This is a genomic window from Bacteroides sp. AF39-11AC (assembly GCF_003474285.1).
Classification (GTDB): domain Bacteria; phylum Bacteroidota; class Bacteroidia; order Bacteroidales; family Bacteroidaceae; genus Bacteroides.
This window is the reverse complement of sequence record NZ_QROH01000007.1, coordinates 346,028-403,698: the sequence shown is the minus strand read 5'-3', so window position 1 is coordinate 403,698 and position 57,671 is coordinate 346,028. Positions and strand designations below refer to the sequence as shown.

41 protein-coding genes and 1 pseudogene (2 of these 42 running past the window's edge) are annotated in these 57,671 nt (G+C 45.7%); 24 read left to right on the top strand and 18 right to left on the bottom strand.

Annotated features, from left to right (window positions below; translation table 11 throughout):
• The 4 genes from DW036_RS17290 to DW036_RS17275 all read left to right on the top strand — a co-directional run.
• Window positions 1–2,070 carry the 3' portion of a hybrid sensor histidine kinase/response regulator gene (locus DW036_RS17290; RefSeq protein ID WP_118465482.1) on the top strand. It extends 261 nt beyond the left edge of the window, so the window shows 2,070 of its 2,331 coding nt (coding positions 262–2,331); the start codon falls outside the window, past its left edge; its stop codon occupies window positions 2,068–2,070.
• Window positions 2,071–2,160: 90 nt separating this feature from the next.
• Window positions 2,161–6,795 (top strand): translocation/assembly module TamB domain-containing protein, encoded by a 4,635-nt coding sequence (locus DW036_RS17285; protein WP_118465481.1) that lies wholly within the window; start codon window positions 2,161–2,163, stop codon window positions 6,793–6,795.
• Window positions 6,796–6,944: 149 nt separating this feature from the next.
• Complete coding sequence (locus tag DW036_RS17280; protein WP_118465480.1) at window positions 6,945–9,293, top strand: BamA/TamA family outer membrane protein; 2,349 nt, start codon at window positions 6,945–6,947, stop codon at window positions 9,291–9,293.
• Between the two features lie 125 nt (window positions 9,294–9,418).
• Window positions 9,419–10,330, top strand: coding sequence for a nucleotidyltransferase (locus DW036_RS17275; protein WP_118465479.1), 912 nt, complete (start codon window positions 9,419–9,421; stop codon window positions 10,328–10,330).
• A 171-nt stretch (window positions 10,331–10,501) separates the two neighbouring features.
• Here DW036_RS17275 and DW036_RS17270 read toward each other — a convergent pair whose 3' ends face one another.
• The 3 genes from DW036_RS17270 to DW036_RS26050 form a co-directional block, all read right to left on the bottom strand.
• A complete protein-coding gene (locus DW036_RS17270; RefSeq protein ID WP_255421317.1) occupies window positions 10,502–10,726 on the bottom strand; it encodes a PqqD family protein in 225 nt (74 codons plus the stop codon).
• A gap of 43 nt (window positions 10,727–10,769) precedes the next feature.
• The gene (locus DW036_RS17265) at window positions 10,770–11,243 is read right to left on the bottom strand and encodes a S24/S26 family peptidase (protein WP_118465477.1); all 474 of its coding nucleotides are present in this window, start codon (window positions 11,241–11,243) and stop codon (window positions 10,770–10,772) included.
• A 202-nt stretch (window positions 11,244–11,445) separates the two neighbouring features.
• Window positions 11,446–11,661 (bottom strand): hypothetical protein, encoded by a 216-nt coding sequence (locus tag DW036_RS26050; protein WP_233560483.1) that lies wholly within the window; start codon window positions 11,659–11,661, stop codon window positions 11,446–11,448.
• A gap of 256 nt (window positions 11,662–11,917) precedes the next feature.
• On the opposite strand from DW036_RS26050, the gene DW036_RS17255 reads away from it, so the two are divergent.
• Entirely contained in the window at window positions 11,918–14,275 is a 2,358-nt protein-coding gene (locus DW036_RS17255; RefSeq protein ID WP_118465476.1) for a family 43 glycosylhydrolase, read from the top strand.
• Window positions 14,276–14,297: 22 nt separating this feature from the next.
• Here DW036_RS17255 and DW036_RS17250 read toward each other — a convergent pair whose 3' ends face one another.
• The 3 genes from DW036_RS17250 to DW036_RS17240 all read right to left on the bottom strand — a co-directional run bounded on the left by DW036_RS17250 (window position 14,298) and on the right by DW036_RS17240 (window position 16,544).
• Window positions 14,298–14,690: a type II toxin-antitoxin system VapC family toxin gene (locus tag DW036_RS17250; RefSeq protein ID WP_316242759.1), complete on the bottom strand. Its 393-nt coding sequence runs from the start codon at window positions 14,688–14,690 to the stop codon at window positions 14,298–14,300.
• Window positions 14,691–14,698: 8 nt separating this feature from the next.
• Window positions 14,699–14,956: a hypothetical protein gene (locus DW036_RS17245; RefSeq protein WP_118465474.1), complete on the bottom strand. Its 258-nt coding sequence runs from the start codon at window positions 14,954–14,956 to the stop codon at window positions 14,699–14,701.
• Between the two features lie 109 nt (window positions 14,957–15,065).
• A complete protein-coding gene (locus DW036_RS17240) occupies window positions 15,066–16,544 on the bottom strand; it encodes a DUF3943 domain-containing protein (protein WP_118465473.1) in 1,479 nt (492 codons plus the stop codon).
• A 256-nt stretch (window positions 16,545–16,800) separates the two neighbouring features.
• Between DW036_RS17240 and DW036_RS17235 the strand changes: the two are divergent.
• Together DW036_RS17235 and DW036_RS17230 are read left to right on the top strand one after the other, a co-directional pair.
• Window positions 16,801–17,384, top strand: a pseudogene (locus DW036_RS17235) (zeta toxin family protein).
• The gene (locus tag DW036_RS17230) at window positions 17,371–17,559 is read left to right on the top strand and encodes a hypothetical protein (protein WP_007667596.1); all 189 of its coding nucleotides are present in this window, start codon (window positions 17,371–17,373) and stop codon (window positions 17,557–17,559) included. The pseudogene DW036_RS17235 and the gene DW036_RS17230 overlap by 14 nt, the downstream one beginning before the upstream one ends.
• Before the next feature lie 53 nt (window positions 17,560–17,612).
• Here DW036_RS17230 and DW036_RS17225 read toward each other — a convergent pair whose 3' ends face one another.
• Entirely contained in the window at window positions 17,613–18,458 is an 846-nt protein-coding gene (locus DW036_RS17225; protein WP_118465472.1) for an AraC family transcriptional regulator, read from the bottom strand.
• Between the two features lie 223 nt (window positions 18,459–18,681).
• Between DW036_RS17225 and DW036_RS17215 the strand changes: the two genes are divergently transcribed.
• The 9 genes from DW036_RS17215 to rodA all read left to right on the top strand — a co-directional run bounded on the left by DW036_RS17215 (window position 18,682) and on the right by rodA (window position 32,012).
• Window positions 18,682–20,175: a cell wall metabolism sensor histidine kinase WalK gene (locus tag DW036_RS17215; protein ID WP_118465470.1), complete on the top strand. Its 1,494-nt coding sequence runs from the start codon at window positions 18,682–18,684 to the stop codon at window positions 20,173–20,175.
• A gap of 104 nt (window positions 20,176–20,279) precedes the next feature.
• Complete coding sequence (locus tag DW036_RS17210) at window positions 20,280–22,241, top strand: ABC-F family ATP-binding cassette domain-containing protein (RefSeq protein WP_118465469.1); 1,962 nt, start codon at window positions 20,280–20,282, stop codon at window positions 22,239–22,241.
• A 25-nt stretch (window positions 22,242–22,266) separates the two neighbouring features.
• Window positions 22,267–24,303, top strand: a complete 2,037-nt coding sequence (locus DW036_RS17205) for a M13 family metallopeptidase (protein ID WP_118465524.1) — start codon at window positions 22,267–22,269, stop codon at window positions 24,301–24,303.
• A 287-nt stretch (window positions 24,304–24,590) separates the two neighbouring features.
• Complete coding sequence (purH, locus tag DW036_RS17200; RefSeq protein WP_118465468.1) at window positions 24,591–26,114, top strand: bifunctional phosphoribosylaminoimidazolecarboxamide formyltransferase/IMP cyclohydrolase; 1,524 nt, start codon at window positions 24,591–24,593, stop codon at window positions 26,112–26,114.
• Window positions 26,115–26,227: 113 nt separating this feature from the next.
• Window positions 26,228–27,250, top strand: a complete 1,023-nt coding sequence (locus DW036_RS17195) for a rod shape-determining protein (protein ID WP_007667579.1) — start codon at window positions 26,228–26,230, stop codon at window positions 27,248–27,250.
• 9 nt (window positions 27,251–27,259) lie between these two features.
• Window positions 27,260–28,102: a rod shape-determining protein MreC gene (mreC, locus tag DW036_RS17190; protein ID WP_118465467.1), complete on the top strand. Its 843-nt coding sequence runs from the start codon at window positions 27,260–27,262 to the stop codon at window positions 28,100–28,102.
• 95 nt (window positions 28,103–28,197) lie between these two features.
• Complete coding sequence (mreD, locus tag DW036_RS17185; protein ID WP_118465466.1) at window positions 28,198–28,698, top strand: rod shape-determining protein MreD; 501 nt, start codon at window positions 28,198–28,200, stop codon at window positions 28,696–28,698.
• A 1-nt stretch (window position 28,699) separates the two neighbouring features.
• Window positions 28,700–30,565: a penicillin-binding protein 2 gene (mrdA, locus tag DW036_RS17180; protein WP_118465465.1), complete on the top strand. Its 1,866-nt coding sequence runs from the start codon at window positions 28,700–28,702 to the stop codon at window positions 30,563–30,565.
• Window positions 30,546–32,012, top strand: coding sequence for a rod shape-determining protein RodA (gene rodA, locus DW036_RS17175; protein ID WP_118465464.1), 1,467 nt, complete (start codon window positions 30,546–30,548; stop codon window positions 32,010–32,012). The genes mrdA and rodA overlap by 20 nt, the downstream gene beginning before the upstream one ends.
• Here the strand turns inward: rodA and DW036_RS17170 are convergent.
• From DW036_RS17170 to DW036_RS17150, 5 genes are all read right to left on the bottom strand, one after another.
• The gene (locus DW036_RS17170) at window positions 32,001–32,486 is read right to left on the bottom strand and encodes a gliding motility lipoprotein GldH (RefSeq protein ID WP_118465463.1); all 486 of its coding nucleotides are present in this window, start codon (window positions 32,484–32,486) and stop codon (window positions 32,001–32,003) included. The two genes, rodA and DW036_RS17170, sit on opposite strands and share 12 nt — an antisense overlap.
• Window positions 32,464–33,807, bottom strand: coding sequence for a regulatory iron-sulfur-containing complex subunit RicT (gene ricT, locus DW036_RS17165; protein ID WP_118465462.1), 1,344 nt, complete (start codon window positions 33,805–33,807; stop codon window positions 32,464–32,466). Before ricT ends, DW036_RS17170 begins: the two co-directional genes overlap by 23 nt.
• 41 nt (window positions 33,808–33,848) lie before the next feature.
• Window positions 33,849–34,967: a DNA polymerase III subunit delta' gene (locus DW036_RS17160; protein ID WP_118465461.1), complete on the bottom strand. Its 1,119-nt coding sequence runs from the start codon at window positions 34,965–34,967 to the stop codon at window positions 33,849–33,851.
• A 51-nt stretch (window positions 34,968–35,018) separates the two neighbouring features.
• Window positions 35,019–35,972 (bottom strand): methylenetetrahydrofolate reductase [NAD(P)H], encoded by a 954-nt coding sequence (metF, locus tag DW036_RS17155; RefSeq protein ID WP_118465460.1) that lies wholly within the window; start codon window positions 35,970–35,972, stop codon window positions 35,019–35,021.
• Between the two features lie 95 nt (window positions 35,973–36,067).
• Window positions 36,068–37,972: a fimbrillin family protein gene (locus tag DW036_RS17150; RefSeq protein ID WP_118465459.1), complete on the bottom strand. Its 1,905-nt coding sequence runs from the start codon at window positions 37,970–37,972 to the stop codon at window positions 36,068–36,070.
• A 388-nt stretch (window positions 37,973–38,360) separates the two neighbouring features.
• On the opposite strand from DW036_RS17150, the gene metA reads away from it, so the two are divergent.
• The 3 genes from metA to DW036_RS17135 all read left to right on the top strand — a co-directional run bounded on the left by metA (window position 38,361) and on the right by DW036_RS17135 (window position 42,302).
• Complete coding sequence (metA, locus tag DW036_RS17145; protein WP_007209648.1) at window positions 38,361–39,278, top strand: homoserine O-succinyltransferase; 918 nt, start codon at window positions 38,361–38,363, stop codon at window positions 39,276–39,278.
• A gap of 89 nt (window positions 39,279–39,367) precedes the next feature.
• Window positions 39,368–41,266, top strand: coding sequence for a U32 family peptidase (locus tag DW036_RS17140; RefSeq protein WP_118465458.1), 1,899 nt, complete (start codon window positions 39,368–39,370; stop codon window positions 41,264–41,266).
• Complete coding sequence (locus DW036_RS17135) at window positions 41,256–42,302, top strand: hypothetical protein (RefSeq protein WP_118465457.1); 1,047 nt, start codon at window positions 41,256–41,258, stop codon at window positions 42,300–42,302. Before DW036_RS17140 ends, DW036_RS17135 begins: the two co-directional genes overlap by 11 nt.
• Window positions 42,303–42,570: 268 nt before the next feature.
• Here DW036_RS17135 and DW036_RS17130 read toward each other — a convergent pair whose 3' ends face one another.
• Both DW036_RS17130 and DW036_RS17125 read right to left on the bottom strand, forming a co-directional pair.
• Window positions 42,571–44,955, bottom strand: coding sequence for a TonB-dependent receptor (locus DW036_RS17130; protein ID WP_118465456.1), 2,385 nt, complete (start codon window positions 44,953–44,955; stop codon window positions 42,571–42,573).
• Between the two features lie 221 nt (window positions 44,956–45,176).
• Window positions 45,177–45,806, bottom strand: coding sequence for a response regulator transcription factor (locus DW036_RS17125; RefSeq protein WP_118465455.1), 630 nt, complete (start codon window positions 45,804–45,806; stop codon window positions 45,177–45,179).
• A gap of 153 nt (window positions 45,807–45,959) precedes the next feature.
• Here DW036_RS17125 and lpdA point away from each other — a divergent pair, with 153 nt between their 5' ends.
• The 5 genes from lpdA (at window position 45,960) to DW036_RS17100 (ending at window position 52,077) form a co-directional block, all read left to right on the top strand.
• Entirely contained in the window at window positions 45,960–47,309 is a 1,350-nt protein-coding gene (lpdA, locus tag DW036_RS17120; RefSeq protein ID WP_118465454.1) for a dihydrolipoyl dehydrogenase, read from the top strand.
• Window positions 47,309–48,058 carry a lipoate--protein ligase family protein gene (locus tag DW036_RS17115; protein WP_118465453.1) on the top strand — a complete coding sequence of 250 codons (750 nt, stop codon included), beginning with the start codon at window positions 47,309–47,311 and terminating at the stop codon, window positions 48,056–48,058. Before lpdA ends, DW036_RS17115 begins: the two co-directional genes overlap by 1 nt.
• 66 nt (window positions 48,059–48,124) lie before the next feature.
• Window positions 48,125–49,498 (top strand): dihydrolipoamide acetyltransferase family protein, encoded by a 1,374-nt coding sequence (locus DW036_RS17110; protein WP_118465452.1) that lies wholly within the window; start codon window positions 48,125–48,127, stop codon window positions 49,496–49,498.
• A gap of 18 nt (window positions 49,499–49,516) precedes the next feature.
• Window positions 49,517–51,553: a thiamine pyrophosphate-dependent enzyme gene (locus DW036_RS17105; protein ID WP_118465451.1), complete on the top strand. Its 2,037-nt coding sequence runs from the start codon at window positions 49,517–49,519 to the stop codon at window positions 51,551–51,553.
• 17 nt (window positions 51,554–51,570) lie between these two features.
• Window positions 51,571–52,077, top strand: coding sequence for a flavodoxin (locus tag DW036_RS17100; RefSeq protein ID WP_118465450.1), 507 nt, complete (start codon window positions 51,571–51,573; stop codon window positions 52,075–52,077).
• A 62-nt stretch (window positions 52,078–52,139) separates the two neighbouring features.
• Here the strand turns inward: DW036_RS17100 and DW036_RS17095 are convergent, their stop codons facing one another.
• From DW036_RS17095 to DW036_RS17080, 4 genes are all read right to left on the bottom strand, one after another.
• Window positions 52,140–53,753: an alpha-galactosidase gene (locus DW036_RS17095; protein WP_118465449.1), complete on the bottom strand. Its 1,614-nt coding sequence runs from the start codon at window positions 53,751–53,753 to the stop codon at window positions 52,140–52,142.
• A 27-nt stretch (window positions 53,754–53,780) separates the two neighbouring features.
• A complete protein-coding gene (locus DW036_RS17090; RefSeq protein ID WP_233560481.1) occupies window positions 53,781–54,200 on the bottom strand; it encodes a hypothetical protein in 420 nt (139 codons plus the stop codon).
• A gap of 272 nt (window positions 54,201–54,472) precedes the next feature.
• Complete coding sequence (locus DW036_RS17085; RefSeq protein WP_118465448.1) at window positions 54,473–56,953, bottom strand: sugar-binding domain-containing protein; 2,481 nt, start codon at window positions 56,951–56,953, stop codon at window positions 54,473–54,475.
• 277 nt (window positions 56,954–57,230) lie between these two features.
• A protein-coding gene (locus tag DW036_RS17080; protein WP_118465447.1) for a sulfatase-like hydrolase/transferase crosses the window boundary here: on the bottom strand, window positions 57,231–57,671 show its end. 975 nt of this gene lie beyond the right edge of the window; the window shows 441 of its 1,416 coding nt (coding positions 976–1,416); the start codon falls outside the window, past its right edge — the gene reads right to left on this strand; the stop codon is at window positions 57,231–57,233.

Genomic DNA, 57,671 nt, shown 5'->3' with positions numbered 1-57,671 from the left:
ACCATTATCACCCAACAGCGTGTGCAACGTCGTGTTACTGCCCGTCGTGATACCGTTGTGACACAACCTAAGAAGAAAGGTTTCTTCCGCCGTCTGGGAGAAGTTTTCGTTCCACCACGCAAAGATTCTGCTGTCCAGGTACAAACTACCCTTGAAGTTGCTACGGATACTGTGCTTGATGCCTATAATCCTGTTGATTCCCTGCACGCGAAATTACGTACTGTTGCCCAGCAAAAGAAAGCAACTAATAGTGTGATGCAGCGTCGTAAGCGAATTTTGCAACGCCTTGATCATGCGCTGAGTGCTCGTATTGATAGTCTTTTGAAAGGATATGAACAGGAAACTCTGCTGCGTGCCCGTGAAGAGGCTGAGTATCAGAAAGCAGTACGATATCGTTCTGCTACGATTATTTCAGGCATTGCTGCGGGGGCTGTTGTGTTGTCCGTTATCTTTCTTGTCATGATTTGGCGGGATGTTACCCGTAGTAACCGTTATCGGCGTCAATTGGAAGAGGCCAATCGTTTTGCCGAAGAGTTGCTTGCCTCCCGCGAAAAGCTGATGCTTGCCATTACTCATGACTTCAAGGCTCCCTTAGGTTCTATCATGGGGTATGCTGATTTGCTCTCCCGGCTCACTGTCGACGGACGGCAACGCTTTTATCTGGACAACATGAAAACCTCCTCGGAGCACCTGCTGAAACTTGTTACCGATTTGCTCGATTTTCATCGCCTCGACTTGCATAAAGCTGAGATAAACCGTGTTACTTTCCATCCTGCACACCTGCTGGAAGAAATATACGTCAGCTTTGAACCGTTGACTTCTGCCAAAGGATTGTCTTTGAAATGTGAGATAGATCCTGAACTGAAAGGAACCTTTATCAGTGACCCTTTACGCTTGCGCCAGATTGTTAATAACTTGCTTTCCAATGCAGTGAAGTTCACTTCGGAAGGTGGCATTACGCTGACTGCCTGTTTTGTGCCGAAAGGTGATCCGGCTTTCTCCGGAAATCATTTGAAGCTTTCTGTTATTGATACGGGAAAGGGAATGGAACCCGGTGACCGTGAACGCATCTTTCAGGAGTTTACCCGTTTGCCGGGAGCACAGGGGGAGGAAGGATTCGGCTTGGGATTATCTATTGTCCGTATGCTGGTACAACTGCTGGAAGGGCGTATAGAAGTGGATAGTGTGCTCGGAAAGGGGAGTACGTTTACGTTGCGGGTACCTTTGTATCCGGTGGCTTTGAATGATACTTCCGGAGTGAATGAACAGAAGAATGAAGATTCTGTTTTACCTGCTCAGACTTCTGCCTTGCATATCCTCCTGATTGATGACGACCGTATTCAGCTCACTCTCACTTCTGCTATGCTTGCACAGAGTGGTATTACTTCTGTTGCTTGTCTGCAATTGGATGAACTATTGGAAGCCCTCCGTACTGATACTTTCGATGTATTACTTACCGATGTGCAAATGCCCGCCATGAATGGTTTTGACTTGCTGAACCTGTTGCGTGCTTCGAATATTCCGCAAGCTAAGACTATACCTGTGATTGCTGTGACTGCCCGTAGTGATATGCAACGTGAAGAGTTTCTGAAACATGGTTTTGCCGGAAGCTTGCACAAACCGTTTATGGTGAATGAACTGTTTGCTGAATTGGATATTGAAAGGAGGGAGACAGATCTTGTTACTTCGCAGAATTACATAGAAACGAATGTTGTACAAACGGATAAGATTTTAACTGAAGCTGCTTCTGCATTAAATTTCTCTGCCCTCACCGCTTTCTCTGGCGATGATTCTGCTGCTGCAACATCTATTCTGGAAAGTTTTGTTACAGAAACACGTCTGAATGTTGAGCGCTTGCGACAGGCATTAAATGCTGAAGATACAGATGGAATAGCTGCCATGGGGCATAAGATGCTTCCTCTGTTTACTTTATTGGGAGCTAATGAACTTGTTGCTTTATTGAAAGAACTTGAAGCCTCACGCGGACAAGTATTCAGTGAAAAGATAAAAGAGAAATCTTTCTCAGCACTTGCTCAGATTGAAGATATCGTAGCGCAGGTAGAGGAATAAATAGCCTTTTTGTCTTCTACATCAACCAAATGTCGTTAGAATTTGTTTACTTTGTAACGATTTTAACACTGACTATCGATTGATGTCCTAATGAGAAGAAAATGGCTGAAATGGGTGGTGTGGATACTGCTCACCCCTATAATATTGTTTGTAATACTGATGGTATTGCTTTATATTCCTCCCGTACAGAACCTGATACGGAAGCAAGCTACTGCCATCGCATCCGAGGCAACGGGTATGGATATATCTGTTGAACGTATCGACCTCCGCTTTCCGCTGAACCTGCTGGTACGCGGTGTGCAGGTGATTCAGCCTGTACAGGCAGATAAACAAATTTCCTCTGCTCCCGGCGACTCCCTTGCCGTGAAACAAACTCCTGATACTCTGCTGACACTGGAAAGCCTGAACGTACGTGTGCAGGCATGGCCGCTGATACGTGGACAAGTAGAATTAGATGAGGTAACTGTGAACGGAGTTTTTCTGAACTCTGCCGATCTGATAGATGGTATTTGTATACGTGGTGTGCTGGGGCGCTTCTTCCTCGAAAGTCACGGTATAGACCTGAAAAAAGAAGATGCCGTCATCAACCGTGTGGAACTGAGTGATACTCATATGCTCGTTGTGATGAACGACACTACCACTGCCGAACCGGACACCGCGACTACTGCCCTTAACTGGAAAGTAGCCTTGCACAGGTTGGCACTGAAAAACGTTTCCGTCGATTTGCAAATGCCGTTGGATTCCATGCGTCTTGCTGCCCGTCTGGGCGATGCGGAGGTAGATGATGCGGTTGCTGATCTGGGCGGACAGATGTACGGTCTGAAGAAATTTGAATTGAGCGGTACTACGGTGAACTATGATACGGGTAGTCAATTGCTCAGTGCCATTAATAGCCTGATAGATACCGGTAGTCTTGCGGCTACTGATAGTACCGGTGTGAAACCTGCTCCCGGCTTTGATGCTTCGCACATAGCCTTGAGGGATATTCGTATTGGAGTGGACTCCGTGCTTTATCATGGACGGAACATCAATGCCGTTATCCGGGAATTCTCCATGAACGAGCGTTCCGGTCTGAGCATTACTTCATTGACGGGACGGGTATTTGCTGATTCCACTGTCATTCAGGTGCCTTCTTTAAAACTGCTCACCCCACATAGCGAAATGGATTTCACTGCCCAGACTTATTGGGAGCTGGTGGAAATTCCCACTTCCGGACGGCTCTCCGCCCGTTTCAATGCCCGCATCGGCAAGCAGGACGTGATGCTTTTTGCAGGTGACTTGCCTGATACATTCAAGGATGCATATCCTTTCCGTCCTTTGACTATCCGCGCCGGTACGGAAGGTAACTTCAAGCAGATGCAGATTTCCCGCTTCAACATCGATCTGCCAGGGGCTTTTACCCTGAATGGTGGTGGTGAAATATGGAATCTTACTGACAGTCTGACGCGCAACGGGAGCATTGATTTCGATATCCGCACGCAGAATCTGAATTTCCTTACCGGGCTGACAGGCGTCACTCCGGATGGCTCTATCGTAGTGCCGGACAGTATGCACTTGGCGGCACGACTTGGTTTGGATGGTCCCAATTACGATGCCAGTCTGAAGTTAAAAGAACGTGAAGGGGTGTTGACTTTGCTGGCCCGTTACAACACTTCTACCGAAGCCTATCAGGCAGACCTTCATGTGGATGCCCTGCAAGTGCACCACTTCCTGCCTAAAGATTCTATCTATAACCTTTCAGCCAAGGTTACCGCCAAAGGAAAGGGATTCGATCCCGCCAACCACCGTACTTTAGCCGCTGTACAAGCTTCTCTCGGCGAATTACAATACGGACACTGGAATATCTCCGGTATCGACCTGACAGCCGGACTGAAATCCGCTCTTGCCACTGTACGCATGACCAGCGATAATGCCCTGCTGAAGATGCAGGCGGATGCTGATATGCGTCTTGACCGTAAATATCTGGATGGTAAGGTTACTATGAATGTGGAGAATGTCGGTCTACATGAGTTAGGTATTTCTCCCAAACCATTGCAGTATCCTTTCGCTTTCACTCTCGGTGCCGAAGCGCGCCATGATTCTATCAAGATGAGCATGGATGCAGGCGACCTCGACTTTCAGTTCCGTGCCCGCAGCACCTTGCAGAAGCTGATGGATCAGGGTACTGCCTTTGCCGCACTTCTTAGCCGGCAAATAGAATTGAAGCAACTCGACCATGCGGAATTACGGAGAGCGCTACCCTCAGCCGGTATGCAACTGAAAGCCGGTAAGCAGAATCCTGTCAGTTACTTCCTGGCAACAAAGGATATTTCCTTTGATGATTTTATCCTTCGCTTCGGTACCACGCCCCGGCGCGGTATCAACGGGCGTACTGCCATACATGGCTTGCGTATGGACTCCTTGCAACTGGATACCATTTTCTTTGCCATCAGCCAGGACACTGCACGCATGAAGTTACAGGGGGGTGTTATAAACGGACCGAAAAATCCGCAGTTTGTCTTCCGCAGTACACTGACGGGTGAAATCCGCAACGAAGATGCCGAACTGACCCTGAATTATGTGGACGCCAAGGGAGATACCGGACTTGATCTCGGTATCAATGCCCGTCCTTTGATAGAGGGCCGGGGCCGGGGCAATGGCATTGCCTTCCGCTTGACACCTGCCGAGCCTATCATTGCTTACCAGAAGTTCCGTTTCGTAGACAATAGCGACTGGATTTATCTGCACAAGAATATGCGCGTTTATGCCAATGTGGATATGGACAGCGATGACGGACTCTGCTTCCGCATGCAATCTGACCGTTCCGACACCGTCTCCCTACAGAATATCAATCTGGAACTCGTTCGTTTCCGCCTGGATAAACTAAGTGGCATTCTGCCTTATATGCCCCGTATCACGGGACTTTTCTCTGCGGAAGCAAACTATATACAAACGGCAACCTCACTGCAAGTTTCCGCTGAAGCCGGTGTGGAAAAGCTGACTTACGAACAACAGCCGGTAGGTAACATCGGATTGGGCGCCACCTGGCTCCCGGGTGATAAAGGTACGCACTATCTGAATGCCTACTTCCGGTCGGAAGACCAGGAGGTAATGACTGCTGATGCCGTACTGACCCAGAACAACGGGCGCGATTCGCTTGAAGTCAACACTACTTTCGAGCACTTCCCACTCTCGCTTGCCAATGCTTTCATGCCCGACCAGGTAGTTACCTTTACCGGTGACATCGATGGTGGGCTCTATATCAGTGGTGCCATGGAGAAGCCTAAATTGAGTGGTGACCTCTCACTGGACAGTGTATCTGTCTATGCCCGTCAGGCAGGGGCACGTTATTGGTTTGATAATCGCCCGCTGAAGATAGAAGATAATCAACTTATCTTTAATAAGTTTGCTATATACACTACCAGCCGTAATCCTTTTACGATAGACGGGAACGTAGACTTCCGCAATATGGAGAATCCGACGGCGAAGCTGAACCTGCGTGCACAGAATTACACGTTGCTCGATGCTCCCCGTACCAAGGAAAGTATGATTTACGGTAAGATCTTCGTAGATTTGAATGCCACAGTACGTGGCCCGTTGGATGGTTTGACCATGCGTGGAAACATGAATCTGCTGGGCAACACAGATGTGACTTATGTGTTGACTGACTCTCCTCTGACAGTAGAAGACCGTTTGGGTGAACTTGTTACGTTCACTTCTTTCACGGACACTACTTCGGTGCGGGCAACAGAGGTACCTACCATGTCGCTTGGCGGTATGGATATGTTATTGTCTGTGCACATTGATGATGCCGTGCGTTTGCGTGCCGACCTCAGCCCCGACCGTAGCAGCCGTGTGGAATTGGAAGGTGGAGGTGACCTGAACCTGCAATATACTCCGCAAGGCGATCTTACATTGTCCGGTCGCTATACCCTGATCGGTGGTATGATGAAATACGCCTTGCCCGTTATTCCGCTGAAAGAGTTCCAGTTTGTCAATGGAAGTTATGTGGACTGGACGGGTAATCCGATGAACCCTTCGCTCAACCTGACGGCTACGGAACGTGTACGTGCTTCTGTGTCCGATGGCGATGATGGCGGTTCGCGCATGGTGAACTTCGACGTTTCCATCAGCATCAAGAACCGTTTGGAAAACCCTGATTTGAGCTTTAACCTGAGTGCTCCCGAAGACGCCACTGTACAGGGCGAACTGGCAGGAATGAGCGTCGATGAGCGAAGTAAGCAGGCTATCACCATGCTTGCCACCGGTATGTATCTTTATAACGGTGGAAAAGGTGGTGGTCTGACCATGGGCTCTGCGCTGAACAGTGTATTGCAAAGTCAGATTAATGCGCTGACCGGAAACCTGAAGAATGCTTCCCTCAGTGTGGGCATCGAAGACCGTACGGCTGCCGAAACGGGGGACAAACAAACGGACTACAGTTTCAGATACTCTCAGCGTTTCTTCAATGATCGTATACAGATTGTAATCGGCGGAAAGGTATCTAGTGGCGCCAATGCAACGAATGACGTAGAATCGTTCATCGATAATATTTCTTTGGAGTATCGTCTGGATAATAGTGGTACACGCTATATCCGCGTGTTCCACAACAAGAACTATGAAAGTGTGCTCGATGGTGAGATAACCGAGACAGGTGTCGGTCTTGTGCTTCGCCGTAAGATGGACCGCCTGAGTGAGTTGTTCATATTCAAGAGAAAGAAGAAAGTAGAACCTGTGAGCGAATAGTGTAAAAGAAATAACAATAGCGCAATTTAAGAATTAGTATAGCGCAATGCCACAACCCCATCATTCTCAATTCTCCTCCTCCCGGGAGGAGGAGTACCCGAAGGGGGAGGTGGTAGGTGCATCACCTTATAATATATAGAAGAATCAAAATGAAGAAACTCGTATACATCCTCCTTGCAACCCTGCTTCTGGCAGCCTGCTCCACTACTAAGCACCTGCCCGAAGGCGAAGTGCTCTACACCGGTCAGAAGCCGATGATTGTAGAGAACCGCTCCGATACCAAGGTAGGCGTGACCGCTATGGAAGAAGTGGAAGCCGCGCTTGCTAAAGCTCCTAATAACTCCCTGCTCGGTAGTTCCGAATATCGCATCCCTTTCCCTTTCGGGCTGTGGGTGTACAATGGCTTTGTGAAGTATAAGAAAGGCTTTGGCAAATGGATATTCAATCGCTTTGCCGCCACTCCCGTGCTCATATCCTCCGTTAATCCGGACATCCGACAGAAAGTAGCGACAAATATCCTGCATGATTACGGGTACTTCAATGGCACGGTAAGCTATCAAACGTTCGTTAATCCCAAGGACAGCCTGAAAGCGAAGTTGCAATACACGGTAGATATGCGCAACCCGTACTTCATTGATACCGTTTATTATCGGGGTTTCAATAGTACGACGATGCAGATTATCAACCTCGGCCGCCGTCGCTCCCTGATCAGCCCGGGTGAACAGTTCAATGTTACCGATCTTGATGGTGAGCGTACCCGCATCAGCGGTTTGTTGCGTAATATGGGGTATTACTATTTCCGTCCCGATTATCTGACTTACCAGGCCGATACAACCCTCGTTCCCGGTGGACACGTCAGCCTGCGTATGATTCCTGTTCCCGGTATGCCGAAGGACGCCGAACGCCCCTTCTTTGTAGGTAAAACTAATTTCTACCTCCACGGTCCGCAAGGGCAAACGCCGAATGACAGCCTCTATTACAAGACTTTCTGGATACACTATTACGATAAACTGAAGATACGTCCAAATATGCTCCACCGCTGGCTGAACTACCAAGGCTACCAACGGAAGCGCCAGGAACTGGACAAGGGAGGTATGCGCCGTCGTCCGGAAAAGTTGTATAGCCAGTATCGGCAAACCCGTATTCAAGAGCGTCTGGCAAGTGTAGGTATTTTCCGTTATCTGGAGATGCAATACACGCCCCGCGATACGGCACTCGTTTCCGATACGCTGGATGTGAATATCCGTGCCATGCTGGATAAACCCTATGATGCTGAGCTGGACTTTAATGTCACCATGAAGAGCAATAACCAGACCGGTCCTGGTGCCGCCTTCACCGTAACGAAGAACAACGTTTTCGGTGGTGGTGAAACCTGGAATGTGAAAGTGAACGGCTCTTATGAATGGCAGACGGGTAAGAACAGCAGCTCGCTGATGAATAGCTACGAGTTGGGATTATCTTCTGCACTTACCTTCCCGCGCATCGTCTTCCCTCGGATGGGTACCAAGGAATATGACTTCCCGGCTTCCACTACCTTCCGCGTCTATATAGATCAGATGAACCGTGCCAAGTACTACAAACTGCTTGCTTTCGGTGGAAACGTCACGTATGACTTTCAGCCTGTGCCTACCCGGAAACATAGTATTACGCCCTTCCAACTGACATTTAATGTGCTGCGCAATCCGACTGCGGCTTTTGAGGAAATACAGGCTCAGAACCCGGCTCTTTACATCAGCCTCCGTAATCAGTTTATTCCGAAGATGGAATATACCTACACTTATGATAACGCTTCTCTTCGCAATGTACGTAATCCCATCTGGTGGCAGACTACACTCGGCTCTGCCGGTAACCTGACCTCGCTGATTTACAAGGCATTCGGACAACCGTTCAGCAAGGAAGACAAGAAATTGCTGGGAGTGCCTTTCGCACAATTCCTGAAGCTGAATTCGGAGTTCCGCTATCACTACAGGATAGACAAGAACCAGATGATTGCTTCCCGTATTGCAGGAGGAGTAATCTGGTCCTACGGAAATGCAACGACTGCGCCTTATACCGAACAGTTCTATATTGGTGGCGCCAACAGCATCCGTGCCTATTCTGCCCGCAGCATCGGCCCCGGTGGTTATCCACCCGATAAAGAGAAAAAGTATTCCTATATCAACCACGTGGGCGATATCCGTATGGAAGCAAACGTGGAATACCGCTTCCGTATCCTCGGCGACCTGCACGGAGCTATCTTCCTCGATGCAGGTAATGTCTGGCTGATGCGTAAGGATAAAGATCGTCCCGATGGACAGTTGACGTTGAAGAATTTCCCGAAACAGGTTGCTTTGGGTACAGGTGCCGGTCTGCGTTATGACTTGGACTTCCTTGTATTCCGTTTCGACTGGGGAGTGGCACTGCATGATCCGTATGATACAGGTAAGAAAGGATATTATAATATTCCGAAGTTTAAAGATGGCATGGCATGGCATTTTGCTATCGGTTATCCGTTCTAACGGTGGGTTTTGTACGATAGAGCTAAAATATGAACCAATTGTCTACCTTTCTTGACTTTATTTTTTGTAATTTTGCCCCGTAATCAAAACAAGGATACACTAACCTTTTTAAATAATAACTAAGTATGAAACCAACTTTATTCTTATTGGCAGCCGGAATGGGCAGCCGTTACGGTGGCTTGAAGCAATTGGACGGACTGGGTCCGAATGGCGAAACTATTATGGACTATTCAATTTATGACGCCATTAACGCCGGATTTGGTAAGCTCGTTTTCGTAATCCGTAAGGATTTTGAGAAAGACTTCCGTGATAAAATTATTTCCAAATACGAAGGTCATATCCCGTGCGAATTGGTGTTCCAGTCTATCGACGATTTGCCCGAAGGCTTCACTTGCCCCGAAGGTCGTACGAAACCCTGGGGAACCAACCACGCCGTAATGATGGGTGCTGATGTAATTCAGGAACCGTTTGCCGTTATCAACTGCGACGACTTCTATGGTCGCGATTCTTTCCAGGTAATGGGTAAATTCCTTTCTGCACTGCCCGAAGGTTCAAAGAATGTATATTCAATGGTAGGTTTCCGTATTGGCAATACGTTGAGTGATAGCGGTACTGTATCTCGCGGTCTTTGCGGTACGGATGCCAACAACTTGCTGACTTCTGTTGTAGAACGCACTAAGATTCAGCGTATGGATGGCGAAGTGAAATACATTGACGATAATGGCGAATGGACGGCTACTCCCGAAACTACTCCGGTAAGCATGAACTTCTGGGGCTTTACTCCCGATTACTTCGCATACAGCTTCGATTTCTTCAAGAGCTTCCTGAGCGATCCGAAGAATATGGAGAACCTGAAGAGTGAATTCTTCATCCCGTTGATGGTAGATAAATTGATTCAGGACGGTGTCGCTACATGCGAAGTCCTCGATACTACAAGCAAATGGTTTGGCGTAACATATCCTGAAGATCGCCAAAGCGTTGTAGATAAAATCCAGGCTTTAGTGGATGCGGGTGAATATCCTGCCAAACTGTTTTAAGTCTGGAGAACTTTGCGAAAGCAAATTTAAAATTAGAAATAGAAGGGAGTTATCATCACGATAATTCCCTTTTTTAATTTCACGGCAATACATCTTTCTACCCGAAGATAGAGATCTGACAAGTAAAGCATATAGCCTTATCACCTGTTTGATGCTTTGATATGATCCGGTTCATTGAGATTGGCATCTATTCCATCTGGTAGAGAGAGAACTAAGTTGGCACGGGTTTGAGGGGAAACTTCGAGAGTTGAAGACTGGGAATTGTTCTGCATCCCGCTTTGCGGTTTCAGAGCCTACTTCATCATTTTCCATAAGGAAGTCGGTAAGGGTATCGGCATTGAAATCCGTTCCTTCCACATGTTTCCAAAGAGGGGCTGCTGTAGAGTTTAGACTAATGATATTGTTAAAATCTACATTTCTTGATTTTCATTATTCGTACTTATTGGGTTGTTACTCTTCTGATTCTTCTGAATATCGCCAGTAGCCATCGCCTTACAGGGGTCAGTTTCAGCCACCAGAAAGAATAGCGCTGCCAGACACGGCCATTGCATGGATATTCTTTTTCTTTACGGATGGCAGCAATCATTATTCCCATGACATCGTCTATGTTCGTTTGTTCGGTTATCCGTATATTACCGTCGCCCTGCAGTGTTAGCTCTTTGCCGTTGCGGCGGGTGATGCGGTGGAAAATGATACGTCCGTTCGTATCTCTGGCGAGTACGACCGTATTCAGTTGCAGATCGTTATCGGTAAAAGGACCTAAAACAATGCGGTCGCGACGGTCCACAAGGAATGGGTTCATACTATTTCCTCTGACTGTCAGGGTTACGGTATGTCCTTCGCTGATGAGGCGTGCTATTTCGGGCAACAGTACCTCGTTGGGGATGATTCTTTTTCGTCCGTTATCTATCATAATATTGGTTTAGCTACGAGCTACAAGTTACGAGTGCCTTTCGGTTCATAGCGCAGCCACTCATAGCTTGTTACTTAATTGTATTAAAACAAATCTCCGTTGCCTCCCTTGCCCGGCAAGCGTTTCAGAAAATACACCGGAGTATGGGTAGCAAGATATTTCACTGTCTCAATGACACCATTATTCAATTCCCTCGCTTCCTTCAGATTAGACACGACGGCAATAACGATACGAATGTCCGTGCTGGACTCTCCCGTTGAATCTCATTCATCGGAGCCTGTTCCAGTCGTACAAATGCCCCTACAGGAACAGAGTCATTCTTGTAGCAAGGCGTCTTTCCGCTCCAAAGCGAACCGTAGACTGTGGCTTCCTCTGTTTCCCGGTTGAAGTGTGCGATGGGATTATCGTCGTTCAGCAATTCACAGCCAGGGATATGCTTCAGTCACAACCCGCTAGATAAGGTCCTACTTGATAAACCTGCGCGTTACGCTTTCCTTTCATAATCTATAATATTTGATGTACCGGTGTAAAGGTAGAGGAATTCTTCTGATTGGACAACTGAATTTTACACAATATTACAGGTATCGGTTCATTTCTCCAGTCTTTTCCATTTCGGTATGTTCCGGGGATGCTATATCTTTGTAGGCAATGAAATCATTAATCTTGAATAAACCATGAAAACTGTACTTATCTGGTTGGCTTTGTGTTTCGGCACCCTGATGACCACCTGTGCCAATGGAACGGCTTACCTTTTTTCTTATTTCATCAACGACAGCAGAGACGGACTGCATCTGGCTTATAGTTACGATGGTCTGAACTGGATTGCTCTGAACGGTGGCAAATCTTACCTGACCCCTGACGTGGGGAAAGATAAACTGATGCGTGATCCGAGTATCTGCCAGGCACCCGATGGCACCTTTCACATGGTCTGGACTTCCAGTTGGACCGACCGGATTATCGGCTATGCCTCTTCCCGCGACCTGGTTCATTGGAGCGAGCAGCGAGCCATTCCCGTCATGATGCACGAACCGACTGCCCACAATTGTTGGGCGCCCGAACTTTTCTACGATGAACCATCGCAGACGTATTATATCTTCTGGGCAACCACCATTCCAGGCCGTCATAAAGAAGTGGCAACCAGTGAGAGTGAGAAAGGGTTGAACCATCGCATGTACTACGTAACCACGAAAGATTTCCAGACCTTCTCGAAGACCAAGATGTTTTTCAATCCCGATTTCAGTGTCATTGATGCTGCCATCGTGAAAGATCCGAAGAGCGAAGAACTGATTATGGTGGTGAAGAATGAAAACTCCAATCCGCCGGAAAAGAATCTCCGCATTACCCGTACCAGAAATCTGGCGAAAGGATTCCCTACTAAAGTTTCCCCTTCTATCACCGGAAACTACTGGGCGGAAGGACCTGCCCCCTTGTTTGTGGGTGATACGCTCTATGTTTATTTCGATAAATACCGCGACCACCGTTACGGTGCAGTCCGTTCATTGGATCATGGCGAAACTTGGGAAGATGTGTCCGATCTGGTTTCATTCCCTCGTGGCATCCGTCACGGGACGGCTTTTGCTGTGGATGCCTCCGTTGTGGAAACTTTGATAGCAAACCGTAATTATAATCCTCTGATTCCCGATAATCTGGCTGACCCTTCGCTTTCTAAGTTTGGCGATACCTACTACCTCTATGCTACCACTGACCTGGACTATGGCCTCGGTCGTGCCGGAACGCCGGTAGTGTGGAAGTCGAAAGATTTTGTGAACTGGAGCTTCGAAGGCTCGCACATTCAGGGTTTCGACTGGGCGAAAGGTTATGATTGGGTGAATGATAAAGGGGAGAAGAAAACTGGTTATTTCCGTTATTGGGCTCCCGGAAAGGTGATTGAGCAGAATGGTACTTACTATCTCTATGTTACCTTTGTGAAACCGGATGAAAAGATGGGTACGTATGTCATGATAGCAGACCGTCCGGACGGTCCTTTCCGTTTTGCTGAAGGTAACGGGCTTTGTGCTCCGGGAACGGAAGGTGCGGATAGTCCGTTTATCGTAAATGACATTGACGGGGAACCTTTTATTGATGACGATGGCAACGGTTACCTCTTCTGGCGCCGTCGGCTGGCTGCCCGCCTTTCTGCAGACAGGCTTCATATAGAAGGTGAACCGCTGACTATGCAGACTGCCCGTCAGGGATATTCCGAAGGCCCGTTGATATTTAAACGGAAAGGTATCTATTATTATGTATATACGTTGAGTGGAAATCAGAACTATGTCAATGCTTATATGATGAGTCGTGAATCTCCGCTTAGTGGTTTCGTCAAGCCGGAAGGTAATGATATCTTCCTCTTCTCCGCTCCCGAAAACCAGGTTTGGGGTCCCGGTCACGGAAATATCTTCTATGACGAAAAGACGGATGAATACATCTTCCTCTATTTGGAATATGGCGACGGTGGAACTACCCGCCAGGTATATGCCAACCGGATGGAATTTAATGAAGACGGAACCATCAAGACCTTAGTACCCGATATGCGTGGCGTAGGCTATCTGTCCGCCCCTCAGGAGACACGCCGGAATCTGGCGTTGCAGGCTGACTTCCGGGCTTCCAGTGAGAAAGATCCCCGTACGGCGGTGGTAGACATCGAGACACAACCGAATGATCCTTTGCCTGAGAAAGTCTCGGTGAAGAAATATACCCGTACACATACTTATCAGGTTGCCCATGTAGGCGATGAATCGAACGGAACCTGCTGGATGGCTGCCGTTACGGATAGCAGTCCGTACATTACGGTGGATTTGAAAGAGATACGTAACGTTGGCGAATGTCAGTTCTATTTCACCAAGCCCACCGAAGGGCATACGTGGCGACTGGAGAAGTCTGCCGATGGTAAGTATTGGCAGGCGTGTGCCGAAGAAAAGAAACTTCAGGTACGATCTCCTCATGTGGCTGTGGGTATCGGTGGGGCACGTTATCTCCGCCTGCATATTCTGCGGGGAGATGCGGGGTTGTGGGAATGGAAAATATATGAATAGGTGATCCGGATTAAGATTTCGGTCAGAACCGTTCAATCCAGTTTTCTATTGTGATAGGGGAAAGGTGGTTGAGATGCTTCACGTTTTCAGTCACCATTACAAAGCCGCCGTGTATGGCGGTCGCCCCTATCAGAATATCAAAATCATCAATTAGTTCTCCTCGTGCACACAGTGCCGCCTTTTGGTCGGCAAAAATGGGCAAGGCATCGTAGATGGGCATTACTTTGAACTGTGAAATAAAGTCTGCTGTTTGCTTCAAGTGTTTCTCTTTATTACCGCTGCGCGAAACTCCATAAAGTAATTCGGCGACAGTAATTTCTGAGATGTAACAGTTCTTCTGTCCCACTTTCTTTATCTTCTCATCCAATTGGTATCTGCCTTTCATGTAGAAAATGCAGATGTTGGTATCAAGCAAGTACTTTTTTATTCGTCAAAGGATACTATTTTGCGAGTGCGGTTGCTCGTTCTTTCCTTGCAGATGTTTTCTTCCATATGGTCTGTTTCGGGATCATCGGCCCATACACCAAAAAGATCTTCCAACTTTCCGTTGCCGGTTCTGTTCTTAGCTTCTTTCTTCAATATGGAGTCGGTGAGCATCTTTATCAGATGTAGTTTGGCTTCATCGCTCAGTGACTTCAGCATATCGAAGTAGCTACTTGCCAGTTTAAGGCTCATATCCATAACTCATCTCCTTTCTTGTTGATTTATAGTGGCAAAGATAAAGTTTGCCTGTGGCTTCTGCAACAAATTACGGGGAAAATATGTTTCCTCCGTCACCTTTCCGAAGTCTCTAATATTTATAAGTCAGCATCAGACGCCCTTCCGAAGTATTGGAAAATACATTGGCGTGATACCTGTATTTGGTATCGCGGGTGTAGTTCATAAATGTGCCGGTGAGGTACAGTTGCTTCCGTAATTTCAGGTCCAGCCGAAGGCCGACTGCATGGAGAATGGCCTTCGAACGGTCGCCCTGAGCATTGAGCGTTTTCGGTTCCACTTCGTCCCAGTTGATGTCTTGGGGATACCCTTTCCAGGTGAACATGTGGTAGACTTCGTAGATGGTGGATATGGCAAGACGGTCCTTGTAGGTGAAGTTCAAGTTGAGTTTGCTACTGTAGCCGCTGGCCAGGTTATAGATGCGCTCGTCCACTTGATAATAGTCGCTGAGGGCACCTCCCAGAAGGATGGCGTTAAGGTAGGCGTAACCGTCTATTCCCCAGTTTCGTTTGAGGTTTCTTTTGTAGATGAGGCCGCCGCCCACGGAAGCGGGTGTACAGAACTTATAGGGTACTTTTGCTGATACTGCCGATATAGTGTCCGAATCGTAGTAGTCGAAGTGCTGGTACAATCCCAGGCTTAGGTAGTGCTTTGAGGTGTTCACCAACTCTTTGGCTACCAGTCGGCCAACGATGTTTATCTGTCCCAGGACCGGTTGATCTTTCTGCCAGTTCAGGTTCGCCTGGATGGAGAAATAGTCGTAGGGTTTGGTATCTTCCGCATCGAAGCGGTCGCCGTATTCGATGTTGATTTCGGAGGCCAGACCCACACCCTTGTCCAGAATCTCGTCTTTCAGTTCCAAGGTACGTATACCCAGAGATACATCCACACTTACATCGGGTACACCGAATTGCTTACCCGAAGTAGAACGCCGTTTCCAGGCATCTCCGTTGATAATACGGGTCAAGCCGCGCATGGGGGACACCAGGAATCCGGCAAACTCCAGTCCGAAGCGTGACCAACCGGTTTTCCGGTCGTCGAGGATGAGGTCGGAAACCCTGTAGGTCACTTCACCCAGGGCCATACCGCCGATGGGGGTGGCAATGATGTCGTTGGTAGAGGGATATTCGTTCTCCATAAACATCTCCCACATGAAGCTGCCGCCGAAGGCGAAGAGGCCGGACTGCCAGAAATTATATCCGTTGGACCGGGCAGAGTTGAAGTACAGACTGCCGTGGTAGGGGTGCATGAACATATTGGTCTGCATGGCGTCATTGTCCCACACGAAGCCATGTTTGATGTTGTCTTTGATGGTACGCCCGTTGATGTAGGCAAAGTCGGCCTTACGGATATAGCGGTCGAAGGTCCAGACGCCCATATTGATACCGAAGACCATGGTGCCCGCCTGAAGCCCCTTTTTGTGGGAGTAATAGTCTATATCGAGCGAGTCGGCAGGTCGGGGAGTGGCTAAACGGTGGCGGATGGCGAGTTGCGGATAAGCCACATTAACGGCTATCAGGAAAGTGAGCAGAGTCAGCAGTAACTTTTTCATGACGCAAACTTAGGGATTTTTATTAAATGCACGTAGTTGTATTTTTCGCAAAAAGTCTCTAGTACTTCTTAATGAACTCGTTTGCTGCATAAAAGGTTCGCTAAAAGGGTACTTTTCTGTATACTTGTTTCTCTGAACCGGGCAGAGAGGGATTGAAAAATAATGGCTTGTGGTGCACGAGTTTGGGGGAGTTTATTTATCTTTGTCGCAACTGCTACGGTGAAAATGTTAGCAACTCTAAATTCTTAATAAGAATATGCTGAAGGAGAAACAGCTTTATATTATCAGTGGTTGTAATGGTGCCGGCAAAACAACGGCATCTTATACTGTTTTGCCCGAGGTGTTGCAATGTAAGGAATTCGTGAACGCTGATGAGATTGCCCGTGGCTTGTCTCCTTTCAATCCTGAGGGCGTGGCAATTGATGCAGGTCGTTTGATGCTGAGGCGTATTGAAGAATTGATGCGGGAAGGGGAGAACTTCTCGATTGAGACAACACTTGCCACCCGTTCTTATGCCCGGCTTGTGAGGCAGGCGCAGAAGAAAGGGTATCAGTCAGCCTCATCTACTTTTGGCTGAATTTGCCGGAACTGGCAATTAATCGCGTACGCCAGCGTGTCAGTGAAGGCGGGCATGATATACCGGAAGAAGTTATACGCCGGCGCTATCAAGCTGGGATAAATAATCTGTTCGGCATCTATATGTCCTGTGTAGACTATTGGCTGTTGGCGGATAATAGTCGGGAGAACCGCGTTATTGTTGCTGAAGGCGGTCCCAGTCTTCCGATACGGATGTATGAAGTAGAACTCTTTAAAACCATAGAAAGTTATGTCAAACGATGAGTGGAAGGAACTAAGCGAGAAGTTGCACTATGGGTTGGCACTGGCCGAGCAACGTATGCTTGAGAAAAAAGCACAGCGGAACGAAACTGTGATAGTGGGTACACCTGATGGTGAAATAAAAGCCATTCCTGCCCGCCGTCTGCTTCGTAAGGCAAAGCAGCGCAAGATGAAATAAATATCTTCATTTGCTGGGAATGCAGAAACAATCGTTCTTCTTCTGCAATCCTGTTATCTTACCGAATTCCGAAACATCTGCGGCGTCACTCCCGTATGTCTCTTAAAGAACTTATTGAAGAAAGCGGCATTATTGAACCCCAGACTCAGCGCAATATCCTTCACCGGCGCATTCTCCGTGCGTAGTTGCGTCTTGGCGTCCATGATGAGCATCTTATTGATAATCTCCATCGCTGTATGTCCCGATTCCTTTTTGACAAGCCTGCAAAGGGCGGATGGCTGCATATTCATCTTCTTGGCATAATACACCACTTGGTGCTCATGGGCATATTCCTCATGTACCATCCGGACAAAAATTTGGTACTGATGGAAATGCCTGCTGCCCGGCGTCTCTTTCAGTTTCGCCTGTTCTGGACAAAGTTCGGATACCCCCTGCAACATCAGACTTAGGAACGACTGCAATACAGCTTCACTCAACTTCTCCCCAACCTCATTATAAAGGTGTGACAGAAAAGCAAACATCTCCATACAAAGTGGAAAAGCCACCTCCGACAGCGAGAAAACATAATGCTTGCCGATAACGTGAAACTTATCCATCATATTCTTGCCCATTCCAGCATTCTGGATCAGTCGTTGCGAGAACATGACAGCATGTATCTTCACATCATCCGACGTTGCTTGCAATTGGATGAAGCACTCAGGCGGAATCGCTATCATCTCATTCGCCCGAATCCGGTATTGGGTATGATTAATAATTGTTTTCAGTGAACCCTTGCTGCAAAGGGCAAAAAGACCACCTTCCGTCTTATAAGATTTCTCCAATAATGGCTCCAGTTCATTGACCGTGATACACTCGTAGGCAATGAAGTCTGCATTTATCTTGAATTTAGTAGCACTCATATCCTGTCTTTTAGGTTTGCAAAATTGAAAGATATTGATATATAATCCATAGAAATAACAGTTAAATTCAACTTTCCATCCTTTCTAGCCCAGTTAAAAGATGTAAAGGTGTGAACGATGGAATATATCTGCACCAAAATGGAATATTGATTTCTTCCCGTTTGCTTGTCACCTATTCGTTTAAGCCCGACCTTTGCCATCAATACGATAAACAATAAGCTTTATGAATCCCGATATATCTCAGGAAATACGGATAGTGAACGCCATTGCTGAACAATTGTTTGATATATGGCCTGTCAGCATTGCCATGATTGATCTTGAAGACTGCATCTGGCGCGTGAACAAACAGACAAGTGATGAACTCCAGTTGGATGCGGACATCGTTGGAAAGCCTGTCGTCGATCTACTGGAAGTAGTGCAGGATAAACAGAATGTACTACCCCGTTATTTACAAGAATTACACGAAGGTTGCCAACGCATTATCCCTCTGTCTTCCAACTGTTTCATACATGAACTGAAGCGCAACATCAGTTTCCTAATACAAGGCGCTTTGATTGGTGTGTACGATGGAGACCGACTGGCACGAATTGTACTCTACTATCGCAATGTGCTGGAAGAAAGAACCCAAAAACACCTGCTGAACATTGCCTTAAGCCGCACGCAGATATTCCAGTGGTCATTCGACATGGAACGTAACCTCATGATTATCGATCCCCGCTACTTTGAATACCTGGGTATTCCCACCCGCGACTATACCCTCACCCCCGAAGAATTTGCCTATCTGATACATCCCGATGACCGCCAATCGGTATTTGAAGCCCTGACCTTGCAACTGGGCGGAAATCTTTACGAATCCCCTGTTGAATATCGCCTCCGTCGTGACGATGGCAGCTGGGAGTGGTTTGAAGCCCAGTCCACCTACGTAGGTCAGTTGAAAGATACTCCTTTTCGGATTGTTGGCATCTGTATGAGTACCCAGAAGTATAAGGATATTGAGACTAAACTGAGCGAAGCCCTGCATAAAGCCCGGCGCAGTGATGAACTGAAAAGCATCTTCCTTGCCAATATGAGCCACGAAATACGCACCCCACTTAATGCCATCGTAGGTTTTTCCTCCCTGTTGGCTTATGGAGAATCAGACCTGACCAAGGACGACATCATCGAATTTACCTCTCTGATTGAAAAGAACAGCCAGTTGCTGATGGTCCTGATCAGCGACATCTTGGACCTCTCCAAGATAGAGTCGAACACCATGGAGTTCAACTTCTGCAACATCTCCCTCCATCAAGTACTGAATGAGATAGGCAGTGCACAAAGCATGAATATGAAGAAAGGTGTGGAACTACTGCTGGATTTCCCCGGACAGGAGGTTGCCATTTATACCGATCCCACCCGTCTGAGTCAGGTTATCAATAATCTGGTGAACAATGCGATTAAGTTTACCTCCGAAGGAAATATCCGTATAGGCTACCGGCCTGCCGCCTCCGATTGTGTAAATATATTTGTGGAAGATACCGGAACAGGCATGTCCAAAGAAGTAATTGAACATATCTTCGACCGTTTTTATAAAGGAGACGCCTTCAAACAAGGCACAGGACTGGGACTTGCTATCTGCCGGACAATCGTCGAACGCTTCAAAGGGAAGATCGAAGTAGCGTCTACACCCGGAAAGGGTACACGCTTTACAATCATCCTGCCACTGAAAGTAGAAGAATAAAGTGCTCTTTTATGCAGAATTGATGCAATAATATAGGCTTACGATGTCATATCCCGCTGGAAATCGTTACCTTTGCAGCCCTGAACGATAAATTCATTGACACTATGATATCAGTAGAAGGACTGAAGGTAGAATTTAATGCAACCCCTCTGTTCGAAGACGTCTCTTACGTAATCAACAAAAAAGACCGCATCGCCCTGGTGGGCAAGAATGGAGCGGGCAAATCCACCATGCTCAAGATATTGGCCGGACTACAGCAGCCCACTTCCGGCGTCGTTGCCATTCCCCGCGAATGTACTATCGGTTACCTGCCGCAGGTGATGATTCTCAGTGATAAGCGTACCGTGATGCAAGAGGCGGAACTGGCTTTCGAACACATCTTCGAAATGCAAGCAGACATCGAACGCATGAACCAGCAACTTGCCGAACGCACCGATTATGACAGCGAAGAATACCATAAACTCATCGATCGTTTCACTCACGAGAACGAACGTTTTCTGATGATGGGCGGCACCAACTTCCGTGCTGAAATAGAACGGACCCTGCAAGGTTTAGGTTTCAGCCGCGAAGACTTCGACCGCTCCACCAGTGAGTTCTCCGGTGGTTGGCGTATGCGTATCGAGCTTGCCAAACTTCTGCTTCGCCGGCCCGATGTGCTGTTGCTCGACGAGCCTACCAACCACCTGGATATTGAGAGTATTCAATGGCTTGAAAACTTCCTTTCCACACGTGCCAATGCCGTGGTATTGGTGAGCCACGACCGTGCATTCCTCAATAACGTCACCACGCGCACCATTGAAATCACTTGCGGACAGATTTACGACTACAAAGTGAAGTATGACGAATTCGTCGTACTGCGTAAGGAACGTCGCGAACAACAACTCCGTGCCTACGAGAATCAGCAGAAGCAGATAGAAGATACCGAAGCCTTTATCGAGCGCTTCCGCTATAAAGCCACGAAAGCCGTGCAGGTGCAGAGCCGCATCAAACAACTGGAAAAGATAGAACGCATCGAGGTAGACGAGGAAGATAACTCTGCATTGCGCCTGAAGTTTGCTTGCAGCAGCCGTAGTGGAAGCTACCCTGTCATCTGTGAGGATGTCCGGAAGGCCTATGGCGACCATGTCATCTTCCACGATGTCAACCTGACTATAAACCGCGGCGAGAAAGTGGCATTCGTAGGTAAGAACGGTGAAGGTAAATCCACTCTGGTAAAGTGTATCATGGGAGAAATCACCGACTATACCGGTAAGCTCACCCTCGGTCATAATGTACAGATCGGCTATTTCGCCCAGAACCAGGCACAACTCCTGGATGAAAGTCTGACAGTATTTGATACCATCGACCGCGTAGCCGTAGGCGATATCCGCCTGAAGATACGTGACATCCTTGGTGCTTTCATGTTCGGTGGCGAAGCTTCCGATAAGAAGGTGAAAGTATTGTCCGGTGGAGAGCGTACCCGCCTCGCAATGATCAAACTCCTGCTGGAACCCGTGAACTTCCTGATACTGGACGAACCGACCAACCACCTCGATATGCGTTCGAAGGATGTACTGAAAGATGCCATTCGCGAATTTGACGGTACAGTCATTTTAGTAAGCCACGACCGTGATTTCCTGGACGGACTTGCGACTAAAGTATATGAGTTCGGTGGTGGAATAGTGAAAGAACACCTCGGTGGCATCTACGACTTTCTGCAAAAGAAGCAGATAGAAAGCCTGAACGAATTGCAGAAAGCACCCGCACTTTCTACCTCACCCTCCGGTGGAAAAGAGAATACGGATACCGCCACTCAGTCTTCCGGTGCCAAGCTTTCCTACGAAGAACAGAAGGAACTGAACAAGAAGCTCAAAAAACTGGAACGTCGCGTTGCCGACTGTGAATCGGAGATAGAGCAGACCGAGTCCGCCATCGCCATCCTCGAAGCCCGGATGGCAACTCCTGAGGGAGCTTCGGATATGGCCCTTTACGAGCAGCATCAGAAACTGAAGCAACAACTCGACTCTGTGATGGAAGAGTGGGATGCCGCCTCTACCGAACTGGAAGCGGTCCGGAAAGAACAATAAAACTTATAACATTATTTTATATCTTATGAAAGTAACTCATTATTTACCTTTAGCAGCAGCTTGCCTTATGATGGCAGGATGTGGCGCGGGCAAGCAGCAGACTGAAATGACAGCCGGTATTCAGCTTGCCAATCTTGACACAACTGCCCTTCCGGGGAGTAGTTTCTATCAGTACGCCTGTGGCGGTTGGATTGAAAACCATCCACTTTCACCTGAGTATTCACAGTACGGTTCTTTTACAGAACTTGCCGAGAATAATCGTAAGCAGATACAAGGTTTGATTGAAGAATTGGCTGCCACTCAGCACGAAGCAGGCAGTGTAGCGCAAAAGGTAGGTGACCTCTACAAGATTGTTATGGACAGCGTGAAGCTGAACAAGGAAGGTGTTGCTCCTATCAAAGCCGACCTGGATCAGATTGCTTCCCTGAAAGATAAAGAAGCTGTTTATGCTTTGCTCGCCGATCTGCGCAAACAGGGCATCGGTGCTTACCTCGGCCTCTATGTGGCTGCCGACGAAATGAACAGTAACGAGAACGCCGTGCAGCTTTATCAAAGCGGCTTGAGCATGGGCGAACGCGATTACTATCTGGCTACTGATCCTTCTACTACCGCTATCCGTGATGCCTTCCGTACTCATGTACAGAAAATGTATCAGTTGGCAGGTTTCGATGAGGCTACTGCCAAGAAAGGTATGGAAGTGGTTATGGACGTGGAAACCCGTCTTGCCAAAGCTTTCCGTTCTCGTACCGAACTGCGTGACCCGCATGCCAACTACAATAAGATGAGCATGGAAGAGGTGAAGAAGAATTATCCTACTTTCAACTGGGACGCTTACCTTTCAGGTCTTGGCCTGACGGATGTGAAGGAAATCATTGTCGGCCAGCCCGCTTCGGTAGCTGAAGCTGCCAACATCCTTAACACTTTACCTGTTGATCAACAAGCCCTTTACCTGCAATGGAAACTGATTGATTCTGCTGCCAGCTTCCTGAATGACGAGATGGCTCAACAGAACTTCGACTTCTACGAACGCACCATGTCCGGAACGCAGGAAATGCAACCCCGCTGGAAGACTGCCGTTTCTGTAGTAAGCTCCGCACTGGGTGAAGCCGTAGGACAGATGTATGTAGAGAAATACTTCCCTGCCGCTGCCAAGGAACGTATGGTATCTTTGGTGAAGAACCTTCAGACCAGTCTGGGCGAACGTATCAACAACCTTGCCTGGATGAGCGATGAAACCAAGCTGAAAGCACAGGAGAAACTGGCTACTTTCCACGTGAAGATCGGTTATCCTGATAAGTGGAAAGACTACTCTACGTTGGAAATCAAAGACGATTCTTACTGGAACAATATCAAGCGTGCTAACTTATGGGGATATGCCGAAATGGTTGCCAAAGCCGGCAAACCGGTAGACAAGGACGAGTGGCTGATGACTCCGCAAACCGTAAACGCTTATTACAATCCTACAACGAACGAAATCTGTTTCCCTGCCGGTATCCTGCAATATCCGTTCTTCGATATGAATGCTGACGATGCCTTTAATTACGGCGCAATCGGCGTTGTAATCGGTCATGAGATGACACACGGCTTCGATGACCAAGGTCGTCAGTACGACAAAGACGGTAATCTGAAAGACTGGTGGACGGAAGAAGATGCCAAGAACTTCGAGAAACGTGCCGATGTAATGGTTGCTTTCTTTGACAGCATCGAAGTTGCACCGGGGGTACATGCCAACGGTCGTATGACGTTGGGTGAGAACATTGCCGACCACGGAGGTTTGCAGGTGTCTTACCAGGCATTCAAGAAGGCTACTGCCGCCGCTCCGCTGGAAATGAAAGACGGTTTCACTCCCGAACAGCGCTTCTTCCTGGCTTATGCCAATGTTTGGGCAAACAATACCCGTCCCGAAGCCATCCTGCAATTGACGAAGATCGACGTGCACTCTTTGGGCAAATGGCGTGTAGACGCTGCTTTGCCGCATATTGCTGCATGGTATGAAGCATTCGGCATTACGGAGAAAGATCCGATGTATGTACCGGTAGAAGAACGCATCTCTATCTGGTAATAGTTTCACCTGATGAAACCGTTTGTTTCATTACTTGAAACAACTTGTTTCATGCCGAGAAACAAACAGTTTCATTGCTTGAAACAAACCGTTTCATGCGGGGAAACAACTTGTTTCATTACCTGAAACTAACAAGCTCCTCAGAGCGGAAGATTATGAACTAAGGCAGTAAATCCTAAACAGGATTGCTGCCTTTTTTAATTATACCTAATTTATTGTGTTTGAGTATGTGTGCAAATAAACATTTTTAGTACCTTTGCACATCAAATACTTATATACGCAATTCCATGTCTGAAACAAAAAGAATTAAAACCGCTTTAGTATCGGTTTATCATAAGGAAGGTTTGGACGAAATCATCACCAAACTGCATGAAGAAGGAGTTGAGTTTCTGTCAACAGGCGGAACTCGTCAGTTTATAGAATCACTGGGTTATCCCTGTAAAGCAGTGGAAGACTTGACCACGTATCCCTCTATCCTGGGTGGACGTGTGAAGACCCTGCATCCGAAAGTGTTCGGTGGTATTCTCTGCCGTCGCGGATTGGAACAGGATATGCAACAGATAGAAAAATATGAAATTCCCGAAATAGACCTCGTTATCGTCGATTTGTATCCGTTTGAGGCTACCGTAGCTTCCGGTGCCGACGAGCCGACTATCATCGAGAAAATAGATATAGGCGGCATCTCACTGATCCGTGCTGCTGCCAAGAATTACAATGATGTGGTTATCATCGCTTCCCAGGCACAATACCAGCCGTTCCGCGATATGCTGATGGAACATGGTGCTACCACTTCGCTGGAAGAACGCCGTTGGTTTGCCAAAGAGGCGTTTTCTGTTTCTTCTCATTACGATTCAGCCATCTTCAACTATTTCGATGGTGAAGAAGGTTCCGCATTCCGTTGCTCTGCCAATAATCAGAAGACTTTGCGCTACGGCGAGAACCCGCACCAGAAGGGTTACTTCTACGGAAATCTGGAAGCTATGTTCGACCAGATTCACGGAAAGGAAATCTCTTACAACAACCTGCTCGATATCAATGCAGCCGTTGACCTGATCGATGAATTTGAGGAGACTACGTTTGCCGTATTGAAGCATAACAATGCTTGCGGTCTGGCTTCACGCCCCACGGTGCTCGAAGCATGGAACGATGCATTGGCCGGTGACCCGGTTTCCGCTTTCGGTGGTGTGCTCATCACGAACGGGGTGGTAGACAAGGAAGCTGCTGAGGAAATCAATAAAATCTTCTTCGAAGTAATTATCGCCCCTGATTACGATGTAGACGCATTGGAAATCCTGGGACAGAAGAAAAACCGTATTATTCTGGTTCGCAAGCCTGCCGCACTGCCTAAAAAGCAGTTCCGTTCGCTCCTGAATGGTGTGTTGGTACAGGACCGCGACCTGAACATCGAGAAGCCTGAAGATTTGAAAACTGCAACCACGAAAGCACCTACCGCACAGGAAATAGAAGACATGCTCTTTGCCAACAAGATTGTGAAGAACAGTAAGTCCAACGCTATCGTACTGGCTAAAGGCAAGCAATTGCTGGCAAGCGGTGTGGGACAGACTTCACGTGTGGATGCTTTGAAGCAGGCCATCGAAAAAGCCAAGAACTTCGGCTTCGACCTGAAAGGTGCCGTGATGGCATCCGATGCTTTCTTCCCCTTCCCCGACTGTGTGGAGATTGCCGGAAATGAAGGTGTAACCGCAGTTATTCAGCCGGGTGGTTCCATCAAGGATCAGCTTTCGTTCGACTATTGCAACGAACATGGCATCGCGATGGTGACTACAGGAATTCGTCATTTCAAACACTAATTAGATTTATGATTTATAATTTATGAGTTATGACCGCTGAACAGCAAGAATTGCAAGCACCCTCATAATCATCCATAAATTATAAATCATAATTCATAAATCATAAATGTACAATGGGATTATTCTCTTTTACGCAAGAAATAGCGATGGACCTTGGTACCGCCAATACCATTATTACAACCAATGGTAAGATTGTGGTGGATGAGCCTTCGGTGGTAGCTCTCGACCGTCGCACCGATAAGATGATTGCCGTGGGTGATAAGGCAAAGATGATGCACGAAAAGACCCACGAAAACATACGTACCATCCGTCCGCTTCGCGACGGTGTAATTGCCGACTTCTATGCTTGCGAGCAGATGATACGCGGTTTGATAAAGATGGTGAATAATCGCAACCGTCTGTTTTCCCCTTCGCTCCGTATGGTTATCGGTGTCCCCTCAGGTAGTACTGAAGTGGAGCTGCGTGCCGTGCGCGACTCTGCCGAACATGCCGGCGGACGTGACGTCTACCTGATTTTCGAACCCATGGCTGCCGCTATCGGTATCGGTATCGATGTGGAGGCGCCGGAAGGAAACATGATTGTAGATATAGGTGGTGGTTCTACGGAAATTGCCGTTATCTCCTTGGGGGGTATCGTAGCCAACAACTCCATCCGCATTGCGGGTGATGACCTGACTGCTGATATTCAGGAGTATATGAGCCGCCAACACAATGTGAAGGTCAGCGAGCGTATGGCCGAGCGTATTAAAATCAATGTAGGTGCTGCCTTGACTGAACTGGGTGAAGATGCTCCGGAAGATTATATCGTTCATGGTCCGAACCGCATCACGGCTCTGCCTATGGAAGTACCTGTATGTTATCAGGAAGTAGCGCACTGTCTGGAGAAATCCATCTCGAAGATTGAAACTGCTATCTTGAACGCATTGGAAAATACACCTCCCGAATTGTATGCCGATATTGTGCACAATGGTATTTATCTGGCAGGTGGTGGTGCATTGCTCCGTGGACTCGATAAGCGTTTGACTGATAAGATTAACATTCCGTTCCACATTGCCGAAGATCCCCTGCATGCTGTTGCCAAAGGTACGGGTGTGGCGCTGAAGAATGTGGATCGTTTCTCATTCCTGATGCGGTAATAAAGGCATATGCGAAATTTACTGAACTTTCTTATTAAATACAACTACTGGTTCCTCTTTCTACTGTTAGAGGCAGCCAGTTTTGTTTTATTGTTCCGCTTCAATTACTATCAGCAGAGTGTGTTTTTCACATCGGCCAATAGTGTGGCGGGGAAAGTTTACGATGTTTCGGGAACTATAACTTCTTATTTCCATCTGAAATCTGTCAATGAGGACTTGCTCGACCGTAATATGTGGCTGGAGCAACGAGTGGCATTCCTGGAGAAAACATTGAATAATAAAGGAATGGACTCTGTCCGGCTTTATAGCCTGGAACGGCTTGAACCGGAAGAATACCAGATATTCAAAGCGAATGTCATCAAGAATAGCCTGAACCGGTTGGATAACTATATTACTCTTGATGAAGGATCTGCTGCCGGAATCCGTCCGGAAATGGGTGTGGTAGATGCTAATGGAGTAGTGGGCATTGTCTATAAAACTTCTCTGCATTACTCTACCGTTATTCCGTTGCTGAACAGTAAATCGAGCATCAGTTGCAAGATTGTAGGCAGCGACTATTTCGGTTATTTGAAGTGGGAATATGGAGACTCTCGCTTTGCATATCTGAAGGATTTACCCCGTCATGCTGAGTTTAACTTGGGCGATACGGTGGTGACAAGCGGTTACTCCACAGTATTTCCCGCGGGAGTTATGGTGGGAACGGTGGATGATATGTCCGATTCTCATGACGGGCTCTCTTATCTGTTGAAGATAAAACTGGCTACGGACTTCGGGAAGGTGGGCAATGTGCGGGTGATTGCCCGTACCGGACAAGAGGAGCAGAAGCTGCTGGAGAAGGAAGGGGAGAAATGATGGGATTGATTAGTGATAAGTGTTAGAGTGATTAGTGATAAGCAATTAGTGGGGTAACCTTAATTGTCAATTGTCAATTGTTAATTCAATAAGAGGTGGTCATCAATTATCTGCATAAAATAGGTTGGTTTATCGGTTTGGTACTATTGCAGGTGCTGATACTGAATAATGTGCATATTGCCGGATATGCCACTCCTTTTCTATATATCTATCTCATACTGAAATTCGAGTCGGAAACGCCGCGGAATGCTTTGATGCTGTGGGCGTTTTTTCTGGGACTGACGGTGGATATCTTCTCGGACACACCGGGGATGAATGCTGCGGCTACGGTGGCTCTGGCTTTTTTACGCCCTACTTTCCTGCGTTTGTTTGTACCGCGGGATACGCTCGAAAACATAGTTCCTTCGATCAAATCGATGGGGATTGTTCCTTTCCTGAAGTATTTGATTGTTAGCGTTTTTATTCATCATGCAATATTACTTACCATAGAATTCTTTTCGTTCGCCCATATCGGAACATTGCTGCTGAGAATTGTGGCAAGTACGTTGCTGACTGTAACCTGTATCATGGCTATAGAAGGAGTGAAGAAGAAGTAAGATGGCAAAGGATTATACACTCGAAAAGCGGAAATTAGTGATAGGTGGGGTAGCAATTGTGATTGTTATCATTTATATCATGCGTCTTTTTGTGTTGCAAATCATGACTGATACTTACAAGAAGAACGCAGATAGCAATGCTTTCCTCAATAAAATCCAGTATCCTTCGCGCGGTGCGATTTATGACCGCAATGGAAAGTTGCTGGTGTTCAACCAACCTGCGTATGACATCACATTCGTGCCGCGAGAGGTGACGGAACTGGATACTCTCGATTTTTGCCGCACACTGAATATTACGAAAGAACAGTTGCTGAAGCGAATGAAAGATGTGAAAAACCGCTGGATGAACCCCGGTTATTCCAGATATACGCATCAGGTGTTTATGACGCAGCTCTCAGCGGAAGAGTGCGGTGTATTTCAGGAAAAGCTTTTCAAATTTCCGGGCTTTTATATTCAGAGGCGTACGATCCGGCAATATACTTACAATGCTGCCGGACATGCTTTGGGAGATATCGGTGAGGTTTCAATGAGAGATATTGAGGCTGATGATTATTACATTCGCGGTGACTATGTAGGTAAGCAAGGTATAGAAAAGTCATACGAGAAATACCTGCGTGGTGAAAAAGGAGTAGAGGTTTTGCTTCGTGATGCGCATGGACGTATTCAGGGGCATTATATGGATGGCAAATTGGACCGGCCATCGATACCGGGCAAGAACTTGAAATTAGGATTGGATATTGATTTGCAGATGTTGGGTGAGCGTCTGATGAAGAATAAAATCGGTGCAATTGTGGCTATTGAGCCGGAAACCGGAGAGATTCTATGTCTGGTATCTGCACCTAATTTTGATCCGCATCTGATGATCGGACGTCAGCGTGGGAAAAACCATAATATGTTGCAGAAAGATAAACAGAAACCGTTGCTGAATCGTGCGATTATGGGTGTTTATCCTCCGGGGTCTACTTTTAAAACAGCCCAAGCGCTGACATTCTTGCAAGAAGGTATCATACAGCCGTCCACATCGTTTCCTTGTTCTCATGGATTTATTTATGGAGGTTTGCGTGTAGGATGTCACGGACACGGATCACCACTTCCGTTGATACCAGCTATTGCCACTTCATGTAATGCTTATTTCTGTTGGGGGCTTTATCGCATGTTTGGTGATAAGAAATACGGTTCGCCGCAGAATGCACTTACTGTATGGAAAGATCACATGGTTTCTCAAGGATTTGGTTATAAGCTGGGAACTGATTTGCCGGGTGAGAAACGCGGATTTATTCCCAATGCAGGTGTTTATGATAAGGCCTATCGTGGATCATGGAATGGATTGACGGTAATCAGTATTTCTATCGGTCAGGGTGAAGTTTTAAGTACACCTTTGCAAATGGCAAACTTAGCGGCTACCATTGCCAATCGTGGTTATTTTGTGACTCCGCATATTGTGAAGGATATTCAGGATGCAGAATTGGATAGTACCTACCGGGAACGTCGTTACACTTCTATCGACCGCTCTTATTATGAAGAAATTGTAGAAGGTATGCGGGCTGCCGTTACGGGAGTTACCGGAAGTGCTACTTGCCGTATAGCCGGAACTATCCTGCCGGGTGTAGAAGTCTGTGGAAAGACGGGTACGGCACAGAACCGCGGACATGACCACTCTGCATTTATAGGTTTTGCCCCGATGGACAAGCCGAAGATCGCTATTGCTGTTTATGTAGAGAATGGTGGTTGGGGTGCAACTTATGGAGTACCTTATGGTGCTTTAATGATGGAGCAGTATTTGAATGGAAAACTTTCGCCTGCCAGCGAAGAAAGAGCGGAAGAAATGAGTAATCGTGTGATAATGTATGGTGACGAGGAGAGATAGTATATGGAAATCACTGGATTGGGTAACGATCTGTGTTTACTTGATTCTGATTGCATTCGGTTGGTTCAGCGTTTGCGGGGCAAGCTATGATTATGGCGACCGTGACTTCTGGGATTTCTCCACTCGTGCAGGTAAGCAATTGGTTTGGATCATTTGCTCTTTCGGATTAGGCTTTGTATTATTGATGCTTGAAGATGACATTTATGATATGTTTGCCTATCTGATTTATATAGCGCTTGCCATATTACTTGTAGTCACTATCTTTATAGCCCCTGATACGAAGGGATCGAGGTCGTGGCTGGTCATGGGGCCGGTAAGTTTGCAGCCGGCGGAATTTGCCAAGTTTGCTACGGCACTGGCGCTTGCCAAGTATATGAATTCCTATTCGTTCACCATGAAGAACTGGAAGAATATCCTGATGATGGTTTTCCTTATTTTGTTCCCGATGATACTTATTATCTTACAGCGTGAGACTGGCTCAGCATTGGTATATACTGCTTTCTTCTTGGTTCTGTATCGGGAGGGGATGCCGGGTGTGGTTCTGTTTTCCGGATTGTGCGCGGTAGTTTACTTTGTGGTAGGCATTCGTTTTGATCAGGTGTTTATTGCCGATACGCCGACACCGATAGGGGAGTTTACTGTGCTCTCGATGGTCTTGCTGTCTGCGGCAGGAATGGTGTGGGTTTATAAGAAGAAATGGGAACCGGTACGCAATATATTGTTAGTTACCATTGGAGTGTTACTGATCGCTTATTTTATATCGGAATATGTGACTCCGTTTAATTTGGTTTGGGTGCAATGGGGACTGTGTGTGCTGGTGGTTGGGTATCTTATTTTCCTTTCGTTAAGTGAACGTCATCTTAGTTATTTCCTGATAGGTATGTTTGCTATCGGTTCTATCGGTTTCTTATATTCCAGTGATTACTTCTTTAATAAAGTATTGGAGCCTCACCAGCAGATACGTATCAAGGTGGTATTGGGCATGGAAGAAGACTTGGCTGGTGCCGGGTACAATGTCAACCAATCGAAGATAGCTATCGGTTCCGGTGGTCTGACAGGAAAGGGATTCCTGAATGGTACTCAGACTAAGCTGAAATATGTACCCGAACAAGATACGGACTTTATTTTCTGCACAGTAGGTGAAGAAGAAGGATTTATAGGTTCTACTGCCGTGCTGCTCTTATTCCTTATATTAATACTCCGCCTGATTGCTGTGGCGGAGCGGCAACCGTCTACGTTTGGTCGGGTCTATGGTTACTCGGTCGTTAGTATATTCCTGTTTCACCTATTTATTAATGTAGGTATGGTGCTGGGATTGACGCCTGTGATAGGTATTCCGCTGCCATTCTTTAGTTATGGCGGTTCTTCGCTTTGGGGATTCACCATCCTGCTGTTCATCTTCCTGCGGATTGATGCAGGACGCAAAAAGAGACTGTCAGCGTTTTAGTTTGATTCCTACATCGTTGATTCCGGGAAGGACTTCGTCCGGTAGAAGGTGTATAATCTTGAAGCGGTAGTCTCCGGCTTTTCCAATACGGATGAATCCTGCTGGGAGTGTTGATTGATATAGCCCACCCCAGCCATCTCCTAACCAGATACCTGCATTGTCAGCAAGTCGCAGTTCCAATGTATCCCGCTTGATGTTTTGGGTTTCCGGGCTGTCGTAGTAGATAAGTAGGGGCAGATTCTGATACGGATAATTATTCCGGTTTCTTACTTCTACGGATACATTGTAGAGTGTAGCGGAGTCCGCAACTGAAACATTGAAGAATAGCGTGTCATTCCGCTGCCAACCTTCCGTTGGCAGGGATTGAAAAGAATGATATACAGTCTGCTCATCGCAGGCTGTGTAGAAGCTTGCGATGAACAGCAGTATCAAACTCTGCAGGAGAGATGTTTTATTCTTGAGCAGGTTTTTCATTTCCGGCTGGTTTCTCTCCTTGTGGTCTGGGGGGATTGTTGGGGCGATTCTTGGGTCTGTTGCGCCTGGGCTGTTCTCCCCGTCTCTGATCACCTTGTTGTGGTCTGGGCTTGTCAGTTTGTGGCCTGGGTTCACCTTGTGGGCGTGGTCTGGATTGTTGATCTCCGGGTTGATTCGGATTTCCTTTTTTCTTTTTCTTGCGGTTGTTATTACCGCCGTTTCCGTTTCCACTACCGTTATTTTCTCCGCCGTTTTTACCTTTACGGCTACGGTCGAAGCGTGTTAAGCTTTCCTGTTCCAACAAATCTATCGGCTTCTTGGGTTCCACCTGACGTGCTTCTTCTACAAGACTTTCGGGCTTAGTGCCCCGTTTGTTCATACCGATAATCTCAAATGCACGCTTACCACTGATTGTTACCAGATTGGCAGGAATGTTCTTATCGGTAGAGTAGGTAATCTGATTGCTCAGAATATCTGCTTTAAAGAAATAGAAAGTACCGTCTTTGGTTTCCAGTTCGATCTCTCTGGAAGGAAGACGTTTTTGGGCTTCCACATAGCAGTCCACTTCATAGTTGAGACAGCATTTCAGTTTGGCACATTGTCCTGCCAGTTTTTGCGGATTGAGAGAAATGTCCTGATAACGGGCGGCGCTTGTTGATACTGACACGAAAGAGGTCATCCAGGTGGCACAGCAGAGCTCGCGTCCACAAGGACCGATGCCACCGATTCGTCCGGCCTCTTGGCGTGCACCAATCTGCTTCATTTCAATGCGGACATGAAAAGCATCTGCCAATACCTTGATCAGCTGGCGGAAGTCTACACGCTCGTCGGCAATATAATAGAAGATAGCTTTGTTACCGTCTCCCTGATATTCCACATCCCCGATTTTCATGTTGAGATTCAAGTTGAGGGCAATCTGCCGGGCGCGTATCATGGTGTCGTGTTCGCGTCCTTTGGCCTCATTATATTTGTCCATATCTACCTGTTTGGCTTTACGGTAGATGCGCTTGATATCAGCCTCAGACTTGATGTTGGCTTTTCGCATTTGCAGCGGAACAAGACGTCCGGTTAGGGTCACTACACCGATGTCATGTCCCGGCGTTGCTTCTACGGCCACGATGTCACCCTTTTCAAGAGGTATATGGTTGCTATTGCGGAAATACCCTTTGCGGGTATTCTTGAACTGAACTTCTACCAGGTCGCTTTCTTCTCCGTTTCCGGGAATGTCGGCCAGCCAGTCGTAGGTGTTCAGTTGCTTGTCTTGCCTGCCGCAACTTTTGCAGCAGAGACCTCCGCTTCCGTTATGTAGTTTAAAATCCATTTTTTTATTTATGATTGAGATTACTACTATATATCTGATTTCTACTGTTTCAGTAGAACTATCATTTTCAATGAAAAATCAAAGAAGACCATCCTTGCATTTACATTTTGCTCGATATGTATCTGCGCTTCACTCAATTCATCCATCATTCCCATTACATTCCGTTCGTTGATAAAAGGGGCGAAACGGGTAGCGAAGTTTTGTTCGGGCAAAGTCATGTAACTCATCTCTTTGCAATGCAGGTTATAGATGAAATTCTCGCGTATCATACGCTGGGCGTATGTCAGGAAGTTCTTCTGCCGTTCGCGTCCCATGCCTGCCAGTTGCTCACTCCATTGCTTCATTTCACGTATCTTCCGTTGATAGGAAAGACGCATGAGGCTGACAAAGAGTTCAAAGAACAGTTCGTTTTCTTCGTTCAGGTGGATGGTTTCCAATGCTTTGATAAAGTCACCGTTTGCAAGATGCGCCAAGGTGAAGCTATCATTAGGACGTACACCGTACTTCTGTTGCAAGGCGTTGGCAATATCCGTTTCTTCTATTTTACGGATGTTGAAACGTTGCGTACGGCTCAAGATTGTCGGCAGTATCATGTCCGGAGCTTCGGATATCAATAAGAATACTGTCTTTTCGGGAGGTTCTTCCAGAAGCTTCAATAGCTTATTGGCACAAACTACGTGCATTTTCTCCGGTAGCCAGACGATAGTAACCTTGTAGCCGCCTTCGCTCGATTTCAGACTGAGCTTGCGCACTATCTCGTCACTCTCCTTTGCATAGATAATGGCTTGTCCGTTTTCAGCATCCATCTCGTTTAGCCAGTGGTTGAGACTGAAATAAGGGCTGTTCAGCACCAGATGGCGCCAGTCAGCTATGTAATCGTCGCACACTTCTTTCTTCCCTTTTTTTACGATGGGAAAGACGAAATGCACATCCGGATGTACCAGCTTATTCCACTTTATGCAGGAGGGACAAGTACCACAGGCATCTGTATCTGTACGGTTCGGGCAACAGATGTAACGGGCATAAGCCATTGCCAACGGAAGTTTTCCCACTCCCGATGGGCCACAGAAGAGCTGAGCATGAGGAATACGTCCCTCTTGCACTTCCTGTCTGAGTCGTTGTTTGGCTGCTTCTTGTCCTATTACCTCTTTGAAAAACACAATATTATATATGGTTTTATAATTTACAACTAATGTTACTTGATTTCGGCCTTAGTATACCAGTTTTGCAACTTCTTTTATACTGTCCACTGCACCGATGGAGTAGAAGTGAATACTGGGTACTCCATGTTCCACTAATTCCTTACATTGCTTAACACACCATTCGATGCCTACTTGTTTGGCTTCTTCATCCGTTTTGCATTTCATCGCTTCGCATGCCAGTTCTTCGGGCAAGTCCACTTTGAAAGTCTTGGGTATCATGCTGATTTGAGATATCTTCTTGAACGGTTTGATACCTGGAATGATGGGAATGGTAACTCCGGCTTTCCGGGCACGTTCTACGAAGTCGAAGTATTTCCGGTTATCATAAAAAAGCTGTGTGACGGCATATTCTGCACCGGCTTCCATTTTCTTTTTCAGCCAGTAGATATCAGTGTCAATATTGGGAGCTTCTTCGTGTTTTTCGGGATAACATGCTACACCATAGGAAAATGGTGTATTGGTCACTTTCATTTCCGAACCATCTACGAAGATGCCTTTATTGAAGTTGTTAATTTGTTCCTGCAATTCAGTGGCATGATGGTAGCCATCGCCTTCGGGAGTGAAGGCAGACTCATGTTTTGCTTTATCCCCACGTAACACCAGCAAGTCGGTAATACCCAGGAATTGCAGATCGAGCAGTACATATTCCGTCTCTTCGCGGGTGAAACCACTGCAAAGAAGATGCGGAACTACAGTAATATTATATCTGTTTTGGATAGCGGCAGCTACGGCAACAGTTCCAGGACGGCGGCGCAAGCGATTGCGCTGAAACAAACCGTTTCCCAGATCTTTGTACACATATTCGCTGCGATGTGTGGTGATATTGATGTATTTCGGGTCAAATTCCCGTAAAGTATCTATGGTGTCGTACAGCTTTTCGATGCCTGTGCCTTTCAGCGGTGGCAGTATTTCAAAAGAGAAAGCTGTCTTCTCGTTGCTGTGTATCAGGTCGATAATTCTCATTTCTTTTTCGTTGTCTTTGTTCGGTGAACAAAACTAATTTGTACATTGGGAACAAAAATACGAAAAAGAAATGAGATATGCTTTTTTTTGTTGGGCTATTCTTTTAGACAGCGTATGGAAAAGGCCTTATAGTAAGTTTCATTTTTAACATGGGTTGCAGCAACAGAAAACTTGGTGCTGCTTCCGGTGAAACTTATAGATTGTTCTGGTATGCTATTTTCTGTCTCATTTAGTGTCCAGTAGCATACTAATTGTTTTTGGGATATATTTTTTCCTGCTCCCCAAATACCTACGGGATATGCTGAAAAACCAGTTAGATTAGAACCTGAGTCAATTGTGTCACCCTCTTTTAATACTTCCCATTCTCCGGTTTTTAATATCGAAGCGCCGTCTTTGGTATATTCTTTTAAGGCTTGCCAATCATCACTATCTGGGATTTTCCATCCTGCAGGTGCCAACTCTCCCTCAAGTACAGCTTCTCCATTATAAAAATATGTTTCTGTACTCTGGGGTCTGAAATAGCCAGGGCCTTCTCCCAACTGAGCTTTTTTATTCAATGTAGTTCCATTCCTGTACGCCGTTGCACATAAATCTTCTCTCATCCAATATTGAGTGCCTATTTTTACGATTGGATACTCATAAGTGTTTCCCTTTCGTATATCCCTGATGGTATAGCTGGCAATATCTATGCTGATTGGATCCTCTGTTTCTTCCAGTAAGATTTCACCCTTTTCATTAAGATAGAATTTGTCAACAGACTGGAGATTCCCTTCTGTATAAGCAAAGGGACTATCGTCTGTATTCCAGTTTATGCTTCCTCCACTTATCGCTCTTTCATCATCCAGTAGTTTCAGAACAACACCTTTACTCAGATTGCTCGTTTCATCTTCTTTCACCGGGTATGCAACAATTGCTCTCGAAATTATTTGATCAGATTTTAGATACTCTTTACAAACTTCTGCCATCGGCTTACCGTCATGATAGATTCTGTATATGTTCGATTGAGAGAAAGTGAGTGCCGCCAAATGAATAGCTGTGATGCCGCCGCTGTTATTAGTATCTTTGCTATCTCCGGGCAGCCAGTCTTCAACTGTACTGGTTATTCCGGTAAGAGAATGGCTGGTTGTCTGCATAGCTTCGATGTCGATTTGACATTGTGTGCTTCCTGTCATATTCAGTTTTGGCATTGGGCAGGTATATATTTTCCCGTTCCATTCCATTATGAAAGATTGAGCGTTAGCATCAGCGTCTTGTGGTATGATGATGAATTCTTTTCCTGTTAAAGTCCCTTTTACTATGTTCCATTCACCATATGGGATGATGTCTGCTTCCTCTGTTAAGTTTATAAACTTGTCTGTATCAGTATTATATTCTGCTTTAGTTTTGAAGCCTACTGCAATAATCTGAGGATTCGCTTTATATATCTTTGTTATATCTTCTCCAGTGCCGGCTGTGATTGTGATTTTTATCTTGGTCAACTTATGCTTGTAATGGAGTACGACTGCATCTTCGCTGCTTTCTACATTTTTCGCGGAGGCTATCATGAAATCGGATATGGAGAGAGCTTTTGTGCTGCTTTGGTCGGTTTGTACAGATACAGGAATGGTAGATTGGCCTGTTTTTATTCCGGTTGACTGATAGGGGTAATAACTGATAAAATTGAGTGTTGCATCTCCTGCCGGATAGAAAACGGTCTTTTCAGGGATGAATGCATTCTTTTCCCCACATTCCAGTTGTAAATTGTCAATGTAACGCTTTTCTGTAATTGGAGTAGATGGAAGCATTGCATATAAACCTACTTTATCTCCTTTTTCAAAGGCAGTATTAGTCACACGTGTATCGGCCTTACTGACTTTTGTGGTGAAATTGATGGGAATAGTGCCGGGAACAGGATCGGGAGAAGTTTCTGGGTCTAATTCATTGACACAAGAACTAAATAAGAAAATGATACAGAATGAGAGTAAGGTCAGTCTGTTGTTTTTGATAGTTGTTTTGTTCATAATAGTATGATTTTTTGTGAAACACGACTGTCGCATTTCAAATTAATGTGTTAATTAAAGCATCGGAATATCTGGGGTGGATAAGGACCATAATTGGTATAGGAAAGTCAGTGGCTTTGGGATGCTAATTAAGTGAATTCACGCTTGAACTCCGGCTCTGTTCCATCTTAATGTTTTTCAATGTTCATTAACTTTACGGGCGGCAAAGGTAGGATAATATTTTAAATACATGAAAGGAAAGATGCCTTTTTGTTGATAATTTTATCTATAATGCTTTGTATGAAGAAGATAAATAACTTGAAATAGCTCTACATTTTCATTCTTTCGCGGGAGATTTCAAAATTATCACGTACCTTTGTACTCTAAATTAAAGATAATCTGATAACTTATGCCATTAAATTTACCTGATAAGCTGCCGGCGATAGAGTTGCTGAAAGAAGAGAACATATTTGTTATTGACAACTCCCGCGCCACGCAACAGGACATCCGTCCGTTGCGCATCGTTATCCTGAACTTGATGCCTTTGAAGATTACCACGGAAACTGATCTTGTGCGTCTGCTCTCCAACACACCGCTTCAGGTGGAAATCTCGTTTATGAAAATCAAGAGTCATACATCAAAGAATACGCCTGTAGAACACATGCAGACGTTCTATACTGACTTTGAAAAGATGCGTGGTGAGAAGTACGACGGTATGATTATCACCGGTGCTCCTGTAGAACAACTGGATTTTGAAGAGGTGACTTACTGGGATGAAATAATGGAAATATTCGATTGGGCGCGTACGCATGTCACATCCACCCTTTATATATGCTGGGCTGCACAGGCCGGACTTTATCATCATTATGGAGTACCCAAGTATGCGTTGGATAAGAAAATGTTCGGCATATTCGAGCATCGTCCTTTAGATCCGTTGCATGCTATTTTCCGTGGTTTTGATGATATGTTCTACGTACCCCATAGCCGTCACACCGAAGTACGGAAAGAAGACATTCTGAAAGTGCCGGAACTTACTTTGCTTTCGGAGTCGGAAGATGCAGGCGTACACTTGGTGGTAGCACGTGGTGGACGTGAGTTCTTTGTTACCGGACATTCGGAATACTCTCCACTGACGCTGGATACGGAATATCGCAGGGATGTGGATAAAGGTCTGCCCATTGAAATACCTCGTAATTATTATGTGGATAATGATCCGGACAAAGGTGTGATGGTACGTTGGCGTGCCCATGCCAATCTGCTGTTCTCTAATTGGTTGAACTATTTCGTTTATCAGGAAACTCCGTACAATATTAACGATATAAAGTAGCTACAAGCTACGAGCTATGAGTGACAAGACCTTGCGGTCTATAGCGTAGCACTCGTAGCTTGTAGCCTGTAACTTGTAACTAAAACGATATGATAAAGCAACGGAAGATAGAGCTACTGGCCCCTGCCAAGAACATGGAATGTGGCATTGAAGCTATTAACCACGGTGCGGATGCAGTGTACATTGGTGCGCCTAAGTTTGGCGCACGTGCGGCAGCCGGCAATTCGTTGGAAGATATAGCTGCTTTGGTGGCTCATGCCCATTTATATAATGCCCGGATTTATGTGACTGTCAATACCATCTTGAAGGAAGAAGAACTGGCGGAGACGGAGAAAATGATTTGGGATTTGTATCGTGCGGGAGTAGATGCCCTCATTGTGCAAGACATGGGAATCACTCGCTTAAACCTGCCGCCTATTCCCTTGCACGCCAGTACCCAAATGGATAACCGTACACCGGAGAAAGTACGTTTCCTAGCAGAAGCCGGTTTCCGGCAAGTAGTCTTGGCGCGTGAGCTTTCCCTTCAGGAAATCAGCCATATTCATAAAGCTTGTCCGGAAGTGCCGTTGGAAGTATTTGTACATGGGGCACTTTGCGTTAGTTATAGCGGGCAATGTTATGTCAGCCAGGCTTGTTTCGGACGTAGTGCCAACCGGGGAGAATGTGCGCAATTCTGTCGTTTGCCTTTCAGTCTGATGGATGCCGACGGAAAAGTAATTGTACGTGATAAGCATTTGCTATCTCTCAAAGATTTGAATCAGAGTGATATCCTGGAAGAGTTGCTTGATGCAGGTGCTACTTCGCTCAAGATAGAAGGCCGTCTGAAAGATGTCTCTTACGTAAAGAATGTTACGGCTGCTTACCGCCAAAAGCTGGATGCTATCTTTACACGCCGTAAAGAGTACGTCCGGGCTTCTTCCGGTACTTGTAATTATATATTCCGTCCCCAGTTAGATAAAAGTTTTAGTCGAGGGTTTACGCATTACTTCCTGCACGGACGCAGTGAAGGAATCTTCTCTTTCGATACTCCGAAATCCCTCGGTGAAGAGATGGGCACCATGAAGGAACAACGCGGAAACTACCTCACAGTAGCCGGATTGAAATCATTCAATAACGGTGACGGTGTTTGTTATATCGATGAGCAAGGACGCCTGCAGGGCTTCCGTATCAACCGTGTAGATGGAAATAAACTCTATCCGGCAGGTGAGATGCCCCGTATTCGTCCGCGTACTGTGCTTTACCGTAACTACGATCAGGAATTTGAGAAGTTGCTGGCACGTAAGTCTTCCGAACGAAAAATTTCCGTATCCTTGCTTTTGGCAGATACCGCCTTCGGCTTTGCTCTGACTATCACGGATGAGGATGATAATAGCGTTACACTTTCTTTCCCTTACCAGAAAGAACTTGCCCGTACTCCGCAGGCAGATAACCTGCGTACCCAACTCAGTAAATTGGGAAATGCTCCTTTTGAAGCTGGAATATTAGCGGATAATCGTTCGTCCGAAATAAATTCCGCCATAGAAATCCGTTTTTCAGATAATTGGTTTCTTCCCGCTTCCGTAGTAGCCGATTGGCGCCGTCAAGCCGTAGACAAGCTGATTACCGTTCGCCGTATTAATTATAGGCAAGAATTGGCAGTCTGGAAACCTACAACTCATGCTTTCCCTTTGCCGGTAACTTCTTCTAAGGCAACAGCTTCCGCTACTTCATTAACGTACCTCGGTAATGTAATGAATACCCGTGCCGCCTCTTTCTATACCGATCACGGCATTGCTTCCGTAGCTCCGGCTTATGAGAGACAGTCTGTACCGGGTGCTGTTTTAATGTTCTGCAAGCATTGTTTGCGTTATAGTATGGGTTGGTGTCCTACTTATCAGAAGGGGCGTTCACCTTATCGGGAGCCTTATTATTTGCAAGGAACTGATGGTAAGCGCTTCCGTCTGGAGTTTGATTGTAAGAATTGTCAGATGAAAGTATATGCGGAATAAGAGAGTGAAATATGATTTGGAAACACGGATTGGTTCAGAGCAAAGTAGAAGATATAACTTTATCTCTTTGCGTACATCTGCACTGATCTGTATTTCTTTGTTTTTATGTTTCAGTTTTCTTTCCTGTCGTTACTCCCGTCCCGATCTGGACGATGAGGGAATCGGTGATAAAACCCGCGATTCTCTAACGTATCTCTATGAACGGCATTATACGCTGAATACGAATCTGGAAGTGGTGCAAGACTCTGTGGTACTTGCCTGTCTACCGGTGAAGGATTGTTACAATACCCTTTATAAAGGGGACCGTGTGGTAGTAGCAGAATTTGCCGTTCACTCTACGGATAGTGTGGATAGTATCTGGGTCAAATTGGCTCATTCCCAGGAGATACAAGGTTGGATAGGGGAGCAGGAGATGATGCAAGCTTTTGTTCCTACGGATAGTATTTCACAATTTATCTATCTGTTCAGTGATACTCATGCTTCTTATTTCGTAATTATTTTCGCCTTGTTTGTTGGTGCCTGGGTTTTCCGCCTGTTCCGCCGTAAACAGTTGAAGATTGTTTATTTTAATGATATTGATAGTGTATATCCCTTGTTGCTCTGCCTGTTGATGGCATTCAGTGCTACGGTATATGAGACGATGCAAGTCTTTGTGCCCGAAACATGGGAGCATTTCTATTTTAATCCTACACTTTCACCTTTTAAAGTTCCGTTTATCCTTTCGGTCTTTTTGCTGAGTATCTGGTTGTTTATTATTGTACTATTGGCAGTACTCGATGATTTGTTCCGCCAGTTGACTCCTGCTGCTGCCGTATTCTATTTGTTGGGGTTGGCATCTTGCTGCATCTTCTGCTACTTCTTCTTTATACTGACTACACAGATTTATATTGGCTATATTTTTCTTGTTTCTTTCTTTGGGCTTTTCCTAAAGCGAATGTGTGCTACGCTTGTCATTTATCGCTATCGCTGCGGGCGCTGCGGACAGAAATTAAAAGAAAAGGGACCTTGCCCAAGCTGTGGCGCAATCAATGAATAACTTTTAGTAAACCGATATTAGGGATATGGACTAATAAAGGTCAATGACTTTCAGTGAGAGTGAGGGGACTACAAATTCTTAGTCTTCTCACTACGTTGAGAATCTATTCTCGGCATGGAGAGTATGAATTCTCGATGTAGTGAGAAAACGTTCTCCCCTTATTGAGAAAAACGTCTCACGCCTTTGAGAAAAAATCTCGCATGCATGAGACGTTTATGAATCATATGAGTCCTTATTTAAAGGAATATATTCCTCTTTCCCGATGTATTTAGAACCTGCAACGTAGCTCGATTCCTGCCTGTATGGGGCGGCCTTTCTGCATGAATCCGTTGCCCATGCTTTCAAAGTAGAAAGCAGCGTAGTCTTTATCCAGTGCATTGCGAACCCAGAAGTCAATCTGTCCGTTGCCTTTTTGCAGGCTGAGGCGTCCGTTCAATGTGCCGTAGAAGGCTTGGCTGACATCATTCTGCTCGGTCCAATAGATACGTCCTGCACCGGTATAGTCGGCATTAACCTGAATGCGGTCCAACCAATGTCCCGGGGTGATGCGGAACATGTATTGTCCGCCCAGGCTCAGGGTGTGCTTCGGAACAAAGGGAACATAGTTTCCATTATAATCTACAGGTTGTGTTTCTCCGTCTATCTTTGTATTGGTTGCATACTCTTTGAAAGTAGCATATGTATATCCATAAGAAGCGTTGACAGTAAATGCAGTAGTAAGAGCAGCACGCAGGCTTGCTTCAGCACCATAACTATGACTCTTTCCTGCATTTACAGTAATACGCCCCAAACCATTTTCTGCGAATTTAGCAATCTGTTGGTTGCGTGTATCCATATAGAATGCAGAAAGGTCAGCAAGTAAACGTCCTTCCCAAAGTGTGAGGTGGCTTCCAACTTCGTAGTTCCAGGTGTACTCCGGTTTATATCGGGTAGCCTCACTTACTTCCGGCAATTCCTTCTTCATCTTTTTAATCATGGCGGAGAAGCTGCTGAATTTAGGATCAGTCATAATGGCGTCCATCATCGAGTTACTGAGCACTCCTGTTACGAGATCGGAGAACATCTGAATGTTATATCCTCCTGACCGATATCCGCGGGCGGCAGTTGCATAGATGTTATTTCCTTTTTTCCATTCATATTGCAGGGCAAATTTCGGTAATAGTTGAACGTAGTCAGTCGATTCTTTACCCAGATAGACTGCGTTTCCTTCCAAACCCTGGCTCTCGAGTATCTGAGGATTTGCAGGATTTCCCATTTTCATGGAGAAGTTAAAGTTGGTGGTTGCGGCTGCTGAATTATATTCCATCTTTATTTTCTCGTAGTCCATTCGCAGACCAACGGTTGCTGAGAGACCTTTGACAAATAAGTCATTGAAGGTGGATTGATGGAAAAGAGCACCGCTCAAAGTTGGTGTGTCGAAGCTGCCGCTGACAGGTAGGCTTTCATTGTTGATTCCCAGGTGCATGACAGGAATGCCCGGTATACCCATAGATGCGAGACCATCGAAAACACTATTTGCATTGTTTTCAATAACCGATGTGATACCATCCCGGTGAAATAATACCGGTCCGTCTGTGTGCAGTGCCTGATAAAATCCGAAGGCCCCTGTTGTCCATAACCAACGGCGGTTAGGCTTTGATTTCAGAACGATTTCTTCCGAGAAAGTATTTATTTTCTGTTTCTGTTCTATATTAAAAATATTAGCAGCAGAAAAGTCCTGGTCCATGAACATACGGTCGCGAAGCCACTGGTATCCGGTGACAGCACTCAAGGTGAAATTTTGTGCCTGATATTCCAGGTTCAGTCCGGCATTCAGCAAGTTGCGGTAATAGCTGCTTTCTTCATCGTAAGCAACTTTGGCAACTTCCCCGTTTTCCTTATTATAAAGTCCGTATGGATAGCCGCCCTGATCACTATATTCATAACTTACGTTGAAGTCGAGTTTCCAGTTGTCACTGGGCAGATAGATGGCACGCATGCGGCCACCGGCAGATTGTCCTTTGTCTATTTTATCGTTATTGCGTGCCGCATTGCGGAAGAATCCGCCATCATAATCATAAAATCCTCCGGCAGAGAATGCAAAGCGTTCATTCATCCGGTGATAGTGAGTGACGGAAGTATTGTATTGATTGTGTGTACCTGCTCCTATACGGAAGTCGGTACCTTGATAAGAGAAAGGAGATTTGGTATGTACTTTGATGATTCCTCCCATCGCATTCCGTCCGTACAGTGTACCCTGCGGACCGCGCAGCACATCAATACGCTCGATGTCAGAATAATTGAAATCGAATGCGGATTTATCTATATAAGGAATATTGTCAACATAGAGCCCTACGGAGGGAGTATTGATACGCGAACCAATGCCGCGAATGTAGACGGCAGATGTCAGTCGCGAACCGTAATCAGGAATAAATATATTCGGGACAAGTGCTGTCAGATTCTTTATGGAGTTCACTTGTGCAGCCTGCATGTCTTGTTGCGAAAGTAAGGTGACGGCATTGGGCAGCTCGCGCAACTTACGGTTTTCTTTAGGTGCTGCAATGATGAGAACCTCTTCAACGTCCACTATTTTCAGGGTATCCACTTCTTCTGCCGCAATGTTTCCTATGGGTAGGAGTGCCAAGGCAAAAATCAACAATTTACTCTTATTCATTCTTTGTCTTTTATGATAAATGATAATTTAACGAAGCGAAGCTTCGGTAAGTGATAAGCGATTAGTGATAAGTGATAAGTGATTAGCACCATGCGGAATAATAGCGCAGCCCGCTAATCACTTATCACTAAACCCTAATCACTAATAAATTATCATTTATAGGTTTCTGGTTGCAAAGTAAGAGCATTTCCCTTGTCTCCGCAATCCTCATTTATTAGGATTTAGATACGGTCTGCTTCGACGTACCCGTGCATTACTGCATAAATCGTCAGTCCGGCCACTGATTTAATGCCCAGTTTCTCCGTAATATTCTTTCGGTGGGAGATGACGGTAGTCAGGCTGATATTCAGTTTATCGGCAATTTCTTTATTGATGAGTCCTTTGGTTATCAGTACCAGTACTTCTATTTCGCGGGGAGAAAGATCATGTTCGCTGTCGGCGTGAGGATTACCGCACGGATGCGCTGTTGCACCATGGGGATGTCCGTGAGGGTGGCTATGAGAATGTCCGCCTTTGTGTCCGAACTGATGCAGTTGCAGGATGTTCTTTATCAGCGTTTTCTCGTCCTGATAAATATTCAAGGTCGGTATTCCTGCCAGTTGAGGCTGATTGTCACCGTTTGCCAATACAATGGTCTTGGGCTTGCGCGGCAGGAAAAAAGCAGTATGCTCAAAATAGATCTGTGCTGAAACAAAATAATGCGCATACATATCGGGGGTATCGTCCATCAGTTCCTCGAACGAACTGAATACACGGATGACGGCCATCGGGATAATTTCTTCCAGAAGGCTTTGTAATCCCATACATGATAAGGTGTTGGAGTCAGCAATTGCTATTTCGGGAGCTACCATAGTATTTCTTAAATTTCTGCAAAAGTACGGATAAATTTTAGGATGTTGGCTATTGTGGCTGAAAAACAGTAACTTTCCTTAATAGGTTGCTATAGAACTTTGCGCTCTTCTCTTTTGTTGTTAAGTATATAATTTACTTAATACTACTGATTTATGAAATATGATATAGCTATCATCGGCGGTGGTCCTGCCGGATATACGGCAGCCGAAAGAGCGGCTGCAAACGGGCTGCAAACTGTTTTGTTTGAAAAGAAAGCTATTGGCGGTGTTTGTCTTAATGAGGGGTGTATCCCTACCAAAACTCTACTCTATTCCGCCAAGTTGTGGGACAATATGAAGGGCGCGTCCAAATATGGCATCTCTGTGCCCGACGGTTCGTCATTCGATATGAAAAAGATTATCGACCGTAAAGATAAGATTGTGAAAAAGCTGACCGGTGGTGTGAAGATGACGGTCAATTCGTATGGTGCTGTTATTGTGCCGCAGGAAGCCGTTATTGTAGGGGAGGCGGACGGACGTTTCCAGCTTTCGGCTGCCGGCGAAGTATATGAAGTAACCTATCTGTTGGTATGTACAGGTTCCGATACATTGATCCCTCCCATTAAAGGATTATCTGAAATTGATTATTGGACATCAAAGGAAGCATTGGAGATCACAACTTTGCCCCGTTCACTTGTCATTATCGGTGGTGGTGTTATCGGGATGGAATTCGCCTCTTTTTTCAATAGCATGGGTGTGCAGGTGCATGTTGTTGAAATGATGCCCGAAGTATTGGGCGCCATGGATAAGGAAACCAGTGGTATGCTGCGTTCGGAATATCAGAAGCGTGGGGTTAATTTCCATTTGAATGCTAAAGTAATTGAAGTGGGCAAAGAGGGGGTCACTATTGAAAAGGAAGGTAAGACTGCACTTATCGAAGCCGAAAAGGTACTCGTCAGTGTGGGTAGGAAAGCTAACTTGTCCCAGGTCGGTTTGGATAAACTGAACATTGAACTGCTGCGTAACGGTGTGAAGGTGGATGAGCATATGCAGACTTCCCATCCTCGCGTTTATGCCTGTGGTGATATTACCGGACACTCTATGCTGGCACATACTGCCATTCGTGAAAGTGAAGTTGCTGTCAATCATATCCTGGGAGTGGAAGACCGTATGAATTACGATTGTGTACCCGGTGTGGTGTATACCAATCCCGAAGTAGCGGGAGTAGGTAAGACTGAGGAAGAACTGAAAGCATCCGGTATCAGTTATCATGTGCAGAAGCTGCCGATGGCCTATTCCGGTCGTTTTGTAGCCGAGAATGAATTGGTGAACGGGCTTTGTAAGTTGATATTGGATGACGATGATCGGGTGATAGGCTGCCATATGCTGGGAAACCCAGTTTCCGAATTGATTGTTCTTGCCGGACTTGCCGTGCAGCACGGATATACAGTGGAAGAATTTCAAAAGACTGTTTTTCCGCATCCGACGGTCGGTGAAATCTTCCATGAAACTTTGTTTGCATAATGTTCTGTATTGATAATCGCTGTACGGATATCTATTTTAATCTGGCAGCAGAAGAGTATTTGTTGAAGCAGAAGCGAGGTAACTTCTTTATGCTTTGGCAGTCGGAACCTTCCGTAGTGATTGGGAAACATCAGAGTGTGGCGGCGGAAGCGGACGAGAGGTTTCTGGATGAAAAGGGAATAACCCTGGCACGCCGTTTTTCCGGTGGAGGGGCTGTATATCATGACCGAGGAAACATTAACCTGAGTTTTATTGAAACCGTAAAGCAGCCGGACTTTGTATATTACCTGCAACAGGTCGTTGATTTCCTCGAAAAGGTAGGCGTTTCAGCTTATGCTGACCAGCGTCTGGGTATTTATGTGGACGAACGGAAAATATCAGGTAGTGCGCAGTGCATACACAAAGACCGTGTGATGTATCATTGTACTTTGTTGTTTTCAACTGATCTGGATACGTTGAATGCGGCATTGAATGGCGATCCGGATGCGGAAAACCGTTTGCCGGGCTCTCGTACTATGCGTGCAGTACCTTCTGTACGGAGTGAAGTTGCTAATATAAAAGAGTTTTTGTCTGACCCTATGGACATCAAGCGTTTCATGCATTTGCTCTTTCACTCCTTTGTGGATGATGACGATAACCGGATTTACCGCTTCTCTGCCGGAGATATGGAAGCCATCGAACGGTTGAAAGCGGAAAAGTATGCTTGCAAAGAGTGGATATATCATAAATCCGCATTAACTTTTACTTAAGTTAAAAACTTACTACTCAGTTGTTTGTTGTATATATAATGAACTGAGAACCTAAAACTCAACTATATGTCAAGATTTGAAATAAAGATGCCCAAATTGGGTGAAAGTATAACCGAAGGTACCATCATCTCGTGGTCGGTACAAGTAGGAGACGTCATCAAGGAAGATGATGTGTTGTTTGAAGTAAATACCGCTAAGGTTAGTGCCGAAATACCATCTCCGGTAGAAGGTAAAGTTGTGGAAATTTTATTTAAGGAAGGAGACACCGTAGCTGTGGGTACAGTGGTGGCTATTGTCGATATCGGAGGTGAGAACTCCGAGGATGAGGGTAGTGTAGAGACTCTCCAGAGTTCCGCTACTGATGAAAGTGTTGCGGTTGTTTCTAAGGCTGCCTCAGAGGAAACTCCTCAAGTCAAGGCTGTAAAATCGGAAGAAGAACGTTGGTATTCGCCTGTAGTCCTTCAGTTGGCTCGTGAGGCCGGCATTCAGCCTAAAGAACTGGATACTATTCCGGGTACCGGATATCAGGGACGGGTGAGCAAGAAGGACATCAAGAGTTACATTGTCCGGAAACAAAGTGGCGGTACCACCACGGCACAACCTGCTGCTAAGCCAAGTCCGCAACCTGTTGCAAGCGTTGCGCCCCAACCGGTAGCTACAGCACCTGCCCGGTCGTCTGCTAAACCTGCTGCAACTCCTGAAGTACAACGTACTGCACCTGCTTCCGGCACATTCTCAGCAGAAGGTGTTGAAGTGAAAGAGATGGATCGTGTACGTAAGGTGATAGCCGACCACATGGTGATGTCTAAACATACTTCTCCACACGTGACCAATGTTGTGGAAGTGGATGTAACGAAACTTGTGAAGTGGCGTGATAAGAATAAAGATGCTTTCTTACGTCGTGAGGGAGTGAAACTTACGTATATGCCTGCCATCACAGAAGCTGTGGCGAAGGCGCTGGCTGCTTACCCGCAAGTGAATGTATCGGTAGAGGGATATAATATCCTGTTCAAGAAACATATCAATGTCGGTATTGCCGTCTCTCTGAATGATGGCAATCTGATTGTTCCGGTGGTTCGTGATGCCGATCGTCTGAACCTGAACGGACTTGCCGTAGCCATTGATTCACTGGCACTCAAGGCTCGTGATAACAAGCTGATGCCCGATGATATTTCCGGCGGTACTTTTACGATTACGAACTTCGGTACATTCAAGTCTTTGTTCGGTACACCTATCATCAATCAGCCTCAGGTGGCCATTCTGGGAGTAGGATTTATTGAGAAGAAGCCTGCCGTAATAGAGACCCCGGAAGGGGATGTGATTGCCATCCGCCATAAGATGTATCTGTCCCTTTCTTATGACCATAGAGTCGTAGATGGTTCATTGGGTGGCAACTTCCTCTATTTTATTAAAGATTATTTGGAAAACTGGAAAGAATAACTTAATACCTTGATAAGTATGAAAAAGTACAATATAAAAACCACAGATGTGGAACTGCTGAAGAAATGGTATTACCTGATGACGCTGGGGCGTGCGCTCGATGAAAAGGCGCCCGCTTACCTGTTGCAGTCCCTTGGCTGGTCCTTTCACGCTCCGTATGCCGGACATGACGGCATACAGTTGGCCATCGGACAGGTATTTACCAAAGGAGAAGACTTCCTTTTCCCTTACTACCGTGATATGCTGACTGCCCTTTCTGCCGGAATGACGGCAGAAGAACTTATACTGAATGGCATCTCCAAAGCTACTGATCCGGGAAGTGGCGGACGCCATATGTCCAATCACTTTGCCAAACCCGAATGGCATATCGAGAATATATCCTCGGCTACAGGTACGCATGATCTTCATGCAGCCGGTGTGGCACGTGCAATGGTATATTATGACCATAAAGGAGTCGTCATTACTTCACACGGTGAATCTGCCTCATCCGAAGGCTTTGTCTACGAAGCTGTCAATGGTGCCAGCCTTGAGCGCCTGCCCGTTATTTTTGTATGGCAGGATAATGGATATGGTATATCTGTTCCGAAGAAAGACCAGACGGCAGCCCGTAAAGTGGCGGATAACTTCTCCGGATTCAAGAATCTGAAGATTATCCATTGTAATGGAAAAGATGTGTTCGACTCCATGAATGCCATGACTGAGGCCCGTGAGTATGCATTGCTGAACCGGAATCCGGTAATCGTACATGCCAATTGTGTCCGTATCGGTTCCCATTCCAACTCTGACAAAGATACTTTGTACAGGGATGAAAATGAACTGGCTTATGTGAAAGAGGCTGATCCGTTGCTGAAGTTCCGCCGGATGCTGTTGCGTTACAAGCGTCTCACCGAAGAAGAGCTGAAAGAAATAGAAGAGAAAGCAAAGAAAGACCTGGCTGCTGCCAATCGTAAGGCGCTGACAGCTCCCGATCCCGATCCTAAAACCATTTTCAACTATGTATTGCCGGAACCTTACGAACCGGAAAAATATAAAGATGGAACACATCGTGAGACAGAAGGAGAGAAGAAATTCTTTGTAACTGCCATCAATGAGACGCTGAAGGCAGAGTTCCGCCATAATCCTAATACCTTCATCTGGGGGCAGGATGTTGCCAACCGGGATAAAGGGGGCGTGTTCAATGTAACCAAAGGAATGCAACAGGAATTTGGTGAAGCTCGTGTATTCAGTGCACCTATTGCCGAAGATTATATTGTCGGCACAGCAAATGGTATGAGCCGTTTTGATCCTAAAATCCGGGTAGTGATAGAGGGTGCGGAATTTGCCGACTATTTCTGGCCTGCCGTAGAACAATATGTGGAATGTACCCATGAGTATTGGCGCAGCAACGGACAGTTTGTTCCTAATGTAACTTTACGTCTGGCTTCGGGTGGTTATATCGGTGGTGGACTCTATCACTCGCAAAATCTGGAGGGCGCTTTGGCTACTTTGCCCGGAGCGCGGATTGTTTGTCCATCCTTTGCCGATGATGCTGCCGGATTACTCCGTACAAGTATACGTTCCCGTGGGTTTACGCTGTTTATTGAACCGAAAGCATTATATAACTCCGTAGAAGCAGCCACCATCGTCCCTGATGATTTTGAAGTTCCTTTTGGGAAAGCTCGTATTCGTCGTGAGGGCAGTGATCTGAGTATTATCACCTATGGCAATACAACGCATTTCTGCCTGAACGTTGCCGAACGTTTGGAAAAAGAAGGCGGTTGGAGTGTGGAAGTAATTGATATCCGTTCTTTGATACCGTTGGATAAAGAAACCATTTATGAGTCTGTAAAGAAGACCAGTAAAGCCTTGGTGGTTCATGAAGACAAAGTCTTTGGTGGTTTCGGTGGTGAGATAGCAGCCAGTATTGGTACAGACTTGTTTCGTTACCTGGATGCACCGGTGCAGCGTGTAGGCTCTACCTTTACTCCTGTAGGCTTTAATCCGATACTGGAACGTGCCATTCTGCCGGGTGCAGATAGAATTTATGAAGCAGCCAAGAAGCTGTTGGAATATTAATTTAATAATAAGTCATTATGAAAGAGATAGGATTATTTTATGCAATGAATGCTGCCAAAACTTCTCATATCGCAGAGAAAATACGTGAGAAGCTCGGACACAAAGAAGTAGAAATGATTATGATAGAAAAAGCCTGGCAGAATGATTTTCAGGCCTATGACAAACTGATTGTGGGTGCCTCCACCTGGTTTGATGGTGAATTGCCTACCTATTGGGATGAAATGATACCGGAGATAGAAAGTCTCGACCTGAAAGATAAGAAAGTCGCCCTCTTCGGGCTGGGTGACCAGATCGGTTATCCTGATAACTTCGTCGACGGACTGGGAATACTGGCTGATGCCTTTGAAAAGGCAGGAGCTACCCTTGTAGGATTCACTTCTACTGAAAACTATTCATTTAATCAATCAAGGGCCTTGCGGGATGGTAAATGGTGTGGGCTGGTGATTGATATAGAGAACCAGTCGAAACTCACGGATAAACGTATAGCGGACTGGTGTGAGCAGTTGAAAAAAGAATTCCTGTAATATGGTGAATGAGGTTGTGTCAAATAAAGGCACAACCTCAATTCTTATCAGACAATTCTTAATTAGTGTCGCTTAGTTAACTTGAAGCAATCGATATCCGGTGCCCAGCCGAAGCTGTTTCCCATACGGATTACGTTATTGCCGGTTGCCAAAGTCACAGGAATGGTAATCGATGCAACTTTTTCTTTGTCACCGCTATTCAGGTCTTTTATTTCCGTCTTAGTTCCATTAACAGATACTTCCAGCTTTCTGCTCTTATTACAGCTATAATATACGGTCATGTCATATTCACCTCCTTCTTCACTGTACACTTCTTTCCACTCGGCTATGTTCTCTTCACTGCCTCCGATATTCGATACTTTCATTTTGCCGGAACAGGCCGGAGATGCAGCGTAGAATATCTGTTTGGGATTTTTGCCTAAATCATCGTAGCAAGGTAAATAAGCCCACTCTGCTTCATAAAAAGCAGGTTCAAGGCGCTTTTCTGCTTCCAGTCTCCATATTGCAACGCTATGTGGCGGTAGTGATAACCGGATATAGTCTGTCATCTCTTCCAAATCCTCACCTTTTATCACATCGCGGACTTTAATCTTTCCGCCCAATTCAAGCTTTTCAAAGGGGACATTGAAGTCATATATTGTATCTGATGGGTTGTACAAAGCCACGGCACGCACAAGTCCGCGTTTTTGCTCAATATCCTTCACTAATACATATTCTTTATCTTCGTGCTGCACCACATAAGCCTGCAATCCCAGCGGATCTTGGTTCAGAGCTATCAACTCCTTGTTTTTCAGCAAAGCCAGAGATGGTTCGGGGATGGTTGTCATATCGCAACCGATAAGTAGCGGCGAACTCATGATACACCACATCCCAAAATGTACTTCTTCCTCTTCCTGTTTCAATCCACGACCGATTTCCAGCATATCCATATCATTGTAATGTCCTTCACCGGCATAAGCTGATAGGTAGAGATTTTTCCGGATAATGGTCTTTATGGCTTCCCAACGAGGGCGTACATCCGGGCTGATACGCCAGGAACGCGCCATGCTTTTGGCCCAGGTACCTGGGAAAGCCCATCGACAAATATTAATGGAAACATCGGTGCGTCCGGTATTCTTGATAGCCTCGCAAATGGTTGCGTAACGTTTTTCTTCATCGAGTCCTAACTCTCTGCCACCGCAATAATCTATCTTGATGAAGTCATAGTTCCATTCTTTCAGATAAAGGTCCATGTCCTGCTGCTCGTGTCCGTAAAGTCCTGATCCTACGCCATTGGCATCATTATCATAGATAGAACCACAAGTATTGTCGCCTGCATCCGAATAAATACCTGCTTTCAGACCTAATGAATGGATATAGTCGGATATAGGTCTCATCCCGTTAGGAAAACGTTCAGGATGTGCATGCATCTTTCCGGTTTCATCTCGCCAACCGAAGAAACCATCATCTACATTGATATATAGATAACCGGCATCTTTCAAGCCATGAGCAACCAAAGCATCTGCTTGTTTCTTTATCAACTCTTCATTGATATTCACATGATAAGTGTTCCAGGAACTCCAACCCATCAAAGGTGATGGGAAGGATTCCGACGTGATCTTTTCATTTGTTGATGTGCAGGAGCTTACAGCAAGTATAAGAGCCAGAAGTCCCCCTGTCATTAAATGTCTTTTCATAAGTATTTGTTTTTTTATGTCCGAAAGTTAATCAATTATTTTGAATTTGTATATACCTGCCTTTCTTAATGTTAATAATTTGCCTTTTCCTTTGGTGATGACTCTGGCTATACAACCACTGGGAATTTCGATTGTACTGTCTCCGGTTGCGTTAAGTCTTACACTGATAAAGCCTTCTTTGACGGGAATCCTTGAGGTTATCCATTTGAGGTGCAAAAGTTCAGGCTTAATGGTATATTCATTGGGCTTTTCTGCCGATTGGCTGAAGCCAGTAAGCCCATTTAAGACACCTACTACCGCAGGCACTCCATTGGCACCGTGGCAAAGGCTTAAACCATAAGGACGTCTGTAAAACTTCAGTTGTTTGGCTCTTGAAGCCTCTGTCTGGAAGTTTTCGGGAAAGCGGGTATGTCCTTGATCCATCCAATCGCCGAATACACGGTACATGAAATCCCATAACTCCTTTACCCGTCCTGCCTTGGTGATAGAAGGCGGCTAATTGTCCCGGATACCACATATAATTACTGTTCCATTCTTCCTGGGAAGGTGCTGGGATTACTGTGGCTTTAGAATCTAATAAAGGGTCGAATTCTTTGATTTGCGCATAACAGTTAATGGTGGTTACCCAAAAAATGCCTGCTATTAATTTTAGTCTTTTATTCATGTCTTTAATAGATATAGTTTATTAATTTTTCAATGTGTTTCTATTGTTACTTCTTCTAATTGATGATTGTTTTCAGGCGAAGAGTTCCTTTTAAACCCGGTGAAGTAACTTTTAGTTTCACTTCACCTGCTTCCCGGTTGCTTCGGAGGATAATTTGCATACGTCCTTGATGCATTCGTTTGGTAGTAATGCCATTAAAAAGGTCAGGTGTATAATGGTCGCCGTTATCCAATGCTATTAATCGGGCAGAACCTTCTATTTGCAAGGTAAGCGGTTCGTTGTATGTCCACACGGGGCGTCCTTTTTTATCAACTGCTGTGACATTGATATATTGCAAGTCCATACCATCGGCTTTCCAGTCGGTTGGTGTTTCCGCTTCTATCTTGAGTGCTACAGCTTTTCCTGCACTTTCAATGCGATGACGAGCAACTTCATTTCCATTTTTATCGCGAGCAATAGCCTCCAGTGAGCCACCATTGCCATATGGGACATCTTTCCAATAGATCATATTACGCAGATTGATCTTTGTCGTATCGTTTTGCTGAGTGCCTATACTTTTGCCATTTACCAACAGCTCTACTGAGTGGGCATTGGTGTAGGTGAAGAGCGACTGTTTACTGCCCGGTTCATAATTCCAACGTTCATTAAGTGCCATGCGCCCCACTATCACGTCATTCCAACTAACGCTCTCGGCACCGGCTGCATCTACTACGCCAATATGCACTTCCGGAACTTCCGGCATGAAGGCAGATTTGATAAGATAAGCCTGTGGATAAGGGTGTATGGTGTGATCGAAGAACGAATAATTCCATCCTTTTTTGGGCCATTTATTGGATTCTCCCCAGTATTCGACCGATCCCCAATAAGCTATACCTACCGTACGTTTTCTATCCATATTATAGAAAGGCTCCAGTAGTTTGTTAGTCTCGGCTTCACTTTGAAACAGTATGAGGTCTGGTTTATGCTGAAGATAAGCAGCGTACTTGTCAGACTGATAGTTGAATGAAGCAACTTCTGTGGCACAAGCCAGTTCGGGTGGAACAAGGTAACTGTCGAAGTCTTTGTCGTGGCGAGTGATGGCACCGGCACGTGCAGGGAACATTGCAACTGTTGTCAGACGGCTGTCATCAAAACGCTTCACTAATTGGTTGAAAATGCGATAGGTAGTGATCCCCCAATCATTAATCCCTCCAAAACCGGCCCATCCTTCACGAATTTGCAACTCGTTACCCAAACTCCAGAGGATGATTGATGGACGGTTACGGTCACGTTTTATCCATTCTATAATCAGGTCAGACCAAATCTGAGTGAATGGGCGGCGACCACCCCAATAATCATTATCACTCCATTTATCTGTTAATTCATCTACAATGAGCATACCTACGCGGTCTGCAATGCGGGCAAAACTGTCACTGTAGGGGTTGTGTGAGCAGCGAATTGTATTATAACCGAAAGCTTTCAATTGTAGCATCATGCGTTCAATGGCCCTATCGTAAGAAGCAGCCCCTAATGCACCGAGATCATGGTGGTTGGCATTGCCTTGCAGGAATATCTTTTCTCCATTAAGCTTGAAACCAAATTCAGGTGAAAACTCCAACTTGCGGACACCGAACTGTTCCGTAATACTGTCTACTACCATGCCATCTGCCACCACGACCACATCTGCACTATACAGTTGTGGTGTATTGCACGACCAGAGTTGCGGATCCTTCAAAGTTATTGCAGGTAATTTCAACTCAGTACAAACTTGGTGAGTATGTGCGGGCATGGTATTCTGGGTAGAACCTACTACTTTTCCTTCCGGGTTACGAACTGTGGTGCGAACCAATACTTCATGTTTTTGCCAACCATCTACTTCCACTTGTATGGCAACTATTGCTTCATCAGATGTGACTTCGGGAGTAGTAATATAAAGCCCGTGTCGTGCTATATGGATAGGATTTTGTACTTGCAGATAAACATCACGGAACAATCCGCCGCCTGTATACCAGCGGGAGCCTTTTTTAGGACCGGTAGAAGCATATACAGCCACCACATTTTCTTTGTCAAAATGCAGATAAGGAGTAAGGTCTGCTTCAATGCCTACATATCCGTAATCTGTTGAGGCTATCTTGTGCCCATTCAGGTAGACATCACCCAAGTAGATGATTCCCCCGAAATCCATCACTACGCGTTTTTCTTTCCATAATTGATCTGCCTGGAAAGTTTTACGGTACCATCCCTCACACATAGGCTTAAAGCCACGGGCACCACCACCAGCTTCCGTCCATGGTTGTTCAAATTGGAAATCGTGTGGCAGGTCAAGAACACTCCAGGAGGAGTCATCTAATGAAGGGGAGGCGAAATCAGCATTCTTATTTTCTTCTGTAACTAACTGAAATTTCCAATTGAAATTGAAAAGTGTTTTTTGCTGCGATACAAATTTTTCTAAAGGTGCATTCACCAAAGGGGCTTTTTCCTGCACATTCTGATATTGTGCCATAATTACACTGCTTGGAATAAGCATTGATAGTAAAGTAATAAGAATGTTTTTCATCGAGTACATTATTATATAAAAAGATTCAAGTCGAATAAATTCAACTGGTTGTTATTTTATTGTTTTGCTTGATATTTATCATTATACAAATGTCGGAACTTCAAGAAGGTTAGAGAATGTATTTCAGTTCAAAAAACTGTATTTTTGTACGAAAAGTACTAGTAGACTATAAATTAGTATATACCTGTATTATTTTAGCTCATAATGGTGATTGTACACCTTAAACAAAAAATGAGGGCTTAGAGTGCCCTCATTTCTTGTGGTATTTAAATAAGTGTCAGAATACTTCTCCCGGCTGAGGCCAGTTGGGGGTAGGTATGTGCATTTTTTGCATTTCTTGATCGAACTTTTTTACTATTTCCGGGTGTTTTTCTGCAAGGTTGTTTGTTTCTTCCGGATCTTCTTTCAAATTATACAATTCTAAGGGTTGGTTAGGTCTGATGGTTACACATTTCCAATCTCCTTTTCTGGCGGCACGCTGTTTGCCTGGGAATTCCCAATAGAGTAAACGGTTGTTTGTATCAACCTGTTTTCCATAAAAGAGAGGTAAGATATTTATGCCGTTGATATGCTCTGGCAAATATTCCGTCGCCTCAGCCAGTGCAGCTAATGTAGGCATTACATCAGGGAAATAGATGATATTATCAAGTGTTTGTACAGGAACTTTTTTCGGTTGGTTTACGATGAAAGGTACTCTGATTCCCCCTTCGTAGAGCAT

Excerpts from the sequence above, each read along its gene's own strand:
- DW036_RS17285 (WP_118465481.1), top strand. The coding sequence starts at position 2,161 with ATGAGAAGAAAATGGCTGAAATGGGTGGTGTGGATACTGCTCACCCCT.
- ricT (WP_118465462.1), bottom strand. The coding sequence starts at position 33,807 with ATGGATTTTAAACTACATAACGGAAGCGGAGGTCTCTGCTGCAAAAGT.
- lpdA (WP_118465454.1), top strand. The coding sequence starts at position 45,960 with ATGAAATATGATATAGCTATCATCGGCGGTGGTCCTGCCGGATATACG.
- purH (WP_118465468.1), top strand. The coding sequence starts at position 24,591 with ATGTCTGAAACAAAAAGAATTAAAACCGCTTTAGTATCGGTTTATCAT.
- DW036_RS17255 (WP_118465476.1), top strand. The coding sequence starts at position 11,918 with ATGAAAACTGTACTTATCTGGTTGGCTTTGTGTTTCGGCACCCTGATG.
- DW036_RS17085 (WP_118465448.1), bottom strand. The coding sequence starts at position 56,953 with ATGAAAAACATTCTTATTACTTTACTATCAATGCTTATTCCAAGCAGT.
- DW036_RS17140 (WP_118465458.1), top strand. The coding sequence starts at position 39,368 with ATGATAAAGCAACGGAAGATAGAGCTACTGGCCCCTGCCAAGAACATG.
- DW036_RS17245 (WP_118465474.1), bottom strand. The coding sequence starts at position 14,956 with ATGGATATGAGCCTTAAACTGGCAAGTAGCTACTTCGATATGCTGAAG.
- DW036_RS17205 (WP_118465524.1), top strand. The coding sequence starts at position 22,267 with ATGAAAGTAACTCATTATTTACCTTTAGCAGCAGCTTGCCTTATGATG.
- DW036_RS17090 (WP_233560481.1), bottom strand. The coding sequence starts at position 54,200 with ATGTACCGTGTATTCGGCGATTGGATGGATCAAGGACATACCCGCTTT.
- DW036_RS17170 (WP_118465463.1), bottom strand. The coding sequence starts at position 32,486 with ATGAAAAACCTGCTCAAGAATAAAACATCTCTCCTGCAGAGTTTGATA.
- DW036_RS17135 (WP_118465457.1), top strand. The coding sequence starts at position 41,256 with ATGCGGAATAAGAGAGTGAAATATGATTTGGAAACACGGATTGGTTCA.
- DW036_RS17125 (WP_118465455.1), bottom strand. The coding sequence starts at position 45,806 with ATGGTAGCTCCCGAAATAGCAATTGCTGACTCCAACACCTTATCATGT.
- metF (WP_118465460.1), bottom strand. The coding sequence starts at position 35,972 with ATGAGAATTATCGACCTGATACACAGCAACGAGAAGACAGCTTTCTCT.
- mrdA (WP_118465465.1), top strand. The coding sequence starts at position 28,700 with ATGGCAAAGGATTATACACTCGAAAAGCGGAAATTAGTGATAGGTGGG.
- metA (WP_007209648.1), top strand. The coding sequence starts at position 38,361 with ATGCCATTAAATTTACCTGATAAGCTGCCGGCGATAGAGTTGCTGAAA.
- mreC (WP_118465467.1), top strand. The coding sequence starts at position 27,260 with ATGCGAAATTTACTGAACTTTCTTATTAAATACAACTACTGGTTCCTC.
- DW036_RS17150 (WP_118465459.1), bottom strand. The coding sequence starts at position 37,972 with ATGAACAAAACAACTATCAAAAACAACAGACTGACCTTACTCTCATTC.
- DW036_RS17265 (WP_118465477.1), bottom strand. The coding sequence starts at position 11,243 with ATGATAGATAACGGACGAAAAAGAATCATCCCCAACGAGGTACTGTTG.
- rodA (WP_118465464.1), top strand. The coding sequence starts at position 30,546 with ATGGTGACGAGGAGAGATAGTATATGGAAATCACTGGATTGGGTAACG.
- DW036_RS17215 (WP_118465470.1), top strand. The coding sequence starts at position 18,682 with ATGAATCCCGATATATCTCAGGAAATACGGATAGTGAACGCCATTGCT.
- DW036_RS17275 (WP_118465479.1), top strand. The coding sequence starts at position 9,419 with ATGAAACCAACTTTATTCTTATTGGCAGCCGGAATGGGCAGCCGTTAC.
- DW036_RS17130 (WP_118465456.1), bottom strand. The coding sequence starts at position 44,955 with ATGAATAAGAGTAAATTGTTGATTTTTGCCTTGGCACTCCTACCCATA.
- DW036_RS17105 (WP_118465451.1), top strand. The coding sequence starts at position 49,517 with ATGAAAAAGTACAATATAAAAACCACAGATGTGGAACTGCTGAAGAAA.
- DW036_RS17110 (WP_118465452.1), top strand. The coding sequence starts at position 48,125 with ATGTCAAGATTTGAAATAAAGATGCCCAAATTGGGTGAAAGTATAACC.
- DW036_RS17280 (WP_118465480.1), top strand. The coding sequence starts at position 6,945 with ATGAAGAAACTCGTATACATCCTCCTTGCAACCCTGCTTCTGGCAGCC.
- DW036_RS17115 (WP_118465453.1), top strand. The coding sequence starts at position 47,309 with ATGTTCTGTATTGATAATCGCTGTACGGATATCTATTTTAATCTGGCA.
- DW036_RS17100 (WP_118465450.1), top strand. The coding sequence starts at position 51,571 with ATGAAAGAGATAGGATTATTTTATGCAATGAATGCTGCCAAAACTTCT.
- DW036_RS17225 (WP_118465472.1), bottom strand. The coding sequence starts at position 18,458 with ATGAGTGCTACTAAATTCAAGATAAATGCAGACTTCATTGCCTACGAG.
- DW036_RS17210 (WP_118465469.1), top strand. The coding sequence starts at position 20,280 with ATGATATCAGTAGAAGGACTGAAGGTAGAATTTAATGCAACCCCTCTG.
- DW036_RS17195 (WP_007667579.1), top strand. The coding sequence starts at position 26,228 with ATGGGATTATTCTCTTTTACGCAAGAAATAGCGATGGACCTTGGTACC.
- DW036_RS17095 (WP_118465449.1), bottom strand. The coding sequence starts at position 53,753 with ATGAAAAGACATTTAATGACAGGGGGACTTCTGGCTCTTATACTTGCT.
- DW036_RS17240 (WP_118465473.1), bottom strand. The coding sequence starts at position 16,544 with ATGAAAAAGTTACTGCTGACTCTGCTCACTTTCCTGATAGCCGTTAAT.
- DW036_RS17230 (WP_007667596.1), top strand. The coding sequence starts at position 17,371 with ATGTCAAACGATGAGTGGAAGGAACTAAGCGAGAAGTTGCACTATGGG.